This is a genomic window from Spirosoma luteum DSM 19990 (assembly GCF_000374065.1).
Lineage (GTDB): Bacteria > Bacteroidota > Bacteroidia > Cytophagales > Spirosomataceae > Spirosoma > Spirosoma luteum.
Window position 1 is genome coordinate 1 of the sequence record NZ_KB893266.1, and the last position, 57671, is coordinate 57671.

At 51.4% G+C, this 57671-nt stretch carries 42 protein-coding genes and 2 pseudogenes (1 of these 44 running past the window's edge); 21 read left to right on the plus strand and 23 right to left on the minus strand.

Annotated features, from left to right (window positions below; translation table 11 throughout):
* Nucleotides 1–69: 69 nt before the first annotated feature.
* From tnpA to dnaK, 3 genes and pseudogenes are all read left to right on the plus strand, one after another.
* Complete coding sequence (gene tnpA / locus B156_RS0117465) at nt 70–501, plus strand: IS200/IS605 family transposase (protein ID WP_018620982.1); 432 nt, start codon at nt 70–72, stop codon at nt 499–501.
* Between the two features lie 270 nt (nt 502–771).
* Nucleotides 772–1511: pseudogene (locus B156_RS29350) on the plus strand (class I SAM-dependent methyltransferase).
* Between the two features lie 235 nt (nt 1512–1746).
* Entirely contained in the window at nt 1747–3684 is a 1938-nt protein-coding gene (gene dnaK / locus B156_RS0117475; RefSeq protein WP_018621059.1) for a molecular chaperone DnaK, read from the plus strand.
* 223 nt (nt 3685–3907) lie between these two features.
* Here dnaK and B156_RS30370 read toward each other — a convergent pair whose 3' ends face one another.
* The 3 genes from B156_RS30370 to B156_RS0117490 all read right to left on the minus strand — a co-directional run bounded on the left by B156_RS30370 (nt 3908) and on the right by B156_RS0117490 (nt 8479).
* Nucleotides 3908–5083, minus strand: coding sequence for a DUF4062 domain-containing protein (locus B156_RS30370; protein WP_018621060.1), 1176 nt, complete (start codon nt 5081–5083; stop codon nt 3908–3910).
* A 386-nt stretch (nt 5084–5469) separates the two neighbouring features.
* Entirely contained in the window at nt 5470–6222 is a 753-nt protein-coding gene (gene cobA / locus B156_RS0117485; RefSeq protein ID WP_018621061.1) for a uroporphyrinogen-III C-methyltransferase, read from the minus strand.
* A 106-nt stretch (nt 6223–6328) separates the two neighbouring features.
* Entirely contained in the window at nt 6329–8479 is a 2151-nt protein-coding gene (locus B156_RS0117490) for a nitrite/sulfite reductase (RefSeq protein WP_018621062.1), read from the minus strand.
* A 443-nt stretch (nt 8480–8922) separates the two neighbouring features.
* Between B156_RS0117490 and B156_RS0117495 the strand changes: the two genes are divergently transcribed.
* Complete coding sequence (locus tag B156_RS0117495) at nt 8923–9468, plus strand: GNAT family N-acetyltransferase (protein ID WP_018621063.1); 546 nt, start codon at nt 8923–8925, stop codon at nt 9466–9468.
* A gap of 84 nt (nt 9469–9552) precedes the next feature.
* Nucleotides 9553–16410, plus strand: coding sequence for a type I polyketide synthase (locus B156_RS0117500; RefSeq protein ID WP_018621064.1), 6858 nt, complete (start codon nt 9553–9555; stop codon nt 16408–16410).
* Nucleotides 16411–16485: 75 nt separating this feature from the next.
* Here the strand turns inward: B156_RS0117500 and B156_RS0117505 are convergent, their stop codons facing one another.
* Nucleotides 16486–16743 (minus strand): hypothetical protein, encoded by a 258-nt coding sequence (locus B156_RS0117505; RefSeq protein ID WP_018621065.1) that lies wholly within the window; start codon nt 16741–16743, stop codon nt 16486–16488.
* Nucleotides 16744–16770: 27 nt separating this feature from the next.
* On the opposite strand from B156_RS0117505, the gene B156_RS0117510 reads away from it, so the two are divergent.
* Nucleotides 16771–17871: a tetratricopeptide repeat protein gene (locus tag B156_RS0117510; RefSeq protein ID WP_018621067.1), complete on the plus strand. Its 1101-nt coding sequence runs from the start codon at nt 16771–16773 to the stop codon at nt 17869–17871.
* Between the two features lie 9 nt (nt 17872–17880).
* On the opposite strand, the gene B156_RS0117515 is transcribed toward B156_RS0117510, so the two are convergent.
* Together B156_RS0117515 and menD are read right to left on the minus strand one after the other, a co-directional pair.
* Entirely contained in the window at nt 17881–18312 is a 432-nt protein-coding gene (locus tag B156_RS0117515; RefSeq protein ID WP_157627086.1) for a hypothetical protein, read from the minus strand.
* 64 nt (nt 18313–18376) lie between these two features.
* On the minus strand, nt 18377–20125 hold the full coding sequence (gene menD / locus B156_RS0117520; protein WP_018621070.1) for a 2-succinyl-5-enolpyruvyl-6-hydroxy-3-cyclohexene-1-carboxylic-acid synthase: 1749 nt from the start codon (nt 20123–20125) through the stop codon (nt 18377–18379).
* Between the two features lie 251 nt (nt 20126–20376).
* Between menD and B156_RS0117525 the strand changes: the two genes are divergently transcribed.
* Genes B156_RS0117525 through trmB form a run of 3 tightly spaced genes read left to right on the plus strand, consistent with a single transcriptional unit; the run spans nt 20377 to nt 23303 of the window.
* Nucleotides 20377–21351: a hypothetical protein gene (locus tag B156_RS0117525; RefSeq protein ID WP_018621071.1), complete on the plus strand. Its 975-nt coding sequence runs from the start codon at nt 20377–20379 to the stop codon at nt 21349–21351.
* Nucleotides 21352–22641, plus strand: a complete 1290-nt coding sequence (locus B156_RS0117530) for a bifunctional folylpolyglutamate synthase/dihydrofolate synthase (RefSeq protein ID WP_018621072.1) — start codon at nt 21352–21354, stop codon at nt 22639–22641.
* A 2-nt stretch (nt 22642–22643) separates the two neighbouring features.
* A complete protein-coding gene (trmB, locus tag B156_RS0117535; protein WP_018621074.1) occupies nt 22644–23303 on the plus strand; it encodes a tRNA (guanosine(46)-N7)-methyltransferase TrmB in 660 nt (219 codons plus the stop codon).
* 83 nt (nt 23304–23386) lie between these two features.
* Here trmB and gap read toward each other — a convergent pair whose 3' ends face one another.
* Complete coding sequence (gap, locus tag B156_RS0117540; protein ID WP_018621076.1) at nt 23387–24385, minus strand: type I glyceraldehyde-3-phosphate dehydrogenase; 999 nt, start codon at nt 24383–24385, stop codon at nt 23387–23389.
* Nucleotides 24386–25768: 1383 nt separating this feature from the next.
* Between gap and B156_RS0117545 the strand changes: the two genes are divergently transcribed.
* The 3 genes and pseudogenes from B156_RS0117545 to B156_RS29360 form a co-directional block, all read left to right on the plus strand.
* Nucleotides 25769–26584, plus strand: a complete 816-nt coding sequence (locus B156_RS0117545; RefSeq protein ID WP_018621078.1) for a 2,3,4,5-tetrahydropyridine-2,6-dicarboxylate N-succinyltransferase — start codon at nt 25769–25771, stop codon at nt 26582–26584.
* Nucleotides 26585–27174: 590 nt separating this feature from the next.
* A complete protein-coding gene (locus B156_RS0117550) occupies nt 27175–27690 on the plus strand; it encodes a helix-turn-helix transcriptional regulator (protein ID WP_018621079.1) in 516 nt (171 codons plus the stop codon).
* A 511-nt stretch (nt 27691–28201) separates the two neighbouring features.
* Nucleotides 28202–28933, plus strand: a pseudogene (locus B156_RS29360) (DUF3078 domain-containing protein); the annotation flags it as partial.
* A 182-nt stretch (nt 28934–29115) separates the two neighbouring features.
* Here the strand turns inward: B156_RS29360 and B156_RS0117560 are convergent.
* From B156_RS0117560 to parS, 4 genes are all read right to left on the minus strand, one after another.
* Nucleotides 29116–30549, minus strand: coding sequence for a tetratricopeptide repeat protein (locus B156_RS0117560; RefSeq protein ID WP_018621083.1), 1434 nt, complete (start codon nt 30547–30549; stop codon nt 29116–29118).
* Between the two features lie 139 nt (nt 30550–30688).
* A complete protein-coding gene (gene gyrA, locus B156_RS0117565) occupies nt 30689–33208 on the minus strand; it encodes a DNA gyrase subunit A (RefSeq protein WP_018621084.1) in 2520 nt (839 codons plus the stop codon).
* A gap of 264 nt (nt 33209–33472) precedes the next feature.
* Entirely contained in the window at nt 33473–33922 is a 450-nt protein-coding gene (locus tag B156_RS0117570; protein WP_018621085.1) for an RES family NAD+ phosphorylase, read from the minus strand.
* A 30-nt stretch (nt 33923–33952) separates the two neighbouring features.
* Nucleotides 33953–34336: a type II RES/Xre toxin-antitoxin system antitoxin gene (gene parS, locus B156_RS0117575; RefSeq protein WP_018621086.1), complete on the minus strand. Its 384-nt coding sequence runs from the start codon at nt 34334–34336 to the stop codon at nt 33953–33955.
* A gap of 132 nt (nt 34337–34468) precedes the next feature.
* On the opposite strand from parS, the gene B156_RS0117580 reads away from it, so the two are divergent.
* The 6 genes from B156_RS0117580 to B156_RS0117600 all read left to right on the plus strand — a co-directional run bounded on the left by B156_RS0117580 (nt 34469) and on the right by B156_RS0117600 (nt 41304).
* Nucleotides 34469–35044 carry a DUF4142 domain-containing protein gene (locus B156_RS0117580; protein WP_018621087.1) on the plus strand — a complete coding sequence of 192 codons (576 nt, stop codon included), beginning with the start codon at nt 34469–34471 and terminating at the stop codon, nt 35042–35044.
* 85 nt (nt 35045–35129) lie between these two features.
* Nucleotides 35130–35483: a hypothetical protein gene (locus B156_RS0117585; protein ID WP_018621088.1), complete on the plus strand. Its 354-nt coding sequence runs from the start codon at nt 35130–35132 to the stop codon at nt 35481–35483.
* 253 nt (nt 35484–35736) lie between these two features.
* The gene (locus B156_RS30375) at nt 35737–36105 is read left to right on the plus strand and encodes a nitroreductase family protein (RefSeq protein WP_157627087.1); all 369 of its coding nucleotides are present in this window, start codon (nt 35737–35739) and stop codon (nt 36103–36105) included.
* A gap of 63 nt (nt 36106–36168) precedes the next feature.
* Complete coding sequence (locus tag B156_RS0117595) at nt 36169–38658, plus strand: S9 family peptidase (protein ID WP_018621090.1); 2490 nt, start codon at nt 36169–36171, stop codon at nt 38656–38658.
* A 397-nt stretch (nt 38659–39055) separates the two neighbouring features.
* On the plus strand, nt 39056–39187 hold the full coding sequence (locus tag B156_RS32410; protein WP_281167523.1) for a hypothetical protein: 132 nt from the start codon (nt 39056–39058) through the stop codon (nt 39185–39187).
* Between the two features lie 11 nt (nt 39188–39198).
* Nucleotides 39199–41304, plus strand: coding sequence for a LysM peptidoglycan-binding domain-containing protein (locus B156_RS0117600; RefSeq protein WP_084757787.1), 2106 nt, complete (start codon nt 39199–39201; stop codon nt 41302–41304).
* A 42-nt stretch (nt 41305–41346) separates the two neighbouring features.
* On the opposite strand, the gene hisS is transcribed toward B156_RS0117600, so the two are convergent.
* Complete coding sequence (gene hisS / locus B156_RS0117605; protein ID WP_040585883.1) at nt 41347–42738, minus strand: histidine--tRNA ligase; 1392 nt, start codon at nt 42736–42738, stop codon at nt 41347–41349.
* A 144-nt stretch (nt 42739–42882) separates the two neighbouring features.
* On the opposite strand from hisS, the gene B156_RS31815 reads away from it, so the two are divergent.
* The gene (locus B156_RS31815; RefSeq protein ID WP_018621093.1) at nt 42883–43038 is read left to right on the plus strand and encodes a hypothetical protein; all 156 of its coding nucleotides are present in this window, start codon (nt 42883–42885) and stop codon (nt 43036–43038) included.
* A gap of 31 nt (nt 43039–43069) precedes the next feature.
* On the opposite strand, the gene B156_RS0117615 is transcribed toward B156_RS31815, so the two are convergent.
* From B156_RS0117615 to B156_RS0117640, 6 genes are all read right to left on the minus strand, one after another.
* Nucleotides 43070–43423 (minus strand): hypothetical protein, encoded by a 354-nt coding sequence (locus B156_RS0117615; RefSeq protein WP_018621094.1) that lies wholly within the window; start codon nt 43421–43423, stop codon nt 43070–43072.
* A gap of 107 nt (nt 43424–43530) precedes the next feature.
* Nucleotides 43531–44538 carry a glycosyltransferase gene (locus B156_RS0117620; protein ID WP_018621095.1) on the minus strand — a complete coding sequence of 336 codons (1008 nt, stop codon included), beginning with the start codon at nt 44536–44538 and terminating at the stop codon, nt 43531–43533.
* Between the two features lie 88 nt (nt 44539–44626).
* Nucleotides 44627–45928: a glutamate-1-semialdehyde 2,1-aminomutase gene (hemL, locus tag B156_RS0117625; RefSeq protein WP_018621096.1), complete on the minus strand. Its 1302-nt coding sequence runs from the start codon at nt 45926–45928 to the stop codon at nt 44627–44629.
* 85 nt (nt 45929–46013) lie between these two features.
* On the minus strand, nt 46014–47747 hold the full coding sequence (locus tag B156_RS0117630) for an ABC transporter substrate-binding protein (RefSeq protein WP_040585904.1): 1734 nt from the start codon (nt 47745–47747) through the stop codon (nt 46014–46016).
* A 162-nt stretch (nt 47748–47909) separates the two neighbouring features.
* Entirely contained in the window at nt 47910–49778 is a 1869-nt protein-coding gene (yidC, locus tag B156_RS0117635) for a membrane protein insertase YidC (protein ID WP_018621098.1), read from the minus strand.
* Nucleotides 49779–49919: 141 nt separating this feature from the next.
* Nucleotides 49920–51617, minus strand: coding sequence for a CTP synthase (locus B156_RS0117640; RefSeq protein WP_018621099.1), 1698 nt, complete (start codon nt 51615–51617; stop codon nt 49920–49922).
* A 300-nt stretch (nt 51618–51917) separates the two neighbouring features.
* Here B156_RS0117640 and B156_RS0117645 point away from each other — a divergent pair, with 300 nt between their 5' ends.
* Together B156_RS0117645 and B156_RS0117650 are read left to right on the plus strand one after the other, a co-directional pair.
* Nucleotides 51918–52166 (plus strand): hypothetical protein, encoded by a 249-nt coding sequence (locus B156_RS0117645; protein WP_018621100.1) that lies wholly within the window; start codon nt 51918–51920, stop codon nt 52164–52166.
* 138 nt (nt 52167–52304) lie between these two features.
* Nucleotides 52305–52955, plus strand: a complete 651-nt coding sequence (locus B156_RS0117650; RefSeq protein WP_245563769.1) for a hypothetical protein — start codon at nt 52305–52307, stop codon at nt 52953–52955.
* A gap of 299 nt (nt 52956–53254) precedes the next feature.
* On the opposite strand, the gene rplT is transcribed toward B156_RS0117650, so the two are convergent.
* From rplT to B156_RS0117675, 5 genes are all read right to left on the minus strand, one after another.
* Nucleotides 53255–53599 carry a 50S ribosomal protein L20 gene (rplT, locus tag B156_RS0117655; protein WP_040585887.1) on the minus strand — a complete coding sequence of 115 codons (345 nt, stop codon included), beginning with the start codon at nt 53597–53599 and terminating at the stop codon, nt 53255–53257.
* A 178-nt stretch (nt 53600–53777) separates the two neighbouring features.
* Nucleotides 53778–53972 carry a 50S ribosomal protein L35 gene (rpmI, locus tag B156_RS0117660; RefSeq protein WP_018621103.1) on the minus strand — a complete coding sequence of 65 codons (195 nt, stop codon included), beginning with the start codon at nt 53970–53972 and terminating at the stop codon, nt 53778–53780.
* Nucleotides 53973–54131: 159 nt separating this feature from the next.
* Nucleotides 54132–54689 carry a translation initiation factor IF-3 gene (gene infC / locus B156_RS0117665; protein WP_018621104.1) on the minus strand — a complete coding sequence of 186 codons (558 nt, stop codon included), beginning with the start codon at nt 54687–54689 and terminating at the stop codon, nt 54132–54134.
* Between the two features lie 216 nt (nt 54690–54905).
* Nucleotides 54906–56849, minus strand: coding sequence for a threonine--tRNA ligase (gene thrS, locus B156_RS0117670; RefSeq protein WP_018621105.1), 1944 nt, complete (start codon nt 56847–56849; stop codon nt 54906–54908).
* Between the two features lie 104 nt (nt 56850–56953).
* Nucleotides 56954–57671, minus strand: partial view of a tetratricopeptide repeat protein gene (locus B156_RS0117675; RefSeq protein ID WP_245563770.1) — the 3' portion only. It continues 593 nt past the right edge of the window; only the last 718 of its 1311 coding nucleotides appear in the window; its start codon lies beyond the right edge, outside the window; its stop codon occupies nt 56954–56956.

The window sequence follows — 57671 nt, forward strand, 5'->3', positions numbered from 1 at the left end:
AGACGCTAGTGCAAGCTATGCCCTTTAGGGCAAGGCTTTAGCTTCTACAAATGTGGGCTAAATTTGGGGATGCAAACTCTACGAAAAGGTAGTCATAGTGTTCACCAACTACAGGCTCATATCGTGTGGAGCACCAAGTATCGGTACGAAGTGTTGCGGGGCGATATTNAAGTACGTTGCCGGGAATTAATTCGTCAGACTTGCGATACACTGGATGTTCAGATTTTAAAGGGTGTTGTGAGTAAAGATCATATTCACCTTCACGTAAGTTATCCGCCCAAGTTGAGTATCAGTGACATGTTGAAACGGTTGAAGGGCCGCAGTGCTAAAGTCTTACTGGAAGAGTATTCAGAACTTAAGAAGCGGTATTGGGGCGGCCATTTATGGGGTATCGGATACGGTGTTTGGAGTACAGGTAACATAACTGATGAGATGATTCAGCAATATTTAGACCATCATAAAGAGGGCCCTAACAGTGACCAGAATTTCATTCTGGAATAAGAATACACTTGAGTGTAGGGTTTCAATAGGCTTCAGCCTACCCCTCAACGGGCTTTAGCCATCTTGTCAACCTATGGGTTTTTAACCCATAGTATTTGAGTAAATCCCTGCCGGTTTCCCGTCATTCCGGGTCTATCTTTGGTAACACGTCAATGAACAACTATGCAACCATCCGAAGAGGCAATTCGTGAGCAACAGCAGGCCGTCTGGAATCAGTTCTCGCCCGGCTGGAAAAAATGGGACGACTTTATGATGCAGTTTCTGCGCCCAATGGGAGCGGCCATTGTCAACGCCCTTGAACTGCAACCTACTGACGCCGTGCTGGACATTGCGACCGGTACGGGTGAGCCGGGTCTGACCATAGCCTCCCTCGTTCCGGATGGCACCGTTATCGGAACGGATCTCTCCGAAGGCATGCTGGCTACGGCGGGGAAAAAGCGCAACGCCTGGGCCTGCATAATTTCCGGACCCAACAGGCGGATGTCAATGCGTTGCCGTTTGAGGCCGACCAGTTCGATGCCGTGAGTTGCCGGATGGGATTCATGTTCTTCCCGTCGATGGAGGGAGCCGCCCGTGAAATGGTTCGGGTACTCAAACCGGATGGGCGGCTGGCCACGTCCGTGTGGGGAGGGCCGGCTGAGAATCCCTGGATAAGTCTGCTGATGGGCATTATCAATCGGCGGCTGGAACTCCCCGCCCCACCGCCCGGTGCGCCGGGCATGTTCCGGTGTGCCAACCCGGGACTGATTGCGGGCTTACTGGAAGCAGCGGGTTTGTCGGACGTGAAAGAAACGGTACTATCGGGTGAGGTACTATTCGACAGCCCCGATTTTTTCTGGACCAACATGAATGAGATAGCCGCTCCGGTGGTTCATGCGCTGGGCAAGGCCAGCCCGGAAATCGTACAGCAGGTGAAGGACGATACGTTCGAACAACTCCGGGCGCGGTACGGAACCGGAACGCTGGCCCTGCCCTACAGCACTCTGATTATTCAGGGACGCAAAAAATAATAAGTCAGTTGGTGCCGGTATCGACCCTGCTATCCGCTTCGTTCCCGAAGCGGATAGCAGGGTCTGCCATAGGGTGGGTTACCAGTTTGCAAACAGCGACAGGATGACCCTTTCTGGCGGAATATGCTGCCAATCTGACAGCAATTTACGTAAGTTGAACAGGCTGGCATTTGTATTGATAGACAGGTTGTATCTGTCAGTTTATACAGAACAAGCAAAGAAACTAAATCCAGTTATGGGAAAGATTATTGGTATTGACTTAGGCACCACGAACTCGTGCGTGGCTGTGATGGAAGGCAACGAGCCGGTTGTAATCCCCAACTCTGAGGGTGCCCGCACAACCCCTTCGGTAGTGGCTTTTATGGACAACGGTAACGGCGAACGCAAAGTAGGCGCTCCCGCCAAACGCCAGGCCATCACTAACCCGAAACATACAATTTCCTCCATCAAGCGTTTCATGGGCAAACGCTTCGGTGAGGTGACGAATGAAATTAAAAACGTCGCGTACGACGTAGAGAACGGACCAAACGGGACGCCCCGCGTTAGAATCGGCGACCGTCAATATACCCCGCAGGAGCTCTCGGCCCTGATTCTGCAGAAGATGAAGCAGACTGCCGAAGATTACCTGGGTCAGACGGTAACCGAAGCCGTTATTACGGTACCGGCTTATTTTAACGATGCCGAGCGTCAGGCAACCAAAGAAGCCGGACAAATTGCCGGCCTCGATGTAAAACGAATCATCAACGAGCCAACCGCTGCCGCACTGGCCTACGGTCTGGATAAAACGAACAAGGATCAGAAAATCGCCGTATTCGACTTAGGTGGCGGTACGTTCGATATTTCGATTCTGGAACTGGGTGATGGCGTGTTTGAAGTGAAAGCAACCGACGGTGATACGCACCTGGGTGGCGACGACTTCGACCAGGTGATCATCGACTGGCTGGCCGACGAGTTCAAGAAAGATGAAGCCATTGACCTGCGTCAGGACCCAATGGCCCTGCAACGCCTGAAGGAAGCCGCCGAAAAAGCAAAAGTTGAACTGTCGAGTTCCAACTCGACGGAAATCAATCTGCCGTATATCATGCCGGTGAATGGTATTCCCAAGCACCTGGTGCGGACACTGAGCCGGGCTAAATTTGAGCAGCTGGCCGATTCGCTGATTCAGCGGAGCCTGGAGCCTTGCCGTAAAGCCCTGAAAAATTCCGGTCTATCGGCCAGCCAGATCGACGAAGTCATTCTGGTCGGTGGTTCAACCCGGATTCCGAAAGTGCAGGAGGAAGTTGAGAAACTGTTTGGCCGCAAGCCCTCCAAAGCCGTCAACCCCGACGAAGCCGTAGCCATTGGTGCTGCCATTCAGGGTGGTGTATTGACGGGTGAGGTGAAAGACGTACTGTTGCTCGACGTTATCCCGCTCTCGCTGGGTATCGAAACGATGGGTGGCGTATTTACCAAGATGGTGGATGCCAACACGACGATTCCGAGCAAAAAAGTAGAAACCTACTCGACTGCCTCGGACAACCAGCCGAGTGTGGAGATCAATATATTGCAGGGCGAGCGTCCCATGGCGGCTCAAAACCGTCAGTTAGGCCGGTTTATCCTGTCCGACATTCCACCGGCTCCGCGGGGCGTTCCCCAGATCGAAGTAACGTTCGACGTGGATGCCAACGGTATCCTGCACGTGACGGCTAAAGATAAAGGTACGGGTAAAGAGCAGAAAATCCGGATTGAAGCATCGAGCGGATTGACCGAAGCCGAAATCAACCGGATGCGTGAAGAAGCGAAAGCCAACGAAGCAGCTGATAAAGCCGAGCGTGAATCCATCGAGAAAGTCAACGCGGCCGACTCGATGATTTTCCAGACGGAGAAGCAACTAAAAGAGTACGGTGACAAACTGTCGGAACCCAACAAGACGGCCATTGAAGGAGCACTGGCGAATCTGCGCACGGCGCACGCTTCCCGTGATGCAGCCGCCATCGACACCGCGCTTGAAGGGCTGAATGCGGCATGGGCCACGGCCTCGCAGGAAATGTACAACACTACGGGCGGTGCCGGAGCCAATCCAATGGACGGAGCCGCCGGTTTCGACGGGGGCAACGCCAACCCCGGAAATGCCGGACAGGGCCAGCCCGAAGGTGACAACGTTTCGGACGTACCGTACGAAGAAGTGAAGTAATCTGAATTATAAATAGAAAAGCCCCGCTGAGGAAACTTAGCGGGGCTTTTTTGTTTGATGGCACGTATAAATTCTTCTGACTACTCTAAATTCTGAGGTATATAAGTAAGCCGCTTTCTTTGTTTTGGCAACTCGATAAATAGAGCTCTGATAGTGGCAAAGTATATTGTGTTTATACTTTATTTAGAAGGCGGAAACCGACCCATACAACTGATTTATCAACCTACAAATCTTTTCTTATTGATCTCTCAACCTCCTCTAACAAGTTTATATCGGTTGTAAATTCGTTGATAATTTCTTCTAAAACGCCCAAGGTTTCTTTTTTTGCCTTGACATACATAGTTGTCATTTGAGGGGTGGTAGCCACAGCCTCTTTCATCAAGTTTATATGTCCTAAAACGCCTATAGTAGTTTCTTTTAAATTTGTCAAATGTCCTAATAAAATCGCCTTTTCTTCTGTATCATTAGTGAGAGTATTATGCAGGCTCAATACTATGTAGTAATATTTGATTAAAATCTTTTGTTGTTTGTTTAATTTAGGTAGTTCGTCTCTTGTTTTTTTATTGTAGGCAAACATATTATTTGCTAATTCATCAACTATTTTCTTCAACTCTCTCATTTTACTTGATTCATCCAAGCCTGCTGTCAAATAAATTCTTTCTGTTTTTTTACTTAATTGTTTTCCTAAAATATCTAAATGACTTGTCATTTTACTGAAAATTCCCTGTAGTACGACGGATTCTTTCAATGTGGCATCTAGAGCCTCTAAATACCCAATATCTTCTATATCAGGTTCTTCTGTATTAGACCCAGTAACCACGTGTGCTTGTAAATATTCCTCTTTAACATTTACAACAATAGGTAAAGATGTTTCAAAGCCTTTTAGAACTGAAATTAAGTTAAGTCTAACTAATTGCTCAAATTCATCAACTTGATTAAATTCTTTGTAGTATACTCCTTGACCTGATAATTGCTTTTGAAACCCTTTTATCTTAGTTAAACCTTCTAAATCAATGTCTTTTAGAGATAAGGGTGTCGTTTTGAAATAAAATAGTACTTCAACTTCTTTTGGGTTGGCTTTATGTTTTTCAAAGGCTCTTTCAAATTCCTCTTTAGTACCAGATTCTGACCTTCCCGTTGGAGAACCAAATCTACCCCACATTATCCCAATGAAAATATCATAACTATCTGCAATTTGTCTATTGATAACATCTTGCGCATCAACTCCAATTGAAGGATAAGTATGAGTTTCCCATGCAACTAGTTCAAGTTTAATCCCATTTATAGCATAGTTTCCTAAATTGATTTCGTCAACAACCTTTTTAACAATTGTTCGCTCTTCTTTAACATCACTAGGTGAGGCCAAGAACAATTTGTAAAGAGTGATAATTGTAGGCATGAATACGTTAGATTGGTTAGCATTGATTAAACAGAAAGATACAAAGAAACTTTTATTGATCCGTGAGTAAGTCTGTAAATTTTATAGCTGATTGGTGTGGCTTTAGAGACCATTCGGCAACTTCTATTAAGCAACAACTTTACGAACTAATTCACGCATCAATAACGTACAGTTACCAATCTGAATCAGGTTAAAGCAACTTATGAGATTACCACTGGCGGATTAGCCAAACCAACTTTGGTAAAGGCTGATTTTTGGTACGAAATGCGGGAACGTTTCGATAGGAGTGAACAGACCCAATAGGAAATATTGGCACTCCTTCGGGAAAGGCTGAAATAATAAAAGGCTCTGCTGGATAGCAGAGCCTTTTATATAGCTACTTTCTCTTATTTAGCGACGCTCAGTGCCCGCAGTTCGGCTTGTCGTTCCGGATCGCCCAACCTCGCTACTTCGCCAATCACAATGATGGCCGGGTTGTCGATAGCCCGTTCGTTTACCCGGTCGACAATCGTGTTTACCCGGCCGAAAACGGTGCGCTGTTCGGGCAGGCTGCCGTTCTGGATAATGGCAACAGGGGTATCGGCTTTGCCACACCGGTCAAACGTGGCCATGATGTCGGCCAGTTTGTGCATTCCCATCAGGATGACGACCGTCGCCGATGACTGAGCCGCCAGATGCAGGTCTTTCGACAACTTTCCCGCTTTGGTGGTGCCGGTTACCACCCAGAAACTTTCGGATAGCCCCCGCGTGGTGAGGGGAACCCCGGCAAGGGCCGGTACGGCGTAACTGCTGGAGAGACCCGGTACAACGGCCGTGTCGATGCCGTGCTGCCGGGCATAGTCAATTTCTTCGTACCCCCGTCCAAACACGAAGGAGTCGCCCCCTTTCAGCCGGACCACGTGGCCGTACTGCTGGGCGTAATGCACGATCAGCGGGTTGATGTCTTCCTGCACGCAGGAGTAGGCACCCCGGCGCTTACCTACGTATACTTGCAAAGCATCGGGGCGGCAGTAGTTGAGCAAATCGGGGTGGACCAGGGCGTCATACATCACCACATCGGCCTGTTGTAAGGCCCTGATGCCTTTCACCGTTATCAAATCCGGATCACCAGGCCCGGCACCTACGAGGGTAAGTTTCATACTTTCAATGATGAATTATAAATGATGAATTATGAATGACAGCAATAGATGTCGGCTGGCTTCGGCGGCCCGGTCATCATTCATCATTTATAATTCATCATTCGTTTTAAGAGTCTTGCGCCTGCGTTAATACCTGAAGTTCGGGCAGGCCTTCCCGCTCAATCTGATTCTCACGGTATTCCTGAATGGCTTCCAGGAAGGCTTCGGCCTGGGCAATGAACCGACGGGCAAACGCTTCAGAGGGTTCCTCTTTGTTAATACTAAACACCAGCGTTTTGAACTCGCCTTCGGTCTGGTGAAAATCAGGTTCACCAACAAACGTTTTGTCGAAGTCGCTGACAATACCGTGCTGGGTATTAGTCGGAACATCGCGACTCATCAAACCCGCCCGGGCACCGGTGATGTACACGTTATAGGTGTGGTAGAGGGCATCGGCCCAGCGGCTTTCTGCCAGGGCTTCCCGCGCCCAGCCGAGCTTTTCGCTGGCTTCGGTCAGGGTCGTGGCGACCAGGTCGATAAGTACGCTGGCACATTCGCCCACACCCACCTCCGTCACGTACTGTTCGGTATGGTCCCAGTCGATATAGTCACTGTCGACAAGGGTTTTCAGGTCGGCCAGGGGTTTTAGTAACTGGTAGAAGTAGTTTTTCCCCTGCCGGGCGTAGTAGTCGCTGTAGTACTCACCATCGAGGGTATTAGCCTCAAAATCGCGCAGGAGATACCGTAACGAGTCGGGACCCCGTTTGGCGGGTACTTTGATCACTTTATCGGCAATCAGCCCTTCACCCTTGCCGTTGAATCCGCCACCCAGCAGCACCTGTAACGCCGGTAGCACGTAAGCGCCGTTCTTCAGCGACGAACCGTGGTACCCAATGTTGGCTACCGAGTGCTGACCGCAGCCGTTCATGCAACCCGAAATCTTGATTTTTATGTCGTCGTTGAAAACCAGGTCCGGAAACTCATCCTGCATCATCCGTTCCAGGGCCCGGGTAATGCCGTAGCTACTCGTAATACCCAGATTACAGGTGTCGGTGCCGGGGCAGGTCGTAATATCGGCGGTGGTATCGAAACCGGGCTGGGCCAGCCCCAGTACCTTAAGACTTTCGTACAAAGCCGGTAAATCCTCGGGTTTGATGAACCGGAGCAGGTACCCCTGATTCACCGTCACCCGGATGTCGTCGGCCGCGTATTGCTTCACCAGCTGCGCCAGGGCGCGGGCCGTGTCCGAATCCATATCGCCCAGCAGCACGCGCAACTGCACGGCGTACCAGCCCGCCTGTTTCTGCTCGAACACGTTCGTTTTCAGCCAGCTGTTGTAGGCCTCATTGCCCGCAACCGGCTGAGCGGTTGGCGCATCGGGCCGTGCGGCCGGCGGGATAGCGAAAAGAGCGTTTACGCCGGTTTCGGCAACGGTATATGATTTCACCCGAAGGGCCGGGGTTTCGTCGGCAACCCGGCGCAGAAATTCCTCGAGGCCAATGTCGTTCATCAGGTATTTCATGCGGGCTTTGTGCCGCTTCTGCCGTTCGCCGTAGCGGTCAAACACGCGGATAACGCCTTCAATAAATGGAATGACCCGGTCTTCTTCCAGAAATTCGAAAGCCGTCTGGGCCGAAAAAGGCTGGGCACCCAGCCCGCCCCCCAGCATGACCTTAAACCCACGCTGGCCATCCTGTATCCGGGCTACCAACCCCACATCGTGCATGTAGCCGTACGCCGAATCCTTTTCGCTGGACGACAGCGAAATCTTGAACTTCCGCCCCATATCCTGACAAATGGGATTCCGCAGGAAATAGTCGAAAACAGCGTGGGCGTAGGGCGTAATATCAAAGAGTTCCTCCGGGTCGATACCCGCCCGGGCCGACCCCGTCACGTTCCGAACGGTGTTACCACAGGCTTCTTTCAGCGTTATGCCGGCATCTTCCAGCTCCGCCCAGAGTTGGGGCGAGTCTGCCAGTTTGACGAAGTGCAACTGGATATCCTGCCGGGTAGTGGCGTGGAGGTTACCCGTAGCAAATTTATCGGACAAATCAGCGATCCGAATCAACTGACCGGCCGTAATGCGTCCGTGCGGAAGCTTGATGCGAATCATCTGCACCCCCGGTTGCCGCTGGCCGTATACACCCCGCGTTAGTCGAAATTTACGGAACGCTTCCTCCGCCATATCCCCCTGGCTAAACGAACTGATTTTCTGTTCCAGGTCCAGAATATCGCGCCGGGCGGCTTTACTTATCGTATCCGTGAGTTGAATCGCCATTGCTTATGTGTTTTCTATAGAATTAATCAACTGATTTAGTAAACCGAAACGCCGGATAGCCCCGGCGCCTGATGCCCACACAAAGATAAACCCGGTGCCCCGTAATAAGTGCGGGTAATGCCCAACTTGTGCTTATGGACTATAATCAGTAGTTATGCTTTTTCGCGCTTCCTGTTCCGGTCTGCAGGCACTGCTTTAAGGGGTTGGTAAGCCCGGCAGATTTGTATAAACAGGGGGAATATGGGTAATAACTAATTTACGATCAGTCTGTTTTGTTGCCTTTTGGATGCGGGAATAGTGTAAGCCGTTGTCCGGGGTAAAGTCTGAAGCGCTGGATGGCTAATCTTATTTTAATGTTCAGGGTTACCTGAACGCACTAAATGAGTCAGAAATAGCAAAACAGCGTTGCCTGGTTACCTCTATTGAAAAATTAGTGACGAATAATGACGATTGATTGTGGCTCCTGTACGGTGCGTTCGTGGCAATATGGCGATGAGGAAACCCTCCCCCGGCACGCCAGCAACTATACTATATGGCTTAACCTGCGCGACACATTTCCGCATCCGTACACGCTGGCCGATGCCCAGCGCTGGATTCAGTACGTCGTCGATCCGGCACTGGAGACCAACTTCGCCATCGACGTAGCGGGGGAGGCCGTGGGAAATATCGGTCTGCGCGTAGGGGAGGACATTGACCGGTATTCGGCCGAAGTGTGGTACTGGCTGGGCGAACAGCACTGGGGCCGGGGCATTATTACAGCCGCCCTGACCGCTATTACCAACATCGCTTTTTCTGAGCTCTCGCTGCTGCGGGTCGAAGCCATACCGTTCGCCCGTAATACCGCGTCGATCAGGGTACTCGAAAAAGTGGGGTATCAGCGGGAAGGTCTACTGCGCTGGAGTGCCGTGAAGGAAGGCATTGCCCTGGACAAAGTAGTTTATTCCTACACCTCCGACGATTGGCTGACCGCTCAGGCAGCCAATGGCTGATATTGATGAGTACCCGGTATGCCGGGGTAGAATAGTTTGATACGAACGTGCCAATATAGTGTAGTGATGGATAACCAGCCGCCGATGCCAATACCCGTTTCTTACCCGAAGGATAAAACAATTGTCGATTTATTCGTCGCCCAGGCCCGAAAAACCCCCGGTCATACGGCTGTCATATTCGGAGATACTCACCTTACGTATCGGGAACTGGACGAGCAATCCAATCAGCTTGCCCACGCATTACGGCGTCTGGGCGTGGTAGAGGAAACGCTCGTTCCCATTTGTCTGCACCGCTCCCCGGCGATGCTGGTCGGGATACTGGGTATCCTCAAAGCGGGTGGCGCCTACGTGCCGATCGACCCCGATTACCCGGCCGACCGGATTGCGTATATGCTGGACGATCTGAAAAGCAGTGTATTGGTAACTGATACTATATCCCGTTCAGTATTGTTTGCCTCCAATGAGTTAACCCATACGCTTTGCCTCGACGAAGCCGGGTCAACCCTGGAGCGGGAGGCAAAAGACGCGGTTCCCAACGAATTAACGCCCCGGAATGCAGCGTACGTCATTTACACATCCGGCTCAACCGGGCGGCCCAAGGGGGTACTGATTGAACATGAAAACGTGGTGCGGCTCTTCCTGACCGATTCGCCCCTGTTCGACTTTTCTGACCGGGATGTGTGGACCATGTTTCACTCGTTCTGTTTCGATTTCTCGGTCTGGGAGATGTACGGCGCGTTATTGTTCGGCGGGCGACTGGTTATCGTGCCGAAAGAAACGGCTAAAGATGCCGCTCAGCTCGGTGCGCTGCTGATTCGGGAAGGGGTTACTGTACTGAACCAGACCCCATCGGCTTTTTATACGTTGCAGGATGCCCTGGTGGGTACGGTTGACAGGGTTTCGGTTCGCTACGTTATTTTCGGGGGTGAGGCCTTGAACCCGGCCAAGCTGAAACCCTGGCACCGGGCCTACCCGACCTGTCAGCTTATAAACATGTACGGTATCACCGAAACAACCGTACACGTCACGTATCTGGCCCTTCAGCCCGAACACCTCGACCATACCACCAGCCTGATCGGCAAACCCATTCCTACGTTAACTACCTACGTACTCGACAGCGCGCAGCAACCGACGCCGATTGGCGAGCCGGGCGAATTGTACGTTGGGGGAGCGGGACTGGCCCGGGGCTACCTGAACCAGCCCGAACTGACAGCCAGCCGGTTTATACCGAATCCCTTTAGCCTGGAGCCGGGCGACCGGCTGTACCGAAGCGGGGATCTGGCCCGCCAGTTGCCCGACGGCGGACTCGATTATTTGGGACGTATCGACGAACAGGTTAAAATAAGGGGTTACCGGATTGAACTGGGTGAAGTGGAGAATGCCCTGCTTCAGTACCCGGGCGTAAAACACGCCGTTGTGGTTGCCAGCGAGGATAAAGAAGGCAGTAAACGGCTGGTCGGCTATGTAGTGATGGCGGACGGGTTCGACCGCAAGGCGATCCGTACGTTTTTGCAGACCACCCTGCCCGACTATATGGTACCGGCCCTCCTGGTGCCCATCGACCGGATACCGCTGACCAGCAACGGGAAGGTCGACCGGAAAGCACTGCCTAATCCCGATGCATCGGAACTGCTGACGGATGCCTACCGGGCACCGGGTACAAAAACCGAGGAGACGCTGGCGGCCGTGTGGAAAACCGTGCTGAACGTGAAACGGGTAGGCACGCACGACAACTTCTTTGAACTGGGCGGGGATTCACTGCTGGCCGTTAAAACCGTAGCCGCGCTGAAACAAACGCTCCAGCTGGACATCCCCATTACCAAGCTCTACCAGTTTCCGACGGTACATGGACTGGCGGACTTTTTGACCGGGCATAAGAAGGGACCAGCGCCGGCCGTTAAGCAGGACTTATCCGATAAGCCGGACAAGGCAACGGGTGACGTCGCCGTTATTGGCATGGCGGGGCGTTTTCCGGGGGCCAGCACCATCGACGCGTTGTGGACGGTACTGACCGAGGGACGGGAAACCACCCGGTTCTTTGCGGATAACGAACTGGATGCAACAGTGCCCGCCGATGTAACCGGTGATCCGGCCTACGTAAAGGCCAGAGGGATCATCGACCAGGCCGATCAGTTCGACGCCCATTTTTTCGGACTGAATGAAAAACTGGCCGCGGTGATGGATCCCCAGCAGCGGATATTTCTGGAGATTAGCTGGGAGCTGCTCGAAAAAACGGGGTATTTACCCCAGCAGTATACCGGGACCGTTGGGGTCTGGGCGGGTTGTGGGAACAACACGTATTACCTGAATAATGTACTGGCCAACCAGCAGGCGGTTAGCGACATTGGTTCGTTCCAGGCCATGACCGTTAATGAGAAGGACTTTATCGCGTCCCGAACGGCCTACCAGCTCAACCTGACCGGTCCGGCCGTCAGTGTGTATTCGGCCTGTTCAACCTCACTACTGGCGATTACCCAGGCCGTTGAGAGTCTGCGTACCGGTCAGTGCGACGTAGCCATTGCCGGGGGAGCCAGTATCACGGCCCCCATCCACAGCGGTCACCTGTACGAAGAGGGGGCCATGCTGAGCCGCGATGGACACTGTACGCCTTTCGATGCCAACGCGGGCGGGACGGTGTTCAGCGATGGAGCGGGTGTAGTACTGCTTAAAGCCCGCGAAGCCGCCGAGCGCGATGGCGACCCGATCTTCGCGCTCATCAAAGGGGTAGGTGTCAATAATGACGGGGGGGGGAAAGGGAGCTTTACCGCCCCGAATGCCGAAGGACAGGCGGGAGCTATCCGCCGGGCCCTCGATGATGCCCGAATCGACCCGGCTACCATCAGCTATGTTGAAACGCACGGGACGGCTACACCCCTCGGCGACCCGATAGAAATCGACGGACTGACCATGGCCTTCGGCGAGCAACCCATTAATCAGTTCTGCGCCATTGGTTCCATAAAAAGCAACATGGGGCACCTGACGGCTGCGGCCGGGGTGGCGGGTCTGATCAAAACTACCCTGGCCCTGCACCATAAAAAGATTCCGGCGTCGCTGGGCTTTCAAACCCCTAACCCCGTTATCGACTTTGCCAACAGCCCCTTTAAAGTCAATACGACCTTAACCGACTGGGTAGCAGACCCGGCGTGGACTCGCCAGCCAAATCCATCAGAACGCCGGGGTGAAACCTTCAAACCGCATCCGCGCCGGGCGTATCCACGCCGGGCAGGTGTCAGTTCGTTTGGGGTGGGGGGGACCAATGTTCACGTGGTGCTGGAAGAATACGAAGGTCACTCTGTTGCGCCGGAGCCGGTTGTCGCGTCGCGCCCGGTTCAGTTGGTCACCTGGTCGGCCAAATCCGCCAACAGTCTCGAACAATACGCCATTCAACTGGCGGAACAGCTTCGCCAGCAGCCGTCGCTACAGCCCGGCGATGTGGCGTTTACTCTCCAAACGACGCGTCCCGCGTTCAGCCACCGTCGGTTTTTGCTTGCATCCACTACGGACGAACTCAGTAGGGGATTGTCGGCCCCCACCGGTGCTCCGGCTGGTACATCTGCCGGCCCCGGCATGCTGCTGGAAAAACCCGGTGAAGTAGTTTTCCTGTTTCCCGGTCAGGGGTCACAGTACCTGAATATGGGCCGTGAACTGTACCGGCACGAAGCCGTGTACCGGCAGGCGGTCGATACCTGCGCCGACTTTCTGCTGCCGCTGCTGGGCCAGGATATCCGACAGATACTGTATGCCGAAACGAGTTTGACCGCCGTAGACCCGGTGGCTATCGAACGACTGAAAAACACCCGGTATACCCAGCCCGCCCTATTCATTACAGAGTACGCGCTGGCCAGTTTGTGGCTAAGCTGGGGCATCCAGCCGACCATTTATTGCGGGCATAGTATCGGCGAATACGTAGCTGCTCACCTGGCCGGGGTATTCTCGCTGACGGACGCGCTGACCCTGGTGGCAACGCGTGGCAAACTAATCAGCGAATTGCCGAGGGGAAGTATGCTGTCGGTACGGCTGGGCCGGGAGAAGGTGCAGAAACTACTGCCCCCAACCTTATCCATTGCCGCCGTCAACAGCCCTAATCTGTGCGTGGTGGCAGGGCCCGACGAGGATATTGCCGAATTTGCGCGGCAGCTGGATGGGCTGGAAATACCCAGTCGCGTACTGGAAACGAGCCACGCTTTCCACTCGGCCATGATGGACCCCATCCTTGATTCCTTCCGGGCGGTGGTCGAACAGGTTACGCTGCACCGGCCCCGGATGCCAATCGTATCGACCGTGAGCGGAACCTGGCTGACCGATGCGCAGGCGACCAGTCCACGCTACTGGGCTACGCACATGCGGGAAACCGTGCAGTTTTCCGATGCCCTGGAAACCCTGTTCACGGCCGTGCGGCCCCTGTTGCTTGAAGCGGGCCCTGGCACGGTAACGGCTACGCTGGCCCGCCAGCAACTAAAAGGCCGGTCGGTACCCGTCGTGGCGAGTCTGGATTCCCGGCAGGGAGCCAGCTCCGAGTATCAGGCCGTTCTGAACGCACTGGGGCAGCTCTGGCTGGCGGGCGTTGAGCCGGACTGGGCGGCTTTTTACGCCGGACAGGCACTGACCAAAATAGCGTTACCCACCTACGCATTTAACCGAAAACGCTGCTGGATTGATCCTCTGCCCGAAAAAGCAGCGGCATCGCTACCGACAAACCACCTTACATCCGCCGAGGAAACCACTATGACACTTACTACCAGCAGTACGACTATGAGAAAAAAAAGGATAATGGATGACGTACTAGCGGTATTGACGTCAACTGCCGGCATCGAATCGGATGGCCTATCACCAACGATGAGCTTTATCGAACTTGGCCTCGACTCATTAGCCCTGACGCAGGTTTCGTACACCCTGAGAAAAAAATTCGACCTGCCCATTTCGTTCCGGCAGTTAAATAGTGACTACAGTACCCTGGAACGACTGGTCGACTACCTGGCTGAGCAGTTACCGGCCGATGCCTACCAGCCACCCGCCGTTACTGCGTCGATAACATTCCCCCAGCCTTCCGTCTCATCCGATACTGTCCCAACCCCGGCACCCGTAACCCCCGCTCAGGCGCCCAGGCCTTTAGGTGCTATGCCCCAGCTGCCCCCCGTTTCGGTCGGGAGTGATGCGGTGACCAATCTGTTTGCCCAGCAACTACAGATCATTGCCCAGCAAATGGCTTACCTGCAGGGAACCAGTCCGGTAGCCGATCCGGCGACATCGGTAACCCAGCCCGCGCCAGCCCGTAAACCGGACCTTCCTGTGGTCATGCCGTTGCCTGCCAAAGCGGGGCCGGCAACGGCTGAGATTAACTCTGCCCGTACCGATCGTACAGCGACGGTGGTAAAACCTTTTGGGGCCGGTGCCCGGATTGAACGGCAGGTGACGGAATTGACCGATACCCAGAAACAGTTCATCGCCGAATTCACCAACCGGTACACAAAAAAAACAAAAGGCAGCAAGGACTACGCGCAGGAATACCGGACCTGGATGGCCGACCCCCGCGTGGTGACAGGTTTCAAGCCGCTCACTAAAGAGCTGGTATACCCGATCGTTATCGACAAATCCAAAGGCTGTCGCCTGTGGGACATCGACGGGAATGAATACATCGACGTACTGAACGGGTTTGGCTCGACGATGTTTGGTTACCAGCCCGATATGCTCAAAGAAGCGCTGTATGACCAGATTGAAAAAGGATATGAACTGGGGCCTCAGCACAAACTGGCGGGTGAGGTGTGTAAGTTAGTGTGTGAATTCACCGGTTTTGAGCGGGCGGCCCTCTGCAACACCGGCTCGGAAGCCGTAATGGGTACCCTCCGGATTGCCCGAACCGTAACCGGCCGGTCGCTGGTGGTGGTCTTTTCCGGTTCGTACCACGGTGTCTTCGATGAGGTAATCGTGCGCGGGTCCAGTACCTTACAATCCTATCCGGGTGCCCTGGGTATCATGCCCGAATCGGTGCAGAATGTGCTGGTGCTGGAATACGGCACCGACGAGAGCCTGCGGATTATCCGGGAACGGTCGGCAGAGATTGCCGCCGTACTGGTAGAGCCGGTACAAAGCCGTCGCCCTGAATTTAGACCCGTCGACTTTTTGAAGCAGGTCCGCACCCTGACCGAAGCGGGGGGCTCTCTCCTTATTTTCGATGAGGTGATTACCGGTTTCCGGATGCACCCCGGTGGGGCGCAGGCCCTGTTCGGTATCAAAGCGGACCTGGCTACCTACGGTAAAGTAATTGGGGGGGGGCTGCCGATTGGCGTACTGGCGGGTAAAGCAACCTACATGGATGCCCTCGACGGGGGCTTCTGGGAATACGGCGACACCTCGTACCCTCAGGCGGACATAACCTTTTTTGCGGGCACCTTCGTCCGCCACCCCCTGGCACTGGCAGCCGCCAAAACCGTATTGACGTACATGAAAGAAAAAGGACCGGCTCTCCAGAAAGGGTTGACAGGTAAAGCCACCCGACTGGCGGATACGATAAACGGGGCACTGGAGCAGCAGCACCTGCCCCTGTTTGTGGCGCAGTTTGGTTCACTCTGGAAGGTGAAGTTTACGGAGGAGGTGCCTTATGGGGATTTGCTGTTCACGCTGATGCGGGACAAGGGAATCCACATCTGGGATGGGTTTCCGTGCTTTATGACCGAAGCCCACACGGATAACGAGATAAGCCGTATTGCCGACCGGTTTATGGAAAGTATCCATGAAATGATTGACGCGGGTATCCTTACAGCAGGCCGTCCCGTGACAAAGGACATTCCGGAAACCGCATTTGTCGACCTGAACCGTCCCCCCGTGCCCAACGCCAAATTAGGCCGCGACGCAACCGGGAATCCGGCGTGGTTTGTTCAGGACCCTGAGCGATCCGGTAAATACCTGCAGCTGACACCCGATCGCCTTCAGTCACTCGTATAACCTCGTATAAACATATAACCATGCGATAGGACAAGGGACAAGAGTAGTCACAAAACAGTCGTTGACGGCCGTCAATTAAACTACCTCATTGCGCTCACCCGTTGCCTGCCAATCGGTATCCATGGCCCGGAACCGTTCGGCAACGCGCGTTAGAAACTCGGTGTCCAGCATAGTGGGCACCGCATCCGGGGCCAGCAGGTCCATTTCGCTGATCTTATACGTCTGTTCATAGGGCCCCGCTTCGATTTTGACAATATATTTGCCATTCCAGGCGTATAAGCCGATGCGGAACTGGGGAAACTGGGGATGGGGTATGTCCTGGACGAAACGCACGTTGAAGGGAATAATAAATGATGAACGATGAATGATTTTCTACTTAGTACCAATTGGCTCGTAAAAGTAAGCAACTTGCTCCATCGGCTGTTTGTCCGGTCATTCATCATTCATTATTTATCATTCATCCTTAGTGTATCATTGGTTCTCAGTGCCTGTTCCAACGCCGGGGAGGAAGCGGCTCAGTTTTTTCTGAAGGGGAATGTGCAGTTGCAGAAGCGGGAATACACCGAGGCCATCCGGTATTACTCGGAAGCGATTGCCAAAAAGCCCGATTTTGCCGATGCCTATAATAACCGGGGACTGGCCAAATTCAGGAATGACGATCGGGAGGGGGCCTTAGCCGACTATACCCGCGCTATCGATGCTGACCCCGATTTCGGAACGGCCTATTTTAACCGGGCCGAAGTGAGGCTGGAGACCGGCGATGCGGGGGGGAGCGTGGCTGACCTGGAACGCATTGAGAAGCAGTACCGCGACTCTACTTTTTACCAGACGCGCCTGGCGGATGCGTATGTCCGGCTGAACAAAACCGCCCAGGCGCAGGTAGCCTACGACCGGGCACTGCAACTGGACCCCAACAATGTAGAAGCGCTGACCAACCGGGGCGCATTTTATTTTAGTCAGAAGGCCTATGATGCCGCCGGACAGGATGTCCGGCGGGCCTTACAGCTAAACCCGAAACAGGATGCCGCCCTGAACAACCAGAGTCTGCTGCTGGCCCGTGCCGGGAAATACCCGGAAGCCCTGACTTATATCGAACAGGCTTTACGGTTAAAACCCCGGCAACCGTATTACCTGAATAACAAAGCCTATCTGCTTCTGAAGTTGAATCGCCCGGCGGAAGCCCTTCCACTGGTAGAGGAATCCCTCCAGCGTGATAATGAAAATGCCTGGGCGCACCAAACGCTGGGTTTGTACTGGCTGGGACAAAAACAACCCGCAAAAGCACTGCCTGCATTCCGACAGGCCGAAACCCTGGATGCTTCCGTCGATCAACTCTATTACTATATTGGTCTGGCAGAGCTGGCAACCGGAAACAAAGCCCGGGCCTGCGACGCCTGGCAACGGGGGGAATCGGCTGGCGATGAGCAGGCTAAAAAGGAACGGGCTTTGCAGTGCCGGTAGGGGAGACCCCTACAGTTTACTTTCGGGATACATCTTCATTTGTTGAGCCGCCAGAATGGCATACTGCTGCGGGGTCAGAATGGCTTTGTAGTTGTGAACCTTGTCTGTTTCTACCCCTACGGCCAGCGTCCGCAGTTTTTTTTGATTCATGCCCGTCTTCTTCAACTGCTTCACCCCGTCATTATAGGCCACAACGGCATTCGTGATAATCTCTTTGGCTTTGGGCAGTTGCTGATCGGTCAGTTTGAGCCGCTGCCGGTCGGCTTTCAGCACGGATTTGATAATCATACCCACCGTTGCGCCGTTGTTGAGGAAAACAAACTTTTCGTTTTCGACCGATGAGGCCGTAGAGGTGGTTGCGGGTTTTGTCTGGGCCAAAGTTTCGGTATTGATACCCGTCAGGAGGGTTACCAGGGTCCAAAGCAGGAGCGTACGGTTCATCATCATAAAGAATTAAGTTGCTAAAGTAATCAAGTTAAGGGGTTAGATAACTATAACTGTAGTTTTAGTTTATTGCCATTTCTTTTTGCAGGGCTTTCTTGTAAAGCAGAAACTGTTCCTGGTTAACCTGTTTATCCGTACTTAGTTCAAGGAGTTTGGCTGTAGGGCCCGGTGCAAAGAAATCGGGTAGGAGGGACAGCAGGCTTTCCACCGAGTTGCAGACTACGTAGTCGATGTGGGCATCGGCGGCCGTGTTTTTAGCGGTGTACCCGTGGGGTGTTTCAAAATAAGTTTCCAGTTCCGGCTGCCGGTCAGGCCCGTCGATCATCCTGAAAATGTGCCCACCGTCGTTATTGAGCAGGACAATACGAAGGTTAGACGGGATGGGAGCGGACCAGAGGGCGTTGCGGTCGTAGAAGAAAGCAACATCCCCAATGAGCAGGGTCACGAGCTGATCGGTCATGAGCGCGGCTCCCAGGGCTGTACTTAAACAGCCGTCAATCCCACTCACGCCCCGGTTCGCTTCCACCCTGATTTGCTGTTCCTGGGGTATGCCGCACAGATTGGCGTACCGTACCGGCATGCTGTTGGCAACGTGGAGAACAGACCCCTGGGGCAGGTGATCCAGCACCGCCCGGGTGCCCAGCCAATCGGTGAGCGGAGCATCCGGCTGGAACAGAACCGCTTCAACCTGTTGGGCCGCTTTCCAGTCCAGTTTTTGCCACTGATGTAAAAAGTCAGCCGAACCGTCATCATCGTCGCCCTGTAGAAAACGCTGGTAATCGATATCGGTAAATAATTGGTGCAGAAAATCAGCCGGTTTGGCGGGGATAAGCCTGGTCAGGCTCTGGAACGAATCGGGAATGCGGTCGACACTGGGCTGGATATGCCAGTGGCGACGGGCTGCCGCATGCCGAAAAAATGTTTTGAGGTTCCGGGTGAGGAACGAATTGCCGATGGTAATCAGCAGGTCGGGGCGGAGTCTTTCAGCCTGTTCGGGTGTGATACCGGATAGAAACGTATCGGTCCGGGTAATAAACCGGTCGTTGGTGGGCAGGTTACTGATAATTTCTCCAACAATCGGAACCCCGAACTCGTCACTCAGTTTACCGAGTACATCCAGCAGGGCGGGGTCCCGGGGCATCTGCCCAACCGCAATCACAGTCCGTACGCTCTCATCCCATTCGGCCAGTAAATCGTGCCAGGTTGTGCCGGGGATGTTCAGTGAAGGCGGCAGTGTGTCAATTACCCGGACCGGCTCAAAGGTTAAGGCTTCATCCGCAGTCGGGTAAAAGGGTTCCCGCAGCGGTACGTTGATATGAACGGGGCCAGCCGGGGCCAGCGTGGTCAGTGAAACGGCTTCGTTGATGGACCGGTTGATAAACCAGCGGGCATCGGGATGGATATAATCGGCGGGTAAATCGTACCAGCGCTTCACGTGCGCCCCGAACAGATTCCGCTGGTCAATCGTCTGCCCATCCTGCTGGTGCAGCCATTCGTGGGGCCGGTCGGCCGTTAGCAGCAGGAGGGGGACCTGCTGAAAGAACGCTTCAGCAACCGCCGGGGACAAATTATAGACCGCACTGCCCGATGTACAGATAAGGACCACTGGTTTGTGGCTCTGCTGCGCCATCCCCAGAGCCACAAACCCCGCCGACCGTTCGTCGGCCATAACCCGAACCCGCAGCTTGGGGTGTCGGGCAACAGCCAGCGTAAGGGGAGCCGAGCGGGAGCCAGGCGAAACAACCACGTCGGAGATTCCTTTCTGGTAGAGTAATTCGGCTAGATCGACGATGGGCTGGAGAACGGGCATGGATACTGGAACAGCGTGACTGGGTTAATAAAGATGCCAGGGGACGTTTGTTTTGCAAACATAAGCCGGAAAGGGGATGCCCTGTTTTCTTATCGGCAAAGATTTTTAGTTACTTTGTTCCGGAGGAGGGCATAATCAGCCCCAATCATAAACGAAGCCGGGTGCAGGAGCGTTATACTGACTGAAACGTAGCTATTCACCGCACCGCCAACCCGGTCAATCGTACATTTACTCCGTTAACCCTATTCCGAATGAACCGTATAACATTTGAGAACGAAGAAGAAATCCGGATGAAATCCCTGGCGGGAGCCGTTATTATCAACGGTATCCTGATTGCCCTATTGCTCCTGGTCAACCTCACCCAGACGGTCCCCGACCCCCCGCCGATTGAATTTATCGAGGTTAACTTCGGTACGGATGCCCGGGGGAGTGGTAAAATACAGACCTATAACAAGGCATCTGACTCACCCAATGCGGAGGACGTGAAAGCCGCCGAAAAACGCCCCAGCCGCACCGTGGAACCGCCCCGGGTGAACACTCCGCCCCGGGTGGAAAAATCGCGGGTGACACCTTCCCCCAAAGTAGTCGATGCCAAACCCGCCAAAACGCCGACGGAGAAACCCATTATTACCAGTAAAGCCGACGAAAGCCCGGTTACGGCACCCGTGCGCCCCGAACCCAAACGGGTAGAGTCACCCAAAGCCGCGGCCCCGGTCGAACGCCCCGCGCCCCCCACACCCGCCAAAAAGGTGGAAACGGTCAATAACGATGCCCTGTTTAAAAAATCCGGCGGATCCGCCCCGTCGGGAGGGGGAGGCTCCAACGGGACCGTCGGGAAAGCGTCGGGCACCGGTGGCAACAACAACGGCGACGATGCCAGCGGGGTGGGTGACAAAGGCAATCCCAACGGGAAGATAAACGCGAAGGAATTTTACGGTACGCCCGGGGGCTCAGCCACGGGGGTGGCCTTTGATGTATCCGGCTGGTCGATGGCCGGGAGTCCATCTGTAAATGACGGTTCGGATGAAACGGGTAAGATAGTTTTCCAGCTTACCGTAGACGGGAGTGGGGATATCATCAACGTTCGTCAGTTGCAGAGTACGGTCAGTCCCGCCGTTAGTGATTTATACCGAAAGGCGGTTCAGCGGCTAAGGCTGCGGCCCAAAGGCGGGTCAACTCCCCCCACGGCCAAGGGAACCATTACCTTTATTATCAAGGCGAAGTAGATGCAGTACGCCGAAGCACTCGACTATCTCTATAGTCGGCTCCCGGTATTTCACCGGATTGGTCCCAAGGCGCTCAAACCCGGATTAGGCAATACCCTGGCCCTGTGCGACGCAATGGGGAATCCGCACCGGCGGTTTCGCAGCATTCACGTGGCGGGCACCAATGGAAAGGGAAGCTCATCGCACATGCTGGCGGCAATTTATCAGTCGGCGGGGTATCGGGTGGGTCTCTATACGTCCCCGCACCTGAAATCCTTTACCGAGCGAATCCGGCTCAACGGGCAGCCCATGGCGGAGGAGGCCGTAGCGCATTTTGTTACTACCTACCAGACCCTGATCGAATCCATCGAGCCATCTTTCTTTGAGGTTACTGTAGCTATGGCCTTCGATTACTTTGCCCGGCAGCAGGTCGACCTGGCTATTATTGAAACGGGCCTGGGCGGGCGGCTTGATTCGACCAATGTTATTATACCGGAAGCGTCCCTCATTACCAACATTGCCTTCGACCATACGGATATACTGGGGGATACCCTGCCGCAGATAGCGGCTGAAAAAGCGGGTATCATAAAAGCCGGCGTACCGGTTGTAGTAGGTGAATCTAACCCGGTTACCGCTTTAGTATTTAGCCATACGGCGGAGGTATTGCACGCCCCGCTTTCCTTTGCCGATGTACGCTATACCGTTCAGGATAACGGAGTCCAGGCGGGTAAGCGGGAGGTGTTGGTAAAACGACCCGAAGAAAAGGAAGAGCAGGTTTACCAACTCGATTTAGTGGGGAGTTATCAACTTAAGAATCTGCCTGCTGTGCTGGCCATTGTCGATATCCTGCAACCGCTCTGGCCTGTCCCGGCAGAAGCCCGGCGAAACGGATTAGCCAAGGTGAGTGAGCTGACGGGGTTAAAGGGACGATTTCAGACCCTGCAAACTACGCCGATGGTTATTGCTGATACGGCCCATAATGAGGCCGGTTTAGCGGCATTACTGGAAACCATTGCGCCGTTTTCCTACCGGATGTTGCGGATCATATTGGGCCTGGTCGCCGACAAAGACCGGTCCCGATTGCTGGATTCATTACCCCAACAGGCGGTCTATTATTTCTGTCAGGCGCAGACACCCCGCTCCTTGTCAGCTGACCTGTTGCAAACGGAAGCCGCCCACGCCAACCGAATTGGAGCAGCATTTCCCGATGTCAATGTTGCCCTGACGGCGGCCCTTGCCGATGCCTCACCCGACGACCTGATTCTGGTAACGGGCAGTAATTATACCATTGCCGAATTAACGAATCTATAACCGTGACACGAAGAAAAACCCACCGCTTTCTGCAAAATGCCGAAAGTCCGAATGTTATTGAAATAGGTAAACCCCTCTATAAAACGATTCGCGGTCAATGGCGGTCGGCGTATTTTGGGAATGATAACCCCATCGTTTTAGAGTTGGCCTGCGGCAAGGGGGAGTATACGGTAGGCCTGGCTCAGGCATTTCCCAACACAAATTTTATTGGTGTCGATATTAAAGGGGATCGAATTGCACGGGGCTCCCAGACTGCTCAAACGCTTGGCTTATCGAATGTAGCCTTCCTGCGGACGGACATAAATTTTCTGCAGGAATTTTTTGTGGAGAATGAAGTAAACGAGATATGGATCACTTTTCCCGATCCGCAACCGCGCCCCAAACAGGAAAAGCATCGGCTTACGCACCCTCGTTTTTTATCAATTTATAAACACCTGCTCGTAGCAGGAGGGACGCTTCATTTGAAGACGGATAGTCCCGAACTCTTTTCTTACAGCCTCGAGCAGGTTAAACCAGTCAGCAACAGTTTACAATATACAACTGATCTCTATAACTCCCCCCTGAACCAAATTCACATAGGTATAAAGACACTGTACGAACAACTGTTCTTCGACAAAGGATTTACAATCAACTATTTACAATGTAAAATGGGTGCAGTTTAATAAACTACACCCATTTGTAATTAATTTTAATGATAAATGTAAATTATCAATTGTATAACATTGTAATTTACATTTATGTACAACTACCGATTGAACAACTTCACAATTAAGTCAGCAACCCGGCTGGAATAACCGTATTCATTATCGTACCAGCCCACTACCTTAACGAGTGTACCATTGGCGGCTGTTAGTTTAGAGTCGAAAATACAGGAGTGGGGATTGCCAACAATATCGATGGAAACAATTTCGTCCGTTGTGTATTCCAGATACCCTTTCAGCGTAGTCTCGGATGCCTGTTTGATGGCGTTGTTGACCTCTTCCACGGTTACTTCCCGCTTCAGGATAACTGTCAAATCTGTTAGTGACCCATCTGGAGTTGGTACGCGCAGGGCATTACCATCCAGTTTGCCTTTAAGTTGTGGCAATACCAGCCCCACTGCTTTGGCAGCACCAGTTGAGGTAGGAACGATCGATAACGCAGCCGCTCTTGCCCGGCGTAAATCGGAATGGGGCGCATCCTGTAGATTCTGATCAGCCGTATAGGCGTGAATCGTTGTCATGTATCCTTTCTCGATACCGAACACATCATCCAATACTTTGGCCATTGGAGCCAAGCAATTAGTCGTGCAGGAAGCATTCGAAATAATCGTTTCGTCGCCCGTTAGTGTATCATCGTTCACACCCAGAACAACCGTAGGAATGTTCCCTTTAGCAGGAGCAGAGATGACTACCTTTTTGGCACCGGCTTCCAGGTGCATACCTGCACCCGCTTCATCAACGAAACGGCCTGTCGATTCCAGTACCACATCAATAGTCAGATCTTTCCAGGGTAGTTTTTTCGGATCACGTTCGGCATAAGCGTTTATACGCATACCATTTACAGTCAGGCTATCGCCATCAGCGGTAACGGTACCGGGAAACTTACCGTGTACAGAGTCATATTTCAGTAAGTGGGCAAGTGTCGCATTGTCCGTGAGGTCATTTATGGCGACTACTTCAATATTTTCCTTTTCAAGAAGCCGTCTGAACGATAACCGTCCGATTCGACCAAAGCCATTAATAGCAACGCGTATTTTTTCCATGAACAGAGAAAATTGGTTTGTTTTCGGGTCCAAATATACGTATTAATTAAGGGCAACCATAATTAGTAGTAGGGGAGGTATTAGCAAATTAAATAGACATATTTAGTAAATAATGGTTAAAAGCCCCTATTATTAGCATAATACCCTAATTTTACTAATTATTAATAGTAATTTTAGTATTATTTACTAATTTATTTAGCAATTACTACCTATTATACTAAAAATTTGGCTAATATTGACTACTTACTAATATATCCTTCTGCTGTATTGCTACCATACTACTAGGGCTCATTACAACAACATTGCCATCTATTTTTTAAACCAACTAACCTTTATAGCAGCACCCACTCTAATTACTAAACAACTTAGCGCGTATACAATCATTTTACGGTGTATATCACGCAGGATTACGTTGCCTATTTTTTTGTTGTGGCATTGACCACCCTGTCCGATGCTACAGTGATATAATGAAGATCTTTGTCGGAATGACAATTCTGCGGTTGAAAGTAATACTATTTAAATCTGCTTGATTACTATATGCATTGGTGTCACTTTTAAACTTTATAATAATCCATACTAAGACTTACCACCTGATTTATGTTTAACAGCACAGACTAGCCATCAATGTGTTTTTTCAGCTAACACGAAAGGAGCGGAGTCTTAAGTCACTAGAAGATTTTCCAATCAATTTATCTTTAACGTCACGATCATTTTATTGCTTCAGCGTGATTCGATTGCCTGAACGACCTAGCTCTTAATCGGACGTTCTTATTCTTCAGTGTGGTTATACCTCTAGCATCAGCGGGCGATTTTAATCGCCCGCTGATGCTAGAGGTAATGGTGATCGTCGCCAAGGGGCCACCACTGATCCACCCCACAAAAACAGCCTTTTGTATTAAGTACAGTTGCCTTCATTTTTAGCTGAATAAACGGAGGAAATAGCAACGTTCCAAAAAATAGGGTTGAACAGGGCCAGTTAAGTAAGTGCCTTATACCAGCTCAACGTATGAAACTTTATTAATTCGGAGAAGAAGGTAAAATTATCAGTTAGCTATATCTTTTCCTGAATGGATCAGAGTGATTGGGTGGCAAGTATTTTGATATATAAGTTATCCACTTAGGCTGCCTATAATAAACTGTTTGGCTTTATGTAAGTCGCAGCGAAACGGGGCTGTTTGCTTGATAAGCTGCACTGGCTTACCTGGCTATTAATTTTTACCAGCCTTATACGATAACTATAATCGCCTTCTGTGTACCTTTGGTAAAACATAGCAATCAGTGTTTATGCTATTGATGTATAACAATATAATATTTTGTCTTAAATTATATATTGCTATTAGTCAACTACTTATCATGAGTTGCTTTAACTTTTACTTCACTTAAATGACACAAAAAATTGAGGCTATCTGGAACGATAGAACACTACTTGCCGAAGAGGATTCGCTTAATAGTATACGGGAAGTAATTGATTTATTAGATAGGGGAGAACTGCGGGTAGCCACACCACCAACGGATGAGTCGGGTTCCTGGACGGTGAATGAATGGGTGAAAAAAGCCATTCTACTTTACTTTGTCAGTCAAAAGATGCAAGCTGAAGAAGTAGGTATTTTCACCTTCAATGACAAGATCCCGCTAAAAACGAATTTTGCAACGGCTAACGTTCGGGCCGTTCCACCAGCCGTTGCCAGATATGGATCGTTCCAGGCACCGGGTGTTATATTGATGCCGTCCTACGTAAACATTGGTGCTTATGTGGACGAGCGTACGATGGTTGATACCTGGGCAACCGTTGGGAGCTGCGCCCAGATTGGGAAAGATGTTCACCTGAGTGGGGGCGTTGGAATAGGGGGGGTACTGGAGCCACCCCAGGCAGCTCCCGTTATTATTGAAGACGGAGCATTTATTGGTTCACGCTGCATTGTAGTTGAAGGAGCACACATTGGCAAACGGGCTGTACTAGGTGCGGGTGTTACAATCACAGGTTCGTCGAAAATTATCGACGTAACGGGGAACGAGCCCGTCGAATACAAAGGGTACGTTCCTGCTAATTCAGTGGTTATCCCGGGAAGTTATGCCAAAAAGTTTCCAGCGGGAGACTATCATGTTCCCTGTGCTATTATCATCGGCCAGCGTAAAGCTTCAACCGATCTAAAGACTTCCCTGAATGACGCGCTACGCGAAAACAATATTTCTGTGTAGGTAGCTGGCTTTAACTAATTAATTTTTTTATCCCACTAAGAGCGCCCCCGATAAAGGCGCTCTTAGTGGTTTTAGCTTCTTTATAGTAAAGTGTTCATGGACTTGTAGGATTGACTCTGGGCTGTAACTGTCATTGAATGAAAGTCGGCTACAGGATCAACAAGAGTAGGATTTGTTTAACCGGATCAAATTAGCAAGGAGGGGCTAACAGTTTTGACTAAAAGAAAAACGTACTTTTCATACGTTAATGAAAAGTACGTTTTTCTTAATCGTGGGGCCTTTCTGTTCCGCCCTGTTTTTTTGACGTGATGAAAAGACTTTACATCATNAGTACACGATGTACAACTGGTATCTACTCGACTATACTTTTAATAAATCCCCATCTGTATTATTGATTTACATCTACGTTAAATTGTTGACTTGGTAAATTGTTTATATTTACATTATTATTTAGACGAATCATTCACTTATGTAATTATAATCTATTGTAATCCTATTGTTGAACTAATCATTTACATTAACTTATTTTATATATTTGTGACGTTTCTATACAGTATGACGATACATCCAATACATTGACTAAAAGGGATATGACTATAAATGACAAAATTAAACAGATACTCATTGAGAAGAATCTGACTCCGTCTTATTTTGCCGATGAGATTGGCGTTCAACGATCCAGTATCTCGCACATTCTTTCGGGTCGAAATCGCCCCAGCTTCGATATCATTCAGAAAATAATTCGTCGCTTTCCCGAATTAGGGTACGAATGGATTATGGAAGAAGAAAATCAACCGGGGTTAAATGACCGACAGATGAATTCATCAGGGTCAAATTATACCAATAGGGGAGTTGGCCGACCAGCACAGAACCGCTCAGACCAATTCAATACAGTACAGCCAGGGGTTTCCTACGCTGCTGTACCCCAACCTACTAGTGTTCGTAGTCAGCGTACTGAAATTCCGCCCCAGAATATGGTGGTACAAGCGGATGATAATCAAGCCAGTGAACCGTTTACAGCCAACGCATCGGGAGAGAAAAAGGTAGAACGAATCCTTATTTTTTATACAGACGGTTCGTTCCGGGAGTTCACCCCAACGGTGTAAGTAAAGAAAAAATTCAGGTGTTTTCAGGCTAAAAATGGTCGGCTGATTCTTCCTTTTTTTCAATTAAAGTGCCCTCAAATGCGTTAAAAATGCGTTTTCACCCATAGACAAGGCTAACTAGCTGTAAAGCAACACTTTAGTGTTCCACGTGGATTATTAGTACGTAATCCTGAAAAAACGTAAGGATATTCCTATTATTGCTTACGGTGCTCCTGGTTACCTGGCACTAAATTGCCGACCTTCGTTACGTCTACTACCTCCTCGCTCATCCGTTATCTCTACCTTCGCTGTGCTAGCTGCTGTTCGTCTTTTATTACTTAGTAGTTCCGTTCTTTTAGGGGTTAGTCTACCAACTGCCTCAGCGCAATCAGACACAACAGCCCGTCCTGAACTACGTAAGCTCTTGAACCGGGGCAACACCGTCGACAGTGTAGCGATTAAACCGGATTCAACCTACTGGCGTAATAAACTCGAAGCCGGCATAAATTTGAACTAGGGTTCATTCAGCGACAACTGGAAAGGGGGTGGGGTTAACTCCATTGCTTTTGGTCTTTTGTTCAATGGACGGCTCGCTTACCGAAGGAACCGTTTCAACTGGACCATAAAGACGCAACTTCAATACGGTATCGTTAAAAATGCGCAGCAGGCACAACGTAAAAGCTCGGACCGGCTGTTTTTTGACGCTAAAGCGGGGTATCTCATTTCCACCCGCTGGCAATGGTTTGGCTCACTCAATGTCTTGTCGCAGTTTGCTCCCGGTTATGATTATATCACCCTGCCTTCCGGGCAGGAGCAGGACAATCAGATTTCCAACTTTTTCGCTCCTGGTTACCTGACGGAGTCGTTTGGCCTGGGATACGAACCAACGGATGATTTTAACCTTCAACTGGGTCTGCTAACGGTTCGGCAAACGTTCGTAACCGATCCAACCGTCAAGCTGTACGTACCGCAAAATTATGGTGTACCGCTCGACCGGACCAGCCGAACCGAGGTAGCATTTCAATTGGTGGCTAACTACGACCATGATATAGCCAGTAACATCAACCTTAATTTTCGGTACCAACTCTTTGCTGATTACCGGAATCTGGCCGCTACTGACCACCGGCTTGATCTGACCATTACGGGTAAGATAAACAAAGTAATGAATGCTAACCTTAGCGGAGTTATCCTGTACGATCAGGATCAGGATAACACGATTCAATATAGTCAGGCCCTATCGATTGGTTTCTTTCTGACACTGTAACTGTTCTTTCTTACGCTGCGTTGACAGGTAACAGCTACTACCTGTTCCAGTACACCTACTACATAGTATATACTGTTAAGCTATTCCAGGATTATACAGTTTGTTGTATAATTTATATTATGTTAAGTAGATAATTAAAAAGGTAGGGCTGGTATTAACCAGCCCTACTCTATTCTATAGTACTACGGCTCGATACAAGCCACCTTCTTCTCTTCAAACTCTTTCAACACCCGTTGGGTAGTTTCCAGGTTGTTCGTCAATTCAGGCTCTTCTTTCACCGCCTTGGCTTTCAGAAAGTACGGTAATGCCTGTTTGAATTTGCCGCATACCTTACCGTCTGCTTCTTTACCGGACTTAGTATATTCGGCCATCGACATTTTGTCGACGCCCTGCTTCATTTTAACCGCTTCGTTAAAAACGTACACCCCCATGTTGTAGTTGGCATCGAAGTTATTAGGGTCAACAGCCAGCGCTTTTCCCAGATACTGTTTTTCCAAGGCCAGATTGTCGTCCTGCGCCTTTTTCAGATCAGCCAGTTTTTTCTCACCAGCCGCAGCCGAAGATGCATTGGCTGCGGCTTCTTTTGCCGATGCGTCCAGTTTAGCATACTCAGCCTTTTGCTCCGTCAACCGCTTCTGCACATCGGCCAGCTGGCGTTTCACCTCAGCCGTTTTACTCTGCTTGTTCAACCGGGCAATCTCACTGTTATAGGCATCAATAATGCTCTTGGAATCAGCCAGTTGTTTTGCCGTGTTATCCCCCTTTTTAGACGAACTTTCCAGTTTCCGGATTTCTTCATCTTCCTTGTGTGCAATGTTATTATACACAATAGAGAGATTAACCAGATTCTGAACGTTGTTCGGATCTTTCTCTACCATCTGCTTCATACTGGTGATAGCCTCATCCATTTTATTAGAAGTCAACATGATATTGATCTTCTCATTGGCCAAATCCTTATTCGATGGATCCAGAACAATGCCTTTGTCCAGGGTTGCCAGCGCCTTGTCCATTTCGTTATCGGCCCGGTAAAGCATCGCTAACGAACCATAAATGGCGGCATCCTTACCCCCACCGGCAATGTACTTTTCCAACTGCACTTTGGCCGTTGCATTATCTTTTACCTGCTGAGCCGCAATCGCTGAGTACAGGGGGGCCAGCGTATCCTTGGGATTGATATTGCCCGCTATGCCCAGGGACTTGATGGCCTCAGCGTAATTTTTCGACTGGAATTTAGCGACCCCCTGCTGCATAAAGGCATTGTACAGGTTCTGACTCGTCAAGGCCTCTTCTGCTTCCTTAGCTAGCTTACCAGGACCCCCTTTTTTGTCTTTATCCAGTTCGATAACCTTTTTATAGGCATCATAAGCCGTAGTCGCAGCAGCCGAGTCCAGCTTGATATTACCGCTGATGGCAATGTTCTGATACGTTTTAGCCCGGTCCAGCCAGGTACTCGCTTTTCCGCCCGCTTTGGCGTCGGTGATATCTTTATCGCTTTTTTCTTTCTCCTTTTTAAAAGCGTCAAGGGCAGCCTGGTCCACGGCTGCGGAACCAGTTTGCTGTGCGTACGCCCCTACTGAGAGGCAACACGCGACGAGAATAACAAAAATTTGTTTCATGTGTAATCGGGGTTGTTTTTTTAATTCAATAACGAAATTACGGATTCTGTCCGTATAAGCATGACCATCTACAAATTGTTTGAGCCGCCGGACTGATTTCTGGTCAGTCCGGCGGCTCAAAACCTACTCGTTCATTCGCTTATTCCTCAACGAGTAGCGGTTCCGAATCGAGGGCGATTGCCTCCTCCCCTTCTTCCTGTTTTATTTTGGTTACGGACGATATTTCGTCCCCGTCACGCAGGCTGATGAGCCGCACCCCCTGCGTATTCCGGCCAATCACACTGATGGCATTGACCGGTGTCCGAATGGCAATACCGGATTTGTTGATGATCATCAAATCATCGTTGTCCGCTACGTCGAGTACCGCAACCAGCCGTCCCACTTTCTCGGTAACTTTCAACGTACCGACACCTTTGGCCCCCCGGTTCGTAATCCGATACCCGTCAATGTCGGATCGTTTGCCGTAGCCATTCTGCGACACAACCAGCAACTGAGCGGCCGCGGAGAGAATGCAGACCATGCCAATCACGTGGTCGGTCTTATCGGATTCGTCCAGCGATATGCCGCGCACACCAGCCGCCGTGCGGCCCATCGGGCGAACGCGACTTTCGTGGAAACGAACGGCTTTACCCGCACTGGAGGCAATCACGATTTCGTTGTCGCCATTCGTCATGCACACGCCAATCAGTTGATCGTCCTCATCAATTGTAATGGCAATGATCCCATTTTGACGGGGCCGGGAGAATTGCTCCAGCATGGTCTTCTTAATGGTCCCCTGCCGGGTACACATCACAATGTAGTTATTGTTGATGTAGTCCTCGTTCTTGAGATCGGTTACGTTGATGACCGCCCGTACTTTATCATCCGATTCAATGTTGATAAAGTTAGCCAGTGGCCGCCCTTTGGACGTACGGGACCCTTCGGGCAGTTCATAGACGGGCAACCAGTACAAACGGCCTTTCTGAGTAAATGCCAGCAGGGTGTTGTGCATGGTGGCCGTAAACAGGTGCTCCGTAAAATCTTCTTCCTTGGTCACAACCGCTTTCGACCCCACTCCTCCCCGACTCTGCGACCGGTACTCGGTGGTGGGTGTCCTTTTGATGTAGCCTTCGTGCGAGATGGTAATCACCATATCCTCGTCGGCAATCAGGGAGAGGTCGCTGATGTTACCATCCCCTACCGGATTGATCTGCGTCCGGCGTTCATCCCCGTACCGGGCCAGTATGTCGGTCAGTTCTTCTTTGATAACCTGCCGCTTGCGTTCTTCACTGGCCAGAATTTCCTTGTAGTCGGCAATTTCCCGCATCAGCTCATCATATTCCGCCTGCAGTTTATCGCGCTCCAGACCCGTCAGGCGTTGCAGCCGCATTTCCAGAATGGCCTTTGCCTGCAAGTCACTCAGGGAGAACTGCGCCATCAGGCCCGTCCGGGCTATTTCCGCATCCCGCGACGAGCGAATCAGCGTAATAACCGCATCGATGTGATCCAGGGCGATTAACAGACCTTCCAGGATATGCGCCCGCTTCTCGGCTTCGCGCAGTTCGTACTGCGTCCGGCGGGTAACCACGTCGAACCGGTGTTCAACGTAGTACTTCATCATATCTTTCAAGTTCAGTATCATGGGCCGTCCCTTAACGAGGGCCACGTTATTGATACTGAAAGACGATTGCAGCGAGGTATGCTTATACAGATTGTTCAGCACCACGTTCGGGATGGCATCCCGGCGCAGGTCATACACCACCCGCAACCCGTCCCGATCCGATTCGTCCCGAAACGCGACTATCCCTTCAATTTTCTTGTCGTTAATCAGCTCGGCCGTTTTTTCAAGCATCACCGATTTATTGACCATGTACGGAATATCCGATACGATAATCTGAGTTTTGCCCCTGTTCTCTTCAATGGTGGCGTTGGCCCGCATCACTACCCGGCCGCGCCCCGTCATGAAGGCCGACTTTACGCCCTCCATGCCGTAGATGGTCGCCCCCGTCGGGAAATCGGGTGCTTTAACGTACTGCATCAACTCCTCAATCGTGATGTCATTGTTGTCCAGGTACGCGATGATCCCGTTCACAACTTCGGTCAGGTTGTGCGGGGCCATGTTCGTAGCCATACCGACCGCAATACCCGACGAGCCATTCAGCAGCAGGTTTGGTAACTTGGCCGGCATAACGGTTGGCTCTTCGAGCGAATCATCGAAGTTGGGCTGAAAATCAACCGTTTCCTTATAAATGTCGTTCAGCAGCTCTTCAGCAATCCGCTTCAACCGGGCTTCGGTATACCGCATGGCTGCCGGAGAATCGCCGTCGATGGAGCCGAAGTTCCCCTGCCCATCCACGAGTGGATACCGGAGTGACCAGTCCTGGGCCATACGAACCATGGTATCGTACACCGACGAGTCGCCGTGGGGGTGGTATTTACCCAGTACTTCGCCCACGATACGGGCTGATTTTTTGTGGGGTTTGTTGTAACTGACTCCCAGTTCAGCCATACCGAACAATACCCGTCGGTGAACCGGCTTCAGGCCGTCACGAACGTCGGGAAGAGCACGCGAGATAATAACCGACATTGAGTAATCAATGTAGGCTCCGCGCATTTCGTCCTCAATGTTGATAGGAATAATGTTACTGGGAGCTTCGAGGTCGGGATTTTGGTCCGCCATTTGATAAAGTAGTTTCGCAGAAAATTACTATTCTGGCCTACGCAGTTCACGCAAGCCTCACTATACACAAATATACAAAATTTTCAGGAGAAAACAGAAATAAACCCGTAAAAGCGCGTCTAAGTGGGCTAAAAACGCGCAAAAATGAATCGGCGCAAAACCATATTATCAGGCATGTACTCAACAATACAATCCATCTGTAATACAATTCTATTTCAACTAAAACATAACCAATTAACAGGGCGCCTGCTCTGTCTGATTATCCTACGATTTGATGCGCGGATCGAAAACAAACCGGTCGGTACGCACCAGGTTTATCCGGCTGAAATCGGGGTGCGCCGGGTTGAGCAGGTAATTACTTTCGTTGGGGATAATGGCGGATGGTACCTTCAAAACGGCCGACCGGCGTTGCTGAAGCCACTCCCCTCCTAGCTGCTGGCAGGTATCGTACCGCTGAAAATCATACCAGTCGGCTGGCAGGGCATCAATAGGAACGGTCTCTATAGAAAGGCTATCCGGTACGTCGATACTCATTACCCGAAAATCGGCGGTGAGTCCCTCCCCGCTCCGGTGAACCACGTTTTCCAGGCAGGCTAACGCCCGGGTAGCGGCTGTGTACAGCACAAACTGACCGGCCCTGTTCCAGCGGGCAGCCCCGCCCGAGGCTACCAGGCGGTTGGCGTACACCGTCTTTGTGATGCGATAGACAAGCATTCGGATGCAATTGGCCTGTTGAGCCGTTATTTAGGCCAGGTCGCCGTACTCGATGCGGGTTACCTCATCCATGACCAGGTCGATGCCGCCGGATGTATACAGCAAGGCAAAAGGCACCTGATTCCCTAACCCGTAGGCGGGTTTGTCCATCCACCGCCGAAAGGCGGCCGCAGACCCAAAAACCGATTCGCCCGCCTGAAAGAGGGTTATTAGTTTGAGGACTTTCTCGCTGTCCTGCGGGTTAAGCTTTTTCTGCTCCCGCTCGTACCGCTGAAAGGTTTTGAGTGAGGTATCGAACACCTCGGCCAGTTGCTCGCGTTTGTATCCGGTCAATTCGGCAACCTCGAAAAAACGGGTAGCCGAAACGCCCTGTAAGGCCTGAGAAACAAGGGATGTCAGGTTGAAAGCAATCATACCGCAAATATAAGAATTTTGTCCCGTAACTACAGAATTTTGTCTTGCTGGATAAAAACTTACCCCCTTTTCCAAACCTAACCGACAGTATATAGTTTTAGTAGGTAATTAACCAAATTAATTAACAACGCTATGAAAAAAATTAGCCTATTGATTCTGCTGGCGGTCAGCACTCTAAGCTTCCAGGCCTGCGACAACAAAAAGAAGGAGTCGGACAGCATGGAGAATGCCGAAGAAGCCAACGAGAACAAGGAAGATGCCGGTAGGGGGCAGAGCGAAGACACCAGTGAGTTTGCCATGAAAGCGGCCAATGGGGGTATGATGGAAGTGGAACTGGGCCGTATGGCGCAGGAAAAAGGCATGAGCAAAGACGTGAAAGAGTTTGGTGCCATGATGGTAGCGGATCACTCGAAGGCGAATGAGGAGCTTAAAACACTGGCCACGGCTAAAAACATCACCCTCCCCGCCACCCTCGGAGAAGATATGCAGGAAGATGTTAATGAGCTGGCCAAACTATCCGGCAAAGAGTTCGACAAAAAATACGTGAGCATGATGGTCGACGATCACAAAGAAGATATCAACGCCTTTAAGAAAGCAGCCGAGGATAATAACGTCGATCCCGAGATCAAGGCATTTGCTGCCAAGACACTGCCAACGCTGCAACAACACATGGACCGCATCAATGCCATCGATAAAATGATGAATTAATCGGTTCTCCGTAGTGAACTAATTATCTATTCGCCCGTAGCGTTTATGCAGCGTTACGGGCGAATCCATTTCAAACGAAACGTGTATGAAAACGATGTTTTTAACGATAGGCTTTCTGGTAGCCATTGGCTGGGTACAGGAAGGCAACGCTCAATCAACAACGGGCGGACAAAGTGGCGGCTCTACGGCCTCAACGGGTGCAGGCTACCTGACTCCCGGCTCAAGGCCGGCCACCAGCAAAGCCGCCAGCATGAGTATTGCTGATGAGGGTGCTTCCCGTTCGTACATGTACGTGCCACCCAGTCAGCGGCACAAAGGCCTGGGCAGGAAAAAGAACCAGGCTGTATCACCGGATGGGACCGACAGTACCCTGGCTACTAAACGAGCGCAGACACCAACGGCTGGCCAGAAGCGCCCCCGGAAGAACAAGGGGCAGTAGGCTAGAAAAGACCGCCAGGGAATTCGCCAGAAAGGCGTAGTTTCGCTGGAGGCCCTTTATCTCCTACCACCAAACATATATTCCGATATTCCGACCGATGCGACCCTGTGGGAACGCAACCGGGATTACTATCACTTTTTGACTACCCGCTACCGTGTCCGGGGTTTAACGAAACACGTGTAAGGGCAGTCTCCACCGCCCTATAGGGTGCGCACAAGCATCCTTGGACGTTCTGGGTGGTGGGCGCCCCTGTTTGAGCCGCCAGATCCGGGTTTGGGGAGCGGCCGAAGCCGAAGAGTACCGAAGGTGGAAAGTACTAAGGTACAGCGGTCGGATGTTGGCCGAGTGGCTGAAAAAACTGACCCTGCTGGGTACCGACTGGCGCAACTCATTTCTGGAAACTGCCCCCTGGCTCATTATCCTGTTCCGGCGTATTTTCGAAACCGACGGTGACCGCAAGCGGCCGACCTACTACGTAATGGGGGCGGGCAGCTTTCTGCTGACGGCCCTTCATAACGCGGGCAGCTGTAAATTCACCCCTTTTGTCACCAGGCTTCTTTTCCAGCCCAAAAAATATAAATCACAAAATAATTACTTACATTTTGGTACGATTATGCAATAAACGATGGTATCCCTTTTTAATGTAGTCTTTTCAGGTGTAATTTTAACCATTACATCTACGTCAATGACTAAGCACTTCAAAACCCTTCGCAGAAGCCAGTGGCTTTTGCTTATTTCCTGGCTTACCTGCTCACTCGCCGGGCGCGCCCAGGATGCCCCAACCTATCAGACGCCCCCCAAAGCGCTGGCGGACCTGGTTACGGCCCCCCTCACTCCCACCGTCAGCCTGTCGGACAAAGGGGATATGATGCTCATTCTCGAACAGGCCGCAGCACCCGGTATTGATGAACTGGCTCAGCCCGAATTCAAATTAGCCGGCCTCCGGCTAAACCCGGCCAATAACGGCCCCAGCCGGGCGCGGTACATAACCGGTCTGAGACTCAAAAAGGTAATGGATAAAGAGGAAAAAGCGCTGACGGGGCTTCCGGCCACTCCGCTAATCAGCTTTGTACAATGGTCGCCGGATGGGTCAAAAATTGCATTTGCCAATTCAACCGATAGCCGAATTGACCTATACATAGCAGATGTAGCAACCGCAGCGGCCCAGAAAGTAGGTTCCGTTGCCCTCAATGCTACACTGGGAGTTCCCTACCATTGGGTATCCGACAGCAAGAGTTTGATTGTAAAAACGATTCCGGCCGGCCGGGGACCGGCACCCGTTATCAGCGCGGTACCAGCCGGCCCCACTACCCAGCAAAATGTGGGCGGGCAGCGGGGACAGGCACCCACGTACCAGGATTTATTAAAGAACCCGTCCGACGAGAAACAGTTTGCTTACTACACGACTGCGCAGGTGGTACGGATGGGTACGGATGGGTCGATGACGGCTATCGGGGAACCGGGCATCATTCGCTCGGCAGACCCCTCGCCGGATGGGCAGTACGTGATGGTTCAAACCGTGCATACGCCGTTTTCGTACCTGGTCCCGGTCAACCGGTTTCCGCTCAGGACGGCTGTTTTCGCGTTATCCGGCTCGCTGGTAAAAACCCTGAACGATGGCCCCCTGCAGGAAAGCGTTCCCTACAGTCGCGACGGTGCTCCCACCGGACCGCGTGACTTCGAGTGGCGGGCCGATATGCCCGCTACCGTCTACTACACGGTGGCGCAGGACAAGGGCGACCCGAAAGTGGTGGCCGATATCCGGGACAAGGTATTTCAGCTGGAAGCTCCCTTTTCTGCTTCGCCCAAAGAGATCTACGCGGCTCAGTTTCGTTTCGAGAATTTTACCTGGGGCAATGGCACAACAGCACTGGCTACCGAACAATGGTGGCAAAGCCGCAAAGCCATCACCAAAATCGTTAATCCGACTACCTGGCAAACATCGGTTCTCTTCGATCGTTCGTACGAGGACCGGTACTCGAACCCGGGCCAGCCCGACACGAAACACAATCAGTACGGGCGCGACGTACTGAACCTGCTCCCCAACGATGAAATACTGATGCTGAACGTGCAGGGGGCCTCTCCCACCGGCGACCGGCCTTTTGTGAGTCTGCTCAACTTAAAAACCAAAAAAAGCACTGAACTCTGGCGGTCAGCCGCGCCGTATTTCGAGCGGCCTGTGGCTGTACTGGATGCCGTAAAAAAGGTTATCCTGACCACCCGCGAAACCCCCGAAGAGAATCCAAACTACTACGTACGTAATTTAAAGGCGCGCATCGCCCCCGTTCAGGTTACGTTTTTTCCGCATCCTTACCCGCAGTTAAAAGGCATTCAGAAGCAGCAGCTCCGCTACAAACGGACCGATGGGGTCGAGTTAACCGCTACGCTGTATACCCCCGTTGGGTACACCAAGGAGCAGGGCCCGCTACCCACGTTCCTGTGGGCTTACCCGGCCGAGTTCAAAAGTAAGGAAGCGGCCAGCCAGGTAAGTGGCTCGCCTTACCAGTTCAACCGGATTAGCTACTGGGGTGGTGCCGCCTTTGTAACCATGGGTTACGCCATTCTGGACAACGCCAGCATCCCCATTGTGGGTGAGGGCGATAAAGAACCGAACGATACCTACGTGGACCAACTGGTGTCCAGTGCCAAAGCGGCCATTGACGAGGGCGTCCGGCTGGGGGTGGTCGATTCGAGCCGGGTGGGCGTTGGTGGCCACTCCTACGGCGCTTTCATGACGGCGAACCTCCTCACCCACAGCAACCTGTTTAAAGCGGGTATTGCCCGTAGTGGTGCCTATAACCGGACCCTGACCCCGTTCGGTTTTCAGAACGAGCAGCGTAGTTACTGGCAGGCAGCGGATGTTTACAACAAAATGTCGCCGTTTATGAATGCCGACAAAATGAAGACGCCCCTGCTCCTGGTTCATGGAGAGGCCGACAATAATACCGGTACGTACCCCATCCAGTCGGAACGGTATTACAACGCCCTGAAAGGCTTTGGCGCTACCACCCGGCTGGTATTCCTGCCCTACGAAAGTCATGGATATACCGCTAAAGAGTCCTTACTGCACATGCTGTGGGAAATGAGCGGCTGGCTGGACAAATACGTAAAAAATCCAGCCCCCGATGGGCAGGTCAACAAAGCAGGAAAAGTAGGGGGTGGAAAGGGTAAGTAGCACCTGTTACTACCCGTTTAATCATCCGAGTACGATTCTTTCTTACCGAAACGCCCCCGCCAGTATTGACGGGGGCGTTTTAATTAGAGTCGACAAGCTTTCCATCAGGCATAAACGGGCAGAAATGCTTTTTATCTGCGCAAAGACAGTAAGTTTACAGGGAAGTAACTGGTCACACACTAAATATGAACAGGTGATTTATCTTCAACTAAATTTACTACATAGAACTACAATGACCAGGCCAAATAATAACTAACTGATTTTCAATCTGTTTGACTTGTTTCCAACGGTATAATACAGTAGTTTTGGTCCTTCTTCTTCCTGTATGACCTGTACTCACCCGGTTAATTGCCGACGTTAACAGGGGTATCGTTGTGACACCCTATACTTTTTACCCATGACACGTTCTTTCGCTTTTACGTCGGCTAACAGGCAAATTTACCCTCTCCCGCTTGTCAATTCGCTCGGTAATCCGTTTATTGGTGCTGCTACCAGCGTGGCTCATGGCTACCCGAACAGCCATAACTGACTTTAAAACTCATGCACAGCGTGATTTCCGCTTCTGGTTCCCTTACCCATCCTGAAAAAGACCTGCCTTCCTGCTCTGATGAAGCACGAATAAACGGCCTGAGAAATCACTCCCCCCTCACCCACTATACGGTACTGATACGGCACAAGATGAGTTACTGGGTTGGCAGTGTCCTTAGTTTACTGTTGTGGCTGAGTCAGTTCAGTAGCCTGCACGGGCAATCGTTACCCGATGTACCGGAAGAAATTATCTTTGCCGATGTGCCTGTTCATCTGACTCAGCAGGCACGCATCCAGATTCAGCAGGAAATACAGCGTCTGTATACGCAACCCAGGGTTATTCAGGCTGACATCAGTGCCCTCCGGCAACTGAACCCGTTACTGAAACCCCTGTTTGCCAAAGCAAACCTACCCGATGATTTTCGCTTTGTTGCCCTGCCTTTCTCTGATGTAGATACGCTGGGATTCTGGGGGTTGTCGCGCCCGTATGCTACCGGCCTTCGGCTTCGGATGGACTCGAATGTGGATGAACGCTATCACCCCATCCTTAGTGCCGAAGCAGCCGTAGCGGATTTGGAGCGTTTGCAAACCCTGAAAAACAACTACGTGCTGGCGCTGATTCGCTACCTCAAAGGTAATACCAGTCAGGACGTTATCGAGCCGACGGATCCGGCTTATATCATGCCCGGGCCGCAGAGCCCGCCCCTGCTCTGGAGGATTCTGGCCCGTAAACTAGTCATCCAGTACGAGGAACCAACCTATCGCCCGGCGATGAGTTACATTTTATATACGTACCAGTACGGCGAGGGGCAGTCCCTCCAGAACATTGCCAATCGGTTGCGCGTCGACACCGAGCGACTGCAACCGTTCAACCAGTGGCTCAAAACGGTAGTTGTACCGACGGATAAAAAGTACACGGTGCTGATTCGGGTAACCCCCGACGAGTTTACAACTGTTCAGGCGCTGGCCGAGCCGGGACTCAGGAATCTGCGCCAGTTAGCCATTGGGTTTCCGATTCTGATTAAGGTCAACAAACAGGAAGATGGCTTCCGGTCAGAAGCTACCTTTTACGAAATAAATGAGCATAAGGGTATCCAGGCACAACAGTGCGATAACTTTATTACGCTGGCCTACTACGGCGGTATTTCCATCGACCGGTTTTTGAAATATAATGACTTGAATGCCAATCAGGATGTTATCCATCCCGGCCTGATCTATTACCTGGAGCGAAAGGACAAACGCGCTAAAATTCCCTTTCACGTAGCGCAGAAGAACCAGACGTTGCTGGAAATAGCTAACATATACGGCGTTCGGCTGGCTTCACTCACCAAATTCAACCGGATGACAACGGCCCAGCGGCTGCAGCGGGGGCGAATCGTTTGGTTACAGACGCAGCGACCGCTCAACCAGCCCATAGAATACGTCCAACTCCCCCCCGAAGAATCTATCCCCATCCCGCAGTCTATTATCACCCGGCCAGCGGTTCGGGATACGGTACAGGCCCGGCCTGAACCCAAACCGGTAGTGCCCCAGATAGCCGGCAAAACACCGGACACCGTAGCGACTCCGGTCAACAAACCGGCACCGGTGGCCGTCGTCACTAAAGCAGTCGATGCCCCGGCGGTGAGTACGGAGAGGGCGGGAAAATCGACCCCTGCCCGGGAGTTAGTGGCGACGGATTCACTGATACAGCAGGATACGATACGGATGGAGATGGCCGAGAAACGCAAATGGCACATTGTTAAGCCGGGTCAGACGTATTACGCCATCGCCAATCTGTACGGCATCACGCTCAGGCAACTCTACACCTGGAATGACCTGTCGGAGAGGATACCGCTCCGGATTGGGCAGCAATTAATCGTGGCCTACAGGCGGTTAAAACCGACGGGCATTGCCACGATGCCCAAAACGCAGGGGAGGCCGGTCCGCCCGGCATCACCAACCAGACCGGCGGGTACGCCCCCTGCCCGTAAAGCAATTTTCCACACCGTTCGCGCGGGCGAAACACTCTACCGGGTTGCCCTTCAGAACAACGTAGCGGTCAAGGATTTGATAGCGTGGAATAATCTAACGTCCACCACCATTGAAATTGGCCAGATACTGATGATCCTGAAATAACTGGTCTGTCGGCCAGTAGAGAAACTTAGTTGACGGCTTGGCTCAATCGATTGCCTGCGCCATAGTTTCTTTCTTCACCAGGGCGGCAATCTCCTCCGCTAGTAGCTTCTGCTGCGTGCCGGTATTCATGTTTTTAAGGGTTAACTGGCCCGTCTGCACTTCGTCTGACCCAATAAGTACGACATAGGGAATGTTCTTATCATTGGCATAGTCGAGCATTTTCTTCACTTTTACCAGGTCGGGGTACAGTTCGGACGCTACCTGGGCAGCCCGCAGCTGATTTAGCAGGGGTAAGCTTACCCGGCGGGCTTCCGCATCAAATGGCGCGATGAGCACAAGAGTACCCTGACCGGCACCCGCCGGAAACAGATTCAATTCAGCCATAACATCGTAAATCCGGTCGACGCCAAACGATATCCCCACCCCCGACAGGCCCGGCATCCCGAAGGCTCCCGTCAGGTTATCGTACCGCCCGCCCCCACTGACGCTGCCAATTGAAACGTCGTTGGCTTTCACCTCAAAAATAGCCCCGGTATAATAGGAAAGCCCCCGCGCCAGGGTTGGGTCGATTTCAACCCGGCTGTCAGCCAGGCCGTACTGCTGCACGAGCTGAAGCGTTTCAGTCAATTCAACCAGGCCCCGTCGGGCCACGTCTGATGCCGAAAGCCAGGTTTGCAGTTGGTCCAGCACCAAATCGGCTTCCTGATTGAGAAAGTCGAATAATGGAGCCAGATTATAAAGAGCAGTTTCCGAAAACCCACGTGCCCGAAGCTCGTCCAGCACCTTCTCTTTCCCGATTTTATCCAGTTTGTCAATCGCTACGCTGAGCGTTGCTTCCTCACCCGGTACGCCAATAACCTCGGCTATGCCTGCCAGAATTTTGCGATTGTTGATTTTTACCGTAAAATTAGTAATGCCCAGGTTGCGGAATACTTCGTGAATCATCAGGATAATTTCGGCTTCACACAGCAGCGAATCCGTGCCAACAACATCGGCATCGCACTGGTAAAACTCCCGGTAACGCCCCTTCTGGGGTCGGTCGGCCCGCCATACGGGTTGCATCTGATACCGCCGGAAGGGCATGGTCAGGGTATTTCGGTTCATGACTACGTACCGGGCAAAGGGTACGGTAAGGTCGTAGCGCAGCCCTTTTTCGGCAATTTTCGGCGTCATTTTTTTGGGCCCCGCCTGCAAGTCCGTTTCGGTCAGGTCAGCGGCAAAATCACCGGAGTTCAGGATTTTAAACAGTAGCTGATCCCCTTCGTCGCCGTACTTACCCGTCAGTGTAGACAGGTTTTCCAGGGAGGGCGTTTCGAGGGGTTGAAAACCAAAACGCTTGAACGTCTGGCGAATGGTATCGAATATAAAAAGCCGGTTGCGCATCTGCTCCGGGCCAAAATCGCGGGTACCCTTGGGCAAGGTTGGTTTTTGCATGGTGCAAAATTACGCAGTAGACCGAAAAACAAGCAGTAGCGTTTACTTTGTCGGTAAAAAACCTTACTTTTGCGGACTAATCGCTCCGGCGACCCGGCGTTCCAGCGCCTTTATTAGACAAACACAGTAAAAACGTATATAGTCATGGCAGTAACAGAATTAAAGCGAAAGGCTCGTCGGAACCGGGCCATTGCAAACAACAAGGTGAATGCAATCAAGCAGTTGCTACGGAAACCAACCATTAAAAATGTGGATGTAGAAGCCATCAAGGCCTCATTCGCGGAGAAGAAAGCAGCGTAAGCCCGTAATCAGTAATATACTGGCATTCGCCTTAAATCCCGTCCTTACCCGACGGGGTTTTTCGTTTCGGGCGGAACCGGGCCCACTCCCGGTCGCGCTTTTTAAGCTCCCGCCTTACAAAGCGCCGGTAATCCAGTTGTACCCGGTACCGTACCGCCAGCCCGAACAGCAGCAGGCCTCCATTTAATAGAATCAACCCGTACACGCCCCACAGGAACCACTGCCGAAACGGAGCCCCCGCCTGATGGGCTACTACGGCCGTTCCCAAAACCCACAAACCGACACTAAAAAGCAGGAAACCCAATGGCCCTACAATCAGGGCTTTCGTTCGGGTACTCATGCGTTTTACTAACTGTTGGCCAGGTGGCTTGGCAAGCTTGGTCATGCGGGTAAGGTAGCTATCGGTTACTAAAATAACACGTGGTCACGGCATTTAGTTAACAATATAGTCACATTCGTGTTGCCCGCTCCACTGCCTGCTCTCGCTATTCATCAGGAAGGATAGTTGATAGAGGACCCCGTTTCCCGGAACTGCGCTGGTTCTCGCAGCCGTTTCCAGCCTTCACGCATGAAACCGATTCCGTACCCTGTCAACTGTACGAAGGCAGCTCCCACACTCAATAGACCAACTTTGGCGCTTTTCTCTTTCCGGGTAGCATCAATCAGAATCAGCATGGCGAACAGCCCGATCGATCCCAATGCCAGGCCAAACAGCAATGGGCTAATCAGGACCCATACCGGTATCAGCAACAGATATACCGTGAACAGGGCCGGAAACGTATGCACCAGCTTCAACTCGTTGGGATAATACCGGGCAATATTGATACGGGCACGGCCAAAAAAACGCAGTTGACGAAAAAACTGACCAAAACTTGTCCGGCGTTTGTGATAAATGAAGGCATCGGCGATCAAGCCGGTTTTGAACCCATGCCCGATAATTCGGATGGCAAACTCGATGTCCTCCCCCATGCGGGTCAGTTTGTAGCCGCCGACGGTTTCCCAGACCTTTCGCGACAAACCCATGTTGAAACTACGGGGATGGTAGGTACCACCGAGATTTTTGCCCTTTCCCCGAATCCCGCCCGTTGTAAAAGGGGAGGTCATCGAGTAGCTGATGGCTTTCTGAATGGGCGTAAAATCCGGATGGGCCGCATCGGGGCCCCCGTACGCATCGAGCCAGGTTCCCGTTAAGGTTTGCTTTACTTCGGCGAAGTAATGCGGAGGAATCAGGGCATCTGAATCGAAAATAACGAAATAATCACCCCTGGCCTGCTCAAAACCAACATTCCGGGTGAATCCCTGACCCGAGTTTTCCTTGAAAAAATACCGAATATCCAGTCGGCCGGCGAACGCAGCGACCACGTCCTCCGCCTTTTCCGTCGACCCATCCTCCACCACTACCACCTCAAAGTTGGCATATGTCTGCCGGGTCAGACTGCTCAGTAATTCGCGCAGTTCGTCGGGGCGGTTGTAAACGGGTATGATGACGGAGAAGAACAATAATGATGAATGATGAATGATGAATGATGAATGATGAATGATGAATGATGAATGATGAATGATTTACAAAAAAATAATTTATAATTTATCATCGCTCCGGCGACCCGGTCATCATTACCAGCAGGCTTTCTTCATTCGCCTGGATAACCTGGTCGATCAGGTCGTCGGTCAGGGCAATGGACGTGAACAGGCTCTCGAACTGTGACGGTGCCAGGTATACGCCCCGCTCGAGCATGGCGTGAAAATAGCGGCCAAACGCAGCCACGTCACACGACTTGGCATCCGAAAAATTCGCCACCGGCCGCTCGGTCATGAACAGCGTAAACATGGAGCCGAGCTGATTGATGGTGTAAGGCAAACCGGCCTTCTGCAAACCGGCCTTAAAACCCGTTGTCAGCTTCTCACCAATGGCGTCCAGCCGGGTGTACACCTCCGGATGCTCATTCAGGTGGTGCAGCATAGCCAACCCCGCCGACATGGCAATCGGATTACCCGACAGCGTACCCGCCTGATAAACCGGCCCGGCGGGAGCCACCAGCTGCATAATATCAGCGCGACCACCGTAGGCCCCCACCGGCATCCCTCCGCCAATAATTTTACCCAGGGTAGTCAGGTCAGGTTTAATACCGAATCGTTCCTGCGCTCCGCCTTTAGCCAGCCGGAACCCCGTCATCACTTCGTCGAAAATCAGAACTACGCCGTGCTGGTCGCACAGGGTACGAACTCCTTCCAGAAAACCCGGTTCGGGCAATACGCATCCCATATTACCCACTACGGGCTCCAGAATGATTGCCGCTACCTGATTGTGGTTATTCGCCAGTAACGTCTCTACGGCCGCCAGGTCATTGAAGGGGGCCGTCAGCGTATCGGCCGCCGTCGCTTTGGTCACGCCGGGGCTATCGGGAATACCCATCGTCATGGCACCACTGCCAGCCGCAATCAGAAACGAGTCGCCGTGGCCGTGGTAACACCCTTCAAATTTGATGAGTTTATCGCGGTTCGTAAACCCACGGGCCACCCGGATGGCAGCCATCGTAGCCTCGGTACCGGAATTGACCATCCGAACCTGCTCAATGGAGGGGACCATGTTCGTTATCAGTTCGGCCATCTCTACCTCTTTCCGGGTGGGAGCGCCGAACGAGAACGAATGCTGGATGGCATCCCGAACCGCTTTTTCGACGGGTTCGAAGGCATGCCCCAAAATCATGGGACCCCAAGAATTGATCAGTTCGATGTACTGCCGTCCATCCTCGTCGTAGAGGTAAGGCCCTTTGGCTGATTTAATAAAAAGGGGCGTACCACCCACGGATCGAAACGCCCGAACCGGTGAGTTTACCCCACCGGGAATCAGGGTTTTTGCTTTCTCAAATAACTGTTCGCTCGTTGTCATTTTAGAATGAGCGAATGAGCCAATGAGTGAATAAACGAATAACTTTTGCGTCAGCTATTCGCTCATTCGCTCATTCACTCATTCGCTAATTAATTTTCACCAGCCGCCCGTCCTCGTACTTTACGATGGGAACGACCTGGTTTTCGTTGGATTGTGTGTAATCGAAACCCGACAGCAGATAATCGTCGGTATCCGAGCGCAACGCGGCATGGTTACCGGGCTGTAGACCGTTTCTAGCCAGTTGACGGCCAAAGAAAAGCATCATGTCGTACCCCTCACTGGCAAAAACGGAGGGGATAGTATGGCGCTTTTCCAGGTACTGCTCCTCAAACTCAACGACCGGCTCACGGGATGTATCGATAAAGTCGGGGTAGACCAGATACAAATCCCGCCGGGTAAAGGTGTTCGCTGAGTTCCGGTAGAAGTCAAAAGCCGAGGCCGTAGCAATAAGGGGACCGGTTACTTTCCGACGGCTCAGGGCATCCAGCATCCGGACGCCATCGTTTTCATTACTGCTGGCAAAGAAGATATGCCCCAGACTACTGGGAACCGCAGGCGTAGTTGAACTAACCAGCAGGGTTTTGCTGCCGGGAGCAGTAAGGAACATCGCATCCGCCATCGACTGTGCGTTACCGCTTACTTTTTTAAAGTCGACAACCTGATACCGTTGCTGCCGAATTTCATCCAGATACGCCTGTGCCAGTAATGAATCCTTACGGGATGTCCCAAAATAAATGGCTACTTTACGGCTGCCACCCAGTTTGCCGGCTTGTTCGGCCGCTTTCCGGGCCTGCTGGTTCAGGGAAGGTTGCGCCAGGTACGACATGGGTTGATTCATGACCAGTTCGCTACTGGTAGCCATTGGGTTCAGGAGCAAGATACCGTTCTGATTGGCATAGGCCGAAGCAATCCGGTTTGGCTCGACGTACAATGGCCCGATAATGAGATCCGTCTGGGCAAACGCCGGGCTATTGACTACTTCGAGGGCTCTGTTGGGGTCATTGTCCAGATCATAGGCGAACAGGTTGACCGTAATGCCTTCCTCCTGCAACTTAGCCTTAGCCATTTTAATCCCGTTGTACAGATCGTACGCGTACTGGTTCGAGCGCCCGCGTTTGTCATTCTCGAAACCGTCCAGCCGAAACGGAAACATCACGGCTACATTATAATACCCTTTTGGGCGGTTAGTACGAGCGGGTACAGTGGGGGGCATTGATGGGCGATTGGGCGCCCCAGCGGTACTGGCTGTTGCCTGCGTTGTGGCAGTAGCTACGCCCGGCACCCCAAACCGGTTGGTCAACCGGTCCGACAGTTCCAGGTCGTCTTTGTCGCTGGATTTCCGTTGGATCAGCTCAATCAGCGTCAGGCCAATCGTCCGATTGCTCGGGTAGGCTTTGTTTAGCTTCTTCAACTGGTCCAGGTCAGTAATACGCGGAATGAAATGCTGTTCGAGTTTCGACAGTAAGGGCAATAGCCTCGAATCACTGACCAGCTGACTCACCTTCAGCGCTTCTTCGTACTGACCCAGTTCCATGTAACTGGCAGCCAGCAGATAACGGGCTTCGTCCATCTTGCGCCAGTCGGGGAATACCTCCATCAGTTGCAGGAGCATCAGCCGGGCCTGACTGATATTCTTTTGCCGAAAGGCGGCCAGTGCGTAGTAATAGCTGGCGTAGGGAGCCAGCGGCCCGCGCTGGAGGATAATTGCGTTCAGATCCGTTTTGGCCCGTTCGTAATCACCCGCCTGCACCAGCCTGACGGCCGTATTATACCGCTTCTGGGCATCGGGCGCAATTTGAGCCGTTGCTACCTGGGCCATCAACCACAAAAGCAGATAGACACCCCCTCTCTTATACCAACACGATTTAATCGTCATGTTCCATTTGCCCATACAGGAAAGCAACGCCATCGCGTTGCTTTCTGTTAACAAAAATGCACTAAATTTATATCCCTGGCACTGCGTATTATTACTCAGTAGGGCTTATGACTTTTTCGACTTTGCTTTCCGCTGGGCTTCGTCGGCTTTCTTGCGGGCGTCCTCGGCGGCTGCCAGTTGCTTTTGCAACAGGGCCTGAAACCCACCCGGCTTTTTCCCTTCGCCGGCTGCGTTTTTCCGCCTGTTTTCGTCCAGCACGGCCTTGATCTTATCTTCATCCACAAACCGGCGGATAAGCTGTTGCTGCGCAATGGTTACTACGTTCGAAACGAAGTAGTAAAACGTCAGACCGGCTGGATAGGAGTTCAGAACGAACATAAACATCAGCGGGAATACGTAACTCATGGCCTTCATGTTCACCGGCCCCGGCTGCGTGGGTGTTGTCTGATTATTATAATAGGCGTAGGCAATGGAGGAAGCGGTCATCAACACGGTAAATAAACTCAGGTGGCTCCCGATGAAGGGGATAGCCGGAAATTTAATGAACGCATCGTAGGTGGAGAGGTCACTAGCCCACAAAAACGGTTTCTGCCGCAGCTCGATCAGGTTCGGAAACAGCATAAACAGCGCGAACAGAATGGGCATGGTAGCCACCACTGGCACACAGCCACTCAGCGGACTAACGCCTACCTCCTGATACAGCTTCATCTGCTCGGCCTGCTGCTTGGTCATATCATCGCCCACGCGTTCCTTCATCTCGTTCAGTTCTGGCTGTAATACCCGCATTTTAGCCATACTGACGTATGATTTGTAGGTTAACGGTGTTAGAATAAGCTTTACGAACACAACCAGGGCAATAATCAGCAATCCGTAGTTCGAAATAAATTTCTCCAGGAAGTTGAAAACCGGCACAAAGAAGTACTTGTTGATGGGCTTCAGTACGGAGTAACCCAGGTACACATTCCGGTCAAATTCCGGGGCTACGCTGCCCAGCCGCTGAAAATCGTTGGGGCCAAAATAAAAGGAATACTGGCCTTTGCCCGCTTTTACATCCGCCATCGACAGGGTTACGTCCGCCGTAGCCGTTTTCACCACACTTTTGTCGGCGGGGTTGACCATTGTTTTGAACTCCGCCGTGGGCAAGGGTGCATTCTTGGCCACAAAGCCGGACAGGAAGTACTTGTGCTTAATGGTAAACCACCGAACGGGCTGCTCGGCTTTAACATCATCATTGGCTTCCCCTTCCTTCAGGTTCTCAAAACTTTCGTCGGCCGTGAGAAAATTGATGGTAGCCGCCTGGCGGTTATTGGTCAGATCGTTTTCATACTGCTGCATCTCATCCACCCAGTAGAATCGGATGTTATCATTGGTAACCGTATTATTCAGTCCATTCAGCTTCAGTCCATAATCCAGCACGTAGCCGTCAACCGGCATGGTATACACCTGCTCTACTGACTGACCGGGGGCTATCTCGGCCCGGAACGTAATTTGCTGGGGCTGTCCGGCTACGGTACCGCTTTGGGCCGTCGTTTGGTAATACAGTTTGCGTAAATCGACTTTCCCACCATTGGTAGGCAAATCCAGCCCGGTCCGGCTGCTTTTCGGGTCAATGAGGACCAGCGGTTTATTGTCGTATGTTTTGTAGTTTTTCAGGACTACTTTCGTCACCTGCCCGCCCAAGGTGCTAAACGTTACGCTAACATCTTTGTTCTCGACCACGATGTCGCGGGTTTCCCCGGATGCGACGGCGGCAAAATCACCAAATCTGGCTTTAACAGCGGCCGAGTCGAGCGGCTGATCCGCTTTTACCGTGACGGCGGCTGGTGGAGTTATCTGCGTTTTTTGGGTGACCTGTGCGCCGGACTTTGCCGGATCGGGCGAATCCACGCCTGGCGCAGGTTTTGGTACCAGAAGCTGGTAGCCAACCAGCATTGCCATAATCAGAACAATGCCGATAAGTTGATTACGATCCATTTTTATAGTTTTCAGTTCACGGTGTATTGTTTGCGGTCTATGACTGGCTGACGCAGTAGCTATTGGTGCGTCGGCCAGTCATAGACCACAAACGATAAACCGTAAACCATGTATGCTGCAAATTTACGCCAATCCGGTCGGTTAATCAACCGCGTCGGCGGTTTCTACAGGAACGGCGGTTCTACCGGCAGGCTCCATTCGTTTTTGCTGACTATAGGCGAGGGCCGCTTTCACGAAGTGAACAAATAGTGGATGCGGATTCAATACCGTACTTTTCAGTTCGGGATGGAACTGCACGCCCACGTACCACGGGTGAATTTCCCGGGCTAACTCCACAATTTCAACCAGCCCCGTTTCGGGGTTAATGCCGGTTGGCCGGAGCCCTGCTTTTTCAAACGCAGTGGTGTACTCATTGTTAAATTCGTACCGGTGCCGGTGCCGTTCGCTGATCTGGGCCTGCCCGTAAATCTGGTGGGCCAGTGAATCCCGCTTGAGTTTACAGGTATAAGCCCCCAGCCGCATAGTCCCCCCTTTGTCGGTAATAGTTTTCTGATCCTCCATCATGTTGATGACCGGGTTGGGCGTTTGCGGCTCCATTTCCGTTGAATGGGCATCGTCAATGCCCATGGCATTGCGCGCGTATTCGATGACGGCCATCTGCATACCCAGACAGATACCCAGGAACGGAATCCCCTGTTCCCGCGTATAGCGCACCGCATTAATCTTTCCATCAATGCCCCGCTCCCCAAAGCCGGGTGCTACCAGTACGCCGTCTAACTGGCTCAGCACAGTGGCACAGTGGTGCTCATCCACCAGTGTTTCGGATTGAATCCACTCCAGTTCCACTTTACATTCATTGGTGGCTCCCGCGTGGATAAAGGATTCGGCAATCGACTTATAGGCATCGTGCAATTCGACATACTTACCCACCAGCCCAATACGAACCACATCGCCCGGACTTTTCAGCCGTCCCAGAAAACTTTTCCAGATATCCAGATCGGCATCTTTGTCATTGTAGATGTCCAGCATGTACAACGCCCGCTGATCGAGTCGCTCCTTCTGCATGAGCAGGGGAACATCATAAATCGTTTCGGCATCAATTGCTTCGATCACCGAACTGACCTGTACGTTGCAGAACAGGGCTATCTTCCGGCGAATTTCCTGCGGCAAAGGGTATTCGGTCCGGCAAACGATAATGTCGGGCTGAACCCCGTTTTCGAGCAACATCCGGACCGAGTGCTGAGTGGGTTTCGTTTTTAGTTCGCCCGCCGACCGTAGGTAAGGTATCAGCGTGAGGTGGATAACGAGCGTATCTTTTTCACCCAGTTCAAATTTCAGCTGGCGAACGGCTTCCACAAACGGCAGTGACTCGATATCGCCCACACATCCGCCAATCTCCGTAATGACGATGTCGTACTCACCCGTATCACCCAGCAACCGGATATTCCGTTTGATTTCATCGGTGATATGGGGCACTACCTGCACGGTTTTACCCAGGAAATCGCCCCGGCGTTCGCGGGTGATAACATTATTGTAAATGCGCCCGGTGGTGATGTTGTTTGCTTTTGAGGTTGGTCGGTTCAGGAACCGCTCGTAGTGACCCAGATCGAGGTCCGTTTCGGCCCCATCGTCGGTAACATAGCATTCGCCATGTTCGTACGGATTGAGTGTTCCGGGGTCGATGTTAATGTACGGATCGAATTTCTGGATCGTGACCGTTAACCCCCTGGATTGAAGAAGTTTGGCTAGAGAAGAGGCAATAATGCCCTTGCCAAGTGATGAAGTTACCCCGCCGGTAACAAAAATATACTTCGCGGATTTAAGTCCCGTAGACGCCATGATTAAACCTGTTTTAGGTCGTTACGGGATATAAAGGTAGATGAAAAATGGACGAAAGGAAAACATTAATCCGGAAAAAATGAGGGTTTTCCCGGTAAACCAATGGCCATCAGTCAACTGAACAATGATCGGGCATCACCATCAAAACCTACGAGGCATCAACCGTACCGATTGACACCGAAAATGTTTCAAAACGATGAGAGTGCCCATTTGCCTTCTTCTGCTGATCAATTGTCTCGTAGGGTGTAAAAATTTCGACTGTATCATAAAAGGCTGGGCAGCAAAACGGATTCTTCACAGATGGTCGCCAGCAAACAGCCTAAACAACTAAATCAGGATGCCTTTTTCGGCTACATTCCCAAACCAGCAGCTACGTTTACCAATCTGACTTTATCGCGCGTTGTTAGTGGAAAAAAAGTAGTTGTTTATATACAAAATCCAGTCGTCGACGTACGCTGGATAAAAGTCAAACAACATCCCAATGATCCTGATTATAGCTGCTATGCCGTAACGCATACGCTAACAATAACCGATGATGATTTAAATTAGCCCGACCGTATGGACCCAAACGTTTGCTCAGCTAACCATGAACAGTGTGAAGCGTGGCATTCAGCTCGTCGAACCAGGACAGGGGCAAAACCCGTCACTTATAGCAAATTTTGTCGGTTCAGGGCTTAGCTTTACATAATGCTCACTTATACAACAAGCGATTACGGTTATATGAGACTCTTAATGAAATCTTTACTTTTAGCTCTACTTTGTATAAAATCAGTTTTTGGGCAAAAGCAATCAGACAGTTTATTCGTCTTTGTTGGTCAGAAGATCAAGGTTGATAAATTTGAACCGAAGCTGGTTGAAGGTCAAATACGGTTTGATGAAGCATTTAAGGCTAAGTATAAAGTAGTTCAGCAGGTATACGGCACCTATCGAAAAAACTCAATTGACTTTGATGCATACGATCACATGGGTACGCCTGCGTTTTCAAAATTTGACAATGTGCTGTTGTTTGTATCCAATCACAATGGAAAGTGGTATCATGAAAAGTATCAATATTTCGATGTATATAAAACCAAAGAAGGTAAATGGGCTAGTTGTGGAGATCCGTACAAATTCGACGGTTACCATCGTAAATCGTTGAAAGCAGTAAAGCTTGAATTTACTGAACGCGTCTCCTTTGATGTAAGCTCCTTAAACGTTGAACAAATTAAGAAGTGGTATCCTGAACCTTACTTTACCATTAAAGACAGTCGAGCGTATTGCCTGATGGGTGCTTATGTTGATGAGTTGTTTCAAGTAAAGAAAGAAGGTATCTTGAAAGCAAGAGGCATTTTTGAATGAGGTATAAATTTGTATAAAACGAATGTTGGCTTCTGTAGCACTTATCCTCAAGACTGACTTTAGTCGAACAACATAATCGTAGTTACAGAACGAGTCTGGAAAACGTAAAATTTGAATGCTATCAGTTTAGGTGTATCTTGTTTAGGCCGAAGGCGTAAAGTGACGGATTTTCCAAAAACGGTGCCATACGAAATGGCAAAATTACCCGCCTAAATAAAAACGTATTTATTTTCAGATGATCGTATGAAACGCAAAAAGCCCGGTATTGAACCGGGCTTCTTATCTACGCTAATCTCTGTTTACTTTACCTGCGCCACAACGGCAGCAAATGCCTCCGGGTGGTTCATGGCCAGGTCGGCCAGAACTTTCCGGTTAAGCGTGATATCTGTTTTATTCAGCGCACCCATAAAGGCCGAATACGAAAGCCCATGCAACCGGGCACCCGCATTAATCCGCTGAATCCACAACGCACGGAAATCGCGCTTCTTGGCACGACGGTCGCGGTACGCGTAGCCTAATCCTTTCTCGACAGCGTTTTTGGCAACTGTCCAAACATTTTTACGCCGACCAAAATAACCTTTGGCCAGCTTCATTACTTTTTTCCTGCGCGCCCTTGAGGCAACGTGATTTACGGAACGTGGCATTGTATGCTACTTGTTTTTTGACGACAGGCGGAAAGGGAGTGTAGCGTGCGGAATGAAAAGTATAGAATAAACCAAATCCATTACTTATCATTCTTTATTCTTCATTCTTCATTCACTTGAAAAGCCTGGCTTCGGGTGAAACGTGAAACCAGAACGCAACCGCGTTCTTTCTTAGTCCTTAGACGTTCAGCAACGCTTTGATACGACGCTCATCGGGACCATCTACCAGCGTGGCGTGCACTAAATTGCGCTTCTGCTTGGTTGTTTTCTTAGTCAGAATATGACTGTGGAAGGCGTGCTTCCGCTTGATTTTTCCGGTACCGGTCAGCTTAAAACGCTTCTTGGCGCCCGAATTTGTTTTAACTTTTGGCATTGCAGTAAACCGCTTTGTGGGTAAAATTTAAGTAAACAGGCCGCAAAGATACGAAAAAGTTTTCAGTTTACGGGTTCATTGTTTTCAATTAGCTGACGCATAATCGCTCTTGCATCAGGCAACTGAAAACAGTGAACCGTACAGTGAAAACCAGGATATTTATTTCTTGGCCACAACAACCTTGGGCGACAGGAACATGCTCATTCGCTTGCCTTCCAGTTTGGGTTCAGATTCTACCTTACCAAACTCTTCCAATCCTTTGGAAAAGCGATCCAGTAGCTGAAATCCCCGATCTTTGAACACGATAGCCCGGCCCACGAACTGTACGTAGGCTTTCACCTTGGCACCTTCTTTCAGGAAGTTAATGGCGTGCTTGAGTTTAAACTCAAAATCGTGATCGTCCGTATTGGGACCGAACCGGATTTCTTTTATTACCACCTTCGTGGCATTCGCCTTGATTTCTTTCTGCTTTTTCTTTTGTTCGTACTTGAACTTAGAGTAGTCTACGATGCGGCAAACAGGTGGTACGGCATTCGGCGACACCTCAACCAGGTCGAGGTTCTGTGCTTTAGCCATGGCCTGCGCCTTGTTCGTTTCGTAGATGCCCTGCTCTACATTCTCACCGACCACGCGCACTTCGCGGGCTAAAATGCGCTCATTTACTTTGTAAGGTTCTTCAACCACGCGACGGGGTGGTCTGCGCTGGGGTAATGCCATAGATTATGTTTAGGGTAACAATTTTTTAAACTGACTTTCCAGAAGTCGCTTGGATAACGTAAAGGTTGCTAAAAAGTTCGACAAACCAGTCAAAATACGGATTCTAACCAAGTTTAAATCAGTTATCCAGCCAGTGAGTCGATGAGTGGATTGGTGACTCACTTTTGCGTCAGCAACCAACCAACCCACTCTCTGCCCAACTGGATAACTGATTTGTTACATCTTCACCTCCGCCTGAAACAAGGCCACAAAGTCATTCACCAGCATACTGCCCAGGTCGCCCTGTCCTTTGCGACGAACAGACACGCCCCCTTCGGCCGCTTCTTTTTCGCCAACAATCAGCATGTAGGGAATTTTATTCACTTCGGCATCCCGAATCTTACGGCCGATCTTTTCATCACGATGGTCCACAAAGCCCCGAATATCGTGTTCCTGTAGTGTAAAGAACAAGTCGTTGGCATATTCTTCGTACTTCTCCGAAATGGGTAAAATAGCAATTTGCTCGGGCGAGAGCCAGAGGGGGAAATTACCGCCCGAGTTTTCTATCAGAATAGCAATGAACCGCTCCATCGACCCAAACGGCGCCCGGTGAATCATAACGGGCCGGTGTTTCTGGTTATCGGCTCCTACATACTCCAGTTCAAATCGGTTCGGTAGGTTATAATCGACCTGTATCGTCCCTAACTGCCATTTCCGCCCCAGGGCATCCCGTACCATAAAGTCGAGTTTGGGGCCGTAGAAAGCCGCTTCGCCCAGTTCCGTTACCGTTGGCAGGCCCTTCTCGGCTGCGGCTTCGATAATGGCTGATTCGGCTTTCTCCCACAGGTCGTCAGAACCAATGTACTTGGTTTTGTTCTCCGGGTCACGCAGGGAAATCTGGGCACTGTAATCCGCAAAGCCAAGGGAGCGAAAAACGTACAGCACCAGGTCGATTACCTTCATGAATTCATCCTTCACCTGGTCGGGGCGGCAGAAGATATGGGCATCATCCTGCGTGAATCCCCGCACGCGGGTCAGCCCGTGCAACTCGCCCGACTGCTCATAGCGATACACCGTACCAAATTCAGCCAGTCGAAGAGGCAGGTCGCGGTACGAGCGCGGTTTGGTTTTGTAGATTTCGCAGTGGTGGGGGCAGTTCATCGGTTTCAGCAGGAACTCCTCGTTGGGGTCGGGCGTCCTGATGGGTTGGAACGAATCTTCGCCGTATTTATCCCAATGGCCCGATGTTACGTACAACTGCTTGCTGCCGATATGAGGAGTCACTACCGGCGAATAACCCGCCCGGAGCTGGGCTTTACGCAGAAAATTCTCCAGTCGTTCGCGCAGTACGGTTCCTTTGGGTAGCCATAAGGGAAGCCCCGCTCCCACTTTCTCCGAAAAGGCGAACAGTTCCAGTTCTTTACCCAGCTTGCGGTGGTCGCGTTTTTTTGCTTCTTCGAGCAGGTACAGGTACTCGTCTAGTTCTTTCTGTTTCGGATACGTGACGGCGTAAATCCGGGTCAGCTGCTTGTTTTTTTCGTTGCCACGCCAGTAGGCACCGGCCACGTTCATGAGCTTGGTCGCTTTGATAAAGCTCGTATTGGGAATGTGTGGCCCCCGGCACAGGTCGGTGAAACTCCCCTGCGTATAGAAGGTAATCGTGCCGTCGTCCAGCCCTTCGAGCAGGTCGAGTTTGTAGGGGTCGCCTTTTTCCTCAAAATAAGCGATAGCCTCCGCTTTACTCATGGGCGTACGAACGTATGCCTGTTTCTGGCGAGCCAGTTCCAGCATTTTGTCTTCAACCTTTTTGAAGTCTTCCTGCGAAAACGGCTGCCCACCCAGATCTACATCGTAGTAAAAACCCGTTTCAACGGCTGGTCCAATCCCAAATTTCGTGCCCGGATAGAGGCTTTCGAGGGCTTCGGCCAGCAAATGCGCCGACGAGTGCCAGAAGGTAGTTTTCCCTTCGGGGTCATTCCAGGTCAGCAGTTGCACATTGGCATCGCTGTCAATGGGCCGGGTAGCGTCCTGCACGACACCATTCACTTTGGCAGCCAACACATTACGGGCCAGTCCTTCGCTAATCTGGGTGGCAACATCCAAACCGGTACTGCCTTTTGGATACTGCCGAACGCTGCCATCGGGCAGCGTTACGCGGATTTGTTCGTCCTGCGCAATCATAGTATTGTTAGTTATTTATGGCACCCACAGCTTGCCTACAACTGCAAACTGCTTATTCTCATTCCTTATTATTTACTTCAAACGGCCCGCGTACTGCTTCCTGATCAATTCTGTCCAATCGGTTTTACCGTTCGCTGCAGCGAATCGCTGGTGCCTGATGTTACACGGCTCCTGGGCTGAATGGTCGAAATACGAATCCGGCTCGTATCGAGTACGGGACGGCTTCGTGTTGGGTTCAGCGTTTTTGCCGCGGTATCCGGCGAAAAAAACGGGTTGTTCCTGACGTATTGATGGCGTTGAGATCGCCATAAACCAGTAGCAGCCTGTCGGTCACCGGCGTTCTGCCGGGTGGCTTTGGTATAAGCCGCAATGGCCAGCTCAAACTGCCCCATCTGTTCGTGGCAGTACCCAATGTACGTATCTATACGCGGAAACGCAGGACTCAGTTCCTGAACGCGCTGGTAGTTGGCCAGTGCGCCGTAGTAATTCCGGTATTTCTGGTTGAGGAGTCCCATTTGAAAATACGCCTGATAGTACGATGGCTGTACCTTCACTGTTTGCTGATAATACAGCATGGCACTGTCTGGTTTACCCTCGGTATGATAGATTAATCCCCGGCCATAGTACAGTCGGGCATTATTCGGGAAGTAGTGCAGGGCCTGTTGATTATACACCAGGGCGGTGTTCATATCGCCAATGATCCGGTAAACGGAGGCCAGTTGATTGTACGTTTCCAGGTAACGGGGTTTCAGCCGTAATGACTGCTGGTACAGTACCAGTGCCTGCGCCGTGTCGCCCTGGCGGGCAGTCATCAGGCCCTTA

Bases quoted from the DNA above. Each gene is read 5' to 3' on its own strand.
- dnaK (WP_018621059.1), top strand. From the start codon at position 1,747: ATGGGAAAGATTATTGGTATTGACTTAGGCACCACGAACTCGTGCGTG.
- B156_RS30370 (WP_018621060.1), bottom strand. From the start codon at position 5,083: ATGCCTACAATTATCACTCTTTACAAATTGTTCTTGGCCTCACCTAGT.
- cobA (WP_018621061.1), bottom strand. From the start codon at position 6,222: ATGAAACTTACCCTCGTAGGTGCCGGGCCTGGTGATCCGGATTTGATA.
- B156_RS0117490 (WP_018621062.1), bottom strand. From the start codon at position 8,479: ATGGCGATTCAACTCACGGATACGATAAGTAAAGCCGCCCGGCGCGAT.
- B156_RS0117495 (WP_018621063.1), top strand. From the start codon at position 8,923: ATGACGATTGATTGTGGCTCCTGTACGGTGCGTTCGTGGCAATATGGC.
- B156_RS0117500 (WP_018621064.1), top strand. From the start codon at position 9,553: ATGCCAATACCCGTTTCTTACCCGAAGGATAAAACAATTGTCGATTTA.
- B156_RS0117510 (WP_018621067.1), top strand. From the start codon at position 16,771: ATGAATGATTTTCTACTTAGTACCAATTGGCTCGTAAAAGTAAGCAAC.
- B156_RS0117515 (WP_157627086.1), bottom strand. From the start codon at position 18,312: ATGAACCGTACGCTCCTGCTTTGGACCCTGGTAACCCTCCTGACGGGT.
- menD (WP_018621070.1), bottom strand. From the start codon at position 20,125: ATGCCCGTTCTCCAGCCCATCGTCGATCTAGCCGAATTACTCTACCAG.
- B156_RS0117525 (WP_018621071.1), top strand. From the start codon at position 20,377: ATGAACCGTATAACATTTGAGAACGAAGAAGAAATCCGGATGAAATCC.
- B156_RS0117530 (WP_018621072.1), top strand. From the start codon at position 21,352: ATGCAGTACGCCGAAGCACTCGACTATCTCTATAGTCGGCTCCCGGTA.
- gap (WP_018621076.1), bottom strand. From the start codon at position 24,385: ATGGAAAAAATACGCGTTGCTATTAATGGCTTTGGTCGAATCGGACGG.
- B156_RS0117545 (WP_018621078.1), top strand. From the start codon at position 25,769: ATGACACAAAAAATTGAGGCTATCTGGAACGATAGAACACTACTTGCC.
- B156_RS0117550 (WP_018621079.1), top strand. From the start codon at position 27,175: ATGACTATAAATGACAAAATTAAACAGATACTCATTGAGAAGAATCTG.
- B156_RS0117560 (WP_018621083.1), bottom strand. From the start codon at position 30,549: ATGAAACAAATTTTTGTTATTCTCGTCGCGTGTTGCCTCTCAGTAGGG.
- gyrA (WP_018621084.1), bottom strand. From the start codon at position 33,208: ATGGCGGACCAAAATCCCGACCTCGAAGCTCCCAGTAACATTATTCCT.
- B156_RS0117570 (WP_018621085.1), bottom strand. From the start codon at position 33,922: ATGCTTGTCTATCGCATCACAAAGACGGTGTACGCCAACCGCCTGGTA.
- parS (WP_018621086.1), bottom strand. From the start codon at position 34,336: ATGATTGCTTTCAACCTGACATCCCTTGTTTCTCAGGCCTTACAGGGC.
- B156_RS0117580 (WP_018621087.1), top strand. From the start codon at position 34,469: ATGAAAAAAATTAGCCTATTGATTCTGCTGGCGGTCAGCACTCTAAGC.
- B156_RS0117585 (WP_018621088.1), top strand. From the start codon at position 35,130: ATGAAAACGATGTTTTTAACGATAGGCTTTCTGGTAGCCATTGGCTGG.
- B156_RS0117595 (WP_018621090.1), top strand. From the start codon at position 36,169: ATGACTAAGCACTTCAAAACCCTTCGCAGAAGCCAGTGGCTTTTGCTT.
- B156_RS32410 (WP_281167523.1), top strand. From the start codon at position 39,056: ATGACACGTTCTTTCGCTTTTACGTCGGCTAACAGGCAAATTTACCCT.
- B156_RS0117600 (WP_084757787.1), top strand. From the start codon at position 39,199: ATGCACAGCGTGATTTCCGCTTCTGGTTCCCTTACCCATCCTGAAAAA.
- hisS (WP_040585883.1), bottom strand. From the start codon at position 42,738: ATGCAAAAACCAACCTTGCCCAAGGGTACCCGCGATTTTGGCCCGGAG.
- B156_RS31815 (WP_018621093.1), top strand. From the start codon at position 42,883: ATGGCAGTAACAGAATTAAAGCGAAAGGCTCGTCGGAACCGGGCCATT.
- B156_RS0117615 (WP_018621094.1), bottom strand. From the start codon at position 43,423: ATGACCAAGCTTGCCAAGCCACCTGGCCAACAGTTAGTAAAACGCATG.
- hemL (WP_018621096.1), bottom strand. From the start codon at position 45,928: ATGACAACGAGCGAACAGTTATTTGAGAAAGCAAAAACCCTGATTCCC.
- B156_RS0117630 (WP_040585904.1), bottom strand. From the start codon at position 47,747: ATGGCCCAGGTAGCAACGGCTCAAATTGCGCCCGATGCCCAGAAGCGG.
- yidC (WP_018621098.1), bottom strand. From the start codon at position 49,778: ATGGATCGTAATCAACTTATCGGCATTGTTCTGATTATGGCAATGCTG.
- B156_RS0117640 (WP_018621099.1), bottom strand. From the start codon at position 51,617: ATGGCGTCTACGGGACTTAAATCCGCGAAGTATATTTTTGTTACCGGC.
- B156_RS0117645 (WP_018621100.1), top strand. From the start codon at position 51,918: ATGGTCGCCAGCAAACAGCCTAAACAACTAAATCAGGATGCCTTTTTC.
- B156_RS0117650 (WP_245563769.1), top strand. From the start codon at position 52,305: ATGCTCACTTATACAACAAGCGATTACGGTTATATGAGACTCTTAATG.
- rplT (WP_040585887.1), bottom strand. From the start codon at position 53,599: ATGCCACGTTCCGTAAATCACGTTGCCTCAAGGGCGCGCAGGAAAAAA.
- rpmI (WP_018621103.1), bottom strand. From the start codon at position 53,972: ATGCCAAAAGTTAAAACAAATTCGGGCGCCAAGAAGCGTTTTAAGCTG.
- infC (WP_018621104.1), bottom strand. From the start codon at position 54,689: ATGGCATTACCCCAGCGCAGACCACCCCGTCGCGTGGTTGAAGAACCT.
- thrS (WP_018621105.1), bottom strand. From the start codon at position 56,849: ATGATTGCGCAGGACGAACAAATCCGCGTAACGCTGCCCGATGGCAGC.